The sequence below is a fragment of the Vibrio sp. 1F253 genome, assembly GCF_041439295.1.
Taxonomy (GTDB): domain Bacteria; phylum Pseudomonadota; class Gammaproteobacteria; order Enterobacterales; family Vibrionaceae; genus Vibrio; species Vibrio tasmaniensis_A.
Genome location: NZ_JBGONU010000016.1, coordinates 1 through 57,671, shown reverse-complemented (window position 1 = coordinate 57,671; position 57,671 = coordinate 1). Strand labels below are relative to the sequence as shown.

45 protein-coding genes and 4 pseudogenes (1 of these 49 running past the window's edge) are annotated in these 57,671 nt (G+C 43.6%); 34 read left to right on the top strand and 15 right to left on the bottom strand.

Features of this window, described 5'->3' with window-relative positions; genetic code table 11:
- A protein-coding gene (locus ACED28_RS10355) for an ABC-F family ATPase (RefSeq protein WP_017103159.1) crosses the window boundary here: on the bottom strand, positions 1–1,087 show its 5' portion. 497 nt of this gene lie to the left of the window's left edge; only the first 1,087 of its 1,584 coding nucleotides appear in the window; the start codon lies at positions 1,085–1,087; its stop codon lies off the left edge, out of view.
- Positions 1,088–1,538: 451 nt separating this feature from the next.
- On the opposite strand from ACED28_RS10355, the gene ACED28_RS10350 reads away from it, so the two are divergent.
- Together ACED28_RS10350 and ACED28_RS10345 are read left to right on the top strand one after the other, a co-directional pair.
- Positions 1,539–3,884: an ATP-binding protein gene (locus ACED28_RS10350; RefSeq protein ID WP_371709793.1), complete on the top strand. Its 2,346-nt coding sequence runs from the start codon at positions 1,539–1,541 to the stop codon at positions 3,882–3,884.
- Between the two features lies 1 nt (position 3,885).
- A complete protein-coding gene (locus ACED28_RS10345) occupies positions 3,886–4,773 on the top strand; it encodes a mechanosensitive ion channel family protein (RefSeq protein WP_009846738.1) in 888 nt (295 codons plus the stop codon).
- A 131-nt stretch (positions 4,774–4,904) separates the two neighbouring features.
- On the opposite strand, the gene ACED28_RS10340 is transcribed toward ACED28_RS10345, so the two are convergent.
- Entirely contained in the window at positions 4,905–6,932 is a 2,028-nt protein-coding gene (locus ACED28_RS10340) for a cache domain-containing protein (RefSeq protein WP_371709792.1), read from the bottom strand.
- Positions 6,922–8,385, bottom strand: coding sequence for a sigma-54 dependent transcriptional regulator (locus ACED28_RS10335; RefSeq protein ID WP_009846740.1), 1,464 nt, complete (start codon positions 8,383–8,385; stop codon positions 6,922–6,924). Before ACED28_RS10335 ends, ACED28_RS10340 begins: the two co-directional genes overlap by 11 nt.
- A 303-nt stretch (positions 8,386–8,688) precedes the next feature.
- Here ACED28_RS10335 and ACED28_RS10330 point away from each other — a divergent pair, with 303 nt between their 5' ends.
- The 5 genes from ACED28_RS10330 (at position 8,689) to ACED28_RS10310 (ending at position 13,580) form a co-directional block, all read left to right on the top strand.
- Positions 8,689–9,495, top strand: coding sequence for a substrate-binding domain-containing protein (locus ACED28_RS10330; RefSeq protein WP_009846741.1), 807 nt, complete (start codon positions 8,689–8,691; stop codon positions 9,493–9,495).
- Between the two features lie 277 nt (positions 9,496–9,772).
- On the top strand, positions 9,773–10,471 hold the full coding sequence (locus ACED28_RS10325; protein ID WP_009846742.1) for an ABC transporter permease: 699 nt from the start codon (positions 9,773–9,775) through the stop codon (positions 10,469–10,471).
- Positions 10,472–10,481: 10 nt separating this feature from the next.
- Positions 10,482–11,201 (top strand): energy-coupling factor ABC transporter ATP-binding protein, encoded by a 720-nt coding sequence (locus ACED28_RS10320; protein WP_009846743.1) that lies wholly within the window; start codon positions 10,482–10,484, stop codon positions 11,199–11,201.
- Positions 11,179–11,763 carry a molybdenum cofactor guanylyltransferase MobA gene (gene mobA / locus ACED28_RS10315; protein WP_009846744.1) on the top strand — a complete coding sequence of 195 codons (585 nt, stop codon included), beginning with the start codon at positions 11,179–11,181 and terminating at the stop codon, positions 11,761–11,763. Before ACED28_RS10320 ends, mobA begins: the two co-directional genes overlap by 23 nt.
- The gene (locus ACED28_RS10310) at positions 11,763–13,580 is read left to right on the top strand and encodes a bifunctional molybdopterin-guanine dinucleotide biosynthesis adaptor protein MobB/molybdopterin molybdotransferase MoeA (protein ID WP_371709791.1); all 1,818 of its coding nucleotides are present in this window, start codon (positions 11,763–11,765) and stop codon (positions 13,578–13,580) included. The genes mobA and ACED28_RS10310 overlap by 1 nt, the downstream gene beginning before the upstream one ends.
- Before the next feature lie 133 nt (positions 13,581–13,713).
- Here ACED28_RS10310 and ACED28_RS10305 read toward each other — a convergent pair whose 3' ends face one another.
- Entirely contained in the window at positions 13,714–15,861 is a 2,148-nt protein-coding gene (locus tag ACED28_RS10305; RefSeq protein ID WP_371709790.1) for a diguanylate cyclase, read from the bottom strand.
- A 171-nt stretch (positions 15,862–16,032) separates the two neighbouring features.
- On the opposite strand from ACED28_RS10305, the gene ACED28_RS10300 reads away from it, so the two are divergent.
- The gene (locus ACED28_RS10300; RefSeq protein WP_004733780.1) at positions 16,033–16,299 is read left to right on the top strand and encodes a DUF2960 family protein; all 267 of its coding nucleotides are present in this window, start codon (positions 16,033–16,035) and stop codon (positions 16,297–16,299) included.
- Between the two features lie 187 nt (positions 16,300–16,486).
- Here the strand turns inward: ACED28_RS10300 and nagK are convergent, their stop codons facing one another.
- Both nagK and ACED28_RS10290 read right to left on the bottom strand, forming a co-directional pair.
- On the bottom strand, positions 16,487–17,395 hold the full coding sequence (gene nagK, locus ACED28_RS10295; RefSeq protein WP_371709789.1) for an N-acetylglucosamine kinase: 909 nt from the start codon (positions 17,393–17,395) through the stop codon (positions 16,487–16,489).
- Positions 17,396–17,558: 163 nt separating this feature from the next.
- Entirely contained in the window at positions 17,559–18,305 is a 747-nt protein-coding gene (locus ACED28_RS10290) for a tRNA-uridine aminocarboxypropyltransferase (RefSeq protein WP_012603951.1), read from the bottom strand.
- A gap of 68 nt (positions 18,306–18,373) precedes the next feature.
- Between ACED28_RS10290 and ACED28_RS10285 the strand changes: the two genes are divergently transcribed.
- Positions 18,374–19,177: a sterol desaturase family protein gene (locus ACED28_RS10285; RefSeq protein WP_371709788.1), complete on the top strand. Its 804-nt coding sequence runs from the start codon at positions 18,374–18,376 to the stop codon at positions 19,175–19,177.
- Positions 19,178–19,400: 223 nt separating this feature from the next.
- Here the strand turns inward: ACED28_RS10285 and ACED28_RS10280 are convergent, their stop codons facing one another.
- Complete coding sequence (locus tag ACED28_RS10280; RefSeq protein WP_371709787.1) at positions 19,401–21,446, bottom strand: methyl-accepting chemotaxis protein; 2,046 nt, start codon at positions 21,444–21,446, stop codon at positions 19,401–19,403.
- A gap of 104 nt (positions 21,447–21,550) precedes the next feature.
- Here ACED28_RS10280 and ACED28_RS10275 point away from each other — a divergent pair, with 104 nt between their 5' ends.
- Entirely contained in the window at positions 21,551–22,036 is a 486-nt protein-coding gene (locus ACED28_RS10275) for a C40 family peptidase (protein ID WP_371709786.1), read from the top strand.
- Between the two features lie 90 nt (positions 22,037–22,126).
- On the opposite strand, the gene ACED28_RS10270 is transcribed toward ACED28_RS10275, so the two are convergent.
- The gene (locus tag ACED28_RS10270) at positions 22,127–22,471 is read right to left on the bottom strand and encodes a DUF3802 family protein (RefSeq protein WP_009846752.1); all 345 of its coding nucleotides are present in this window, start codon (positions 22,469–22,471) and stop codon (positions 22,127–22,129) included.
- A 454-nt stretch (positions 22,472–22,925) separates the two neighbouring features.
- Here ACED28_RS10270 and ACED28_RS10265 point away from each other — a divergent pair, with 454 nt between their 5' ends.
- Entirely contained in the window at positions 22,926–23,792 is an 867-nt protein-coding gene (locus ACED28_RS10265; protein ID WP_135443057.1) for a fructosamine kinase family protein, read from the top strand.
- Positions 23,793–23,907: 115 nt separating this feature from the next.
- Positions 23,908–24,111: a CPXCG motif-containing cysteine-rich protein gene (locus ACED28_RS10260; RefSeq protein WP_012603956.1), complete on the top strand. Its 204-nt coding sequence runs from the start codon at positions 23,908–23,910 to the stop codon at positions 24,109–24,111.
- A 176-nt stretch (positions 24,112–24,287) separates the two neighbouring features.
- On the opposite strand, the gene ACED28_RS10255 is transcribed toward ACED28_RS10260, so the two are convergent.
- Entirely contained in the window at positions 24,288–24,899 is a 612-nt protein-coding gene (locus ACED28_RS10255) for a riboflavin synthase subunit alpha (RefSeq protein ID WP_371709785.1), read from the bottom strand.
- 161 nt (positions 24,900–25,060) lie between these two features.
- Here ACED28_RS10255 and ACED28_RS10250 point away from each other — a divergent pair, with 161 nt between their 5' ends.
- On the top strand, positions 25,061–26,431 hold the full coding sequence (locus tag ACED28_RS10250; protein WP_012603959.1) for an MATE family efflux transporter: 1,371 nt from the start codon (positions 25,061–25,063) through the stop codon (positions 26,429–26,431).
- 116 nt (positions 26,432–26,547) lie between these two features.
- On the opposite strand, the pseudogene ACED28_RS10245 reads toward ACED28_RS10250, so the two are convergent.
- Positions 26,548–27,379 (bottom strand): annotated as a pseudogene (locus ACED28_RS10245) (DNA ligase).
- A gap of 311 nt (positions 27,380–27,690) precedes the next feature.
- Here ACED28_RS10245 and ACED28_RS10240 point away from each other — a divergent pair.
- The 21 genes and pseudogenes from ACED28_RS10240 to ACED28_RS10140 all read left to right on the top strand — a co-directional run bounded on the left by ACED28_RS10240 (position 27,691) and on the right by ACED28_RS10140 (position 54,741).
- The gene (locus tag ACED28_RS10240; RefSeq protein ID WP_004733793.1) at positions 27,691–28,020 is read left to right on the top strand and encodes an STAS domain-containing protein; all 330 of its coding nucleotides are present in this window, start codon (positions 27,691–27,693) and stop codon (positions 28,018–28,020) included.
- Between the two features lie 62 nt (positions 28,021–28,082).
- Positions 28,083–28,919: an OmpA family protein gene (locus ACED28_RS10235; RefSeq protein ID WP_371709784.1), complete on the top strand. Its 837-nt coding sequence runs from the start codon at positions 28,083–28,085 to the stop codon at positions 28,917–28,919.
- A pseudogene (locus ACED28_RS10230) lies at positions 28,916–31,014 on the top strand (SLBB domain-containing protein). The gene ACED28_RS10235 and the pseudogene ACED28_RS10230 overlap by 4 nt, the downstream one beginning before the upstream one ends.
- Entirely contained in the window at positions 31,014–31,703 is a 690-nt protein-coding gene (locus ACED28_RS10225; RefSeq protein ID WP_371709783.1) for a chromosome partitioning protein ParA, read from the top strand. The pseudogene ACED28_RS10230 and the gene ACED28_RS10225 overlap by 1 nt, the downstream one beginning before the upstream one ends.
- Positions 31,704–32,264: 561 nt before the next feature.
- Positions 32,265–33,257, top strand: coding sequence for an ABC transporter substrate-binding protein (locus ACED28_RS10220; protein ID WP_371709782.1), 993 nt, complete (start codon positions 32,265–32,267; stop codon positions 33,255–33,257).
- A gap of 147 nt (positions 33,258–33,404) precedes the next feature.
- Entirely contained in the window at positions 33,405–34,304 is a 900-nt protein-coding gene (locus ACED28_RS10215) for a proline/glycine betaine ABC transporter permease (protein WP_019823103.1), read from the top strand.
- Positions 34,297–35,529, top strand: a complete 1,233-nt coding sequence (locus ACED28_RS10210; protein ID WP_371709781.1) for a glycine betaine/L-proline ABC transporter ATP-binding protein — start codon at positions 34,297–34,299, stop codon at positions 35,527–35,529. The genes ACED28_RS10215 and ACED28_RS10210 overlap by 8 nt, the downstream gene beginning before the upstream one ends.
- Before the next feature lie 656 nt (positions 35,530–36,185).
- On the top strand, positions 36,186–36,590 hold the full coding sequence (locus tag ACED28_RS10205; protein WP_371709780.1) for an Hpt domain-containing protein: 405 nt from the start codon (positions 36,186–36,188) through the stop codon (positions 36,588–36,590).
- A 221-nt stretch (positions 36,591–36,811) separates the two neighbouring features.
- Positions 36,812–38,323, top strand: coding sequence for a sigma-54-dependent transcriptional regulator (locus ACED28_RS10200; RefSeq protein WP_371709779.1), 1,512 nt, complete (start codon positions 36,812–36,814; stop codon positions 38,321–38,323).
- Positions 38,304–39,410, top strand: coding sequence for a glycosyltransferase family 4 protein (locus ACED28_RS10195; protein ID WP_371709778.1), 1,107 nt, complete (start codon positions 38,304–38,306; stop codon positions 39,408–39,410). Before ACED28_RS10200 ends, ACED28_RS10195 begins: the two co-directional genes overlap by 20 nt.
- A gap of 258 nt (positions 39,411–39,668) precedes the next feature.
- Positions 39,669–41,045: pseudogene (locus ACED28_RS10190) on the top strand (O-antigen ligase family protein).
- A 92-nt stretch (positions 41,046–41,137) separates the two neighbouring features.
- Positions 41,138–41,923, top strand: a complete 786-nt coding sequence (locus ACED28_RS10185) for a DapH/DapD/GlmU-related protein (RefSeq protein ID WP_371709777.1) — start codon at positions 41,138–41,140, stop codon at positions 41,921–41,923.
- Positions 41,916–43,034, top strand: coding sequence for a glycosyltransferase (locus ACED28_RS10180; protein WP_371709776.1), 1,119 nt, complete (start codon positions 41,916–41,918; stop codon positions 43,032–43,034). The genes ACED28_RS10185 and ACED28_RS10180 overlap by 8 nt, the downstream gene beginning before the upstream one ends.
- Positions 43,031–44,455: a GumC family protein gene (locus ACED28_RS10175; protein ID WP_371709775.1), complete on the top strand. Its 1,425-nt coding sequence runs from the start codon at positions 43,031–43,033 to the stop codon at positions 44,453–44,455. The genes ACED28_RS10180 and ACED28_RS10175 overlap by 4 nt, the downstream gene beginning before the upstream one ends.
- A gap of 363 nt (positions 44,456–44,818) precedes the next feature.
- Entirely contained in the window at positions 44,819–45,919 is a 1,101-nt protein-coding gene (locus ACED28_RS10170; protein WP_371709774.1) for a glycosyltransferase, read from the top strand.
- Complete coding sequence (locus ACED28_RS10165; RefSeq protein ID WP_371709773.1) at positions 45,916–47,103, top strand: glycosyltransferase family 2 protein; 1,188 nt, start codon at positions 45,916–45,918, stop codon at positions 47,101–47,103. The genes ACED28_RS10170 and ACED28_RS10165 overlap by 4 nt, the downstream gene beginning before the upstream one ends.
- A gap of 9 nt (positions 47,104–47,112) precedes the next feature.
- Positions 47,113–47,771, top strand: a pseudogene (locus ACED28_RS10160) (sugar transferase).
- Between the two features lie 216 nt (positions 47,772–47,987).
- Positions 47,988–48,866 carry a LysR family transcriptional regulator gene (locus tag ACED28_RS10155; protein WP_371709772.1) on the top strand — a complete coding sequence of 293 codons (879 nt, stop codon included), beginning with the start codon at positions 47,988–47,990 and terminating at the stop codon, positions 48,864–48,866.
- A gap of 100 nt (positions 48,867–48,966) precedes the next feature.
- Positions 48,967–50,100, top strand: coding sequence for an efflux RND transporter periplasmic adaptor subunit (locus tag ACED28_RS10150; protein ID WP_371709771.1), 1,134 nt, complete (start codon positions 48,967–48,969; stop codon positions 50,098–50,100).
- A gap of 10 nt (positions 50,101–50,110) precedes the next feature.
- On the top strand, positions 50,111–53,230 hold the full coding sequence (locus tag ACED28_RS10145) for an efflux RND transporter permease subunit (protein ID WP_371709807.1): 3,120 nt from the start codon (positions 50,111–50,113) through the stop codon (positions 53,228–53,230).
- Between the two features lie 2 nt (positions 53,231–53,232).
- On the top strand, positions 53,233–54,741 hold the full coding sequence (locus ACED28_RS10140) for an efflux transporter outer membrane subunit (RefSeq protein ID WP_371709770.1): 1,509 nt from the start codon (positions 53,233–53,235) through the stop codon (positions 54,739–54,741).
- Between the two features lie 149 nt (positions 54,742–54,890).
- Here the strand turns inward: ACED28_RS10140 and ACED28_RS10135 are convergent, their stop codons facing one another.
- The 5 genes from ACED28_RS10135 to ACED28_RS10115 form a co-directional block, all read right to left on the bottom strand.
- On the bottom strand, positions 54,891–55,187 hold the full coding sequence (locus ACED28_RS10135; RefSeq protein WP_371709769.1) for a hypothetical protein: 297 nt from the start codon (positions 55,185–55,187) through the stop codon (positions 54,891–54,893).
- 452 nt (positions 55,188–55,639) lie between these two features.
- On the bottom strand, positions 55,640–55,921 hold the full coding sequence (locus tag ACED28_RS10130; protein ID WP_009846780.1) for a hypothetical protein: 282 nt from the start codon (positions 55,919–55,921) through the stop codon (positions 55,640–55,642).
- 60 nt (positions 55,922–55,981) lie between these two features.
- Positions 55,982–56,314, bottom strand: a complete 333-nt coding sequence (locus tag ACED28_RS10125; RefSeq protein WP_009846781.1) for a hypothetical protein — start codon at positions 56,312–56,314, stop codon at positions 55,982–55,984.
- A 110-nt stretch (positions 56,315–56,424) separates the two neighbouring features.
- Positions 56,425–56,877, bottom strand: coding sequence for a hypothetical protein (locus tag ACED28_RS10120; protein WP_371696134.1), 453 nt, complete (start codon positions 56,875–56,877; stop codon positions 56,425–56,427).
- 184 nt (positions 56,878–57,061) lie between these two features.
- A complete protein-coding gene (locus ACED28_RS10115; RefSeq protein ID WP_371696146.1) occupies positions 57,062–57,610 on the bottom strand; it encodes a GNAT family N-acetyltransferase in 549 nt (182 codons plus the stop codon).
- Positions 57,611–57,671: the final 61 nt, after the last annotated feature.

Here is a 57,671-nt window from a genome sequence, read left to right as displayed (position 1 = left end):
TGTTAAGTAGCGTTGTTTTACCCACACCGTTCTCACCGATGATAGCAACACGCTCACCTACTTCAAAAATACCGTCGAACTTGTTGTATAGGTCTTCTTCAAAACCTTGAGATAGGTTTTCAACCACAAGTGCATTACGGAATAGTTCTTTAGATTGTTCGAAACGGATGAATGGGTTTTGACGGCTAGATGCTTTAACTTCGTCTAGTTGAATCTTATCGATCTGCTTAGCACGAGACGTTGCTTGCTTCGCTTTAGATGCGTTAGCAGAGAAACGAGATACGAACGTTTGAAGTTCAGCAATTTGTGCTTTCTTCTTAGCGTTGTCAGACAGTAGACGCTCACGAGCTTGAGTCGCAGCTGTCATGTACTCATCGTAGTTACCAGGGAATAGACGAAGTTCGCCGTAATCAAGGTCAGCCATGTGTGTACAAACAGAGTTTAGGAAGTGACGGTCGTGCGAAATGATGATCATTGTGCAGTTACGTTGGTTTAGCGTATCTTCCAACCACTTGATGGTGTCCATGTCCAAGTTGTTCGTTGGTTCGTCAAGAAGCATGATATGCGGGTCTGCAAACAGTACTTGAGACAATAGAACACGAAGTTTCCAACCTGGTGCTACTTCGCTCATTAGACCGAAGTGCATAGATTCTTCAATACCTACCGCAAGAAGAAGCTCACCCGCTTTCGCTTCTGCCATGTAACCGTCCATTTCAGCGAACTGAACTTCAAGATCAGCTACCTTCATGCCGTCTTCTTCGCTCATTTCAGGCAAAGAGTAAATGCGGTCACGCTCTTGCTTAATAGCCCAAAGTTCTTTGTGACCCATGATAACCGTGTCGATTACCGTGAATTCTTCGTAAGCAAATTGGTCTTGGTTTAGTTTAGCTACGCGCTCGTTTGGATCGTAGCTTACGTTACCAGCACTTGGCTCAAGTTCACCAGATAGGATCTTCATGAACGTCGATTTACCACAGCCATTCGCGCCGATTAAACCGTAGCGGTTGCCTTCGCCGAACTTAACTGAAATATTTTCGAAAAGTGGCTTAGCGCCGAATTGTTGGGTGATATTTGCTGTGGAGATCAATGCCGTTACCTTTTTAATGTGAAAAACGCCGCAACGTTACTTGTTCGGGGCTTTAACTGCAAGTCTTGATTGCAATTACCCGCTATTAAGTGAGTGATAACCCAACCAAATCATAGTTTGAGCTGACTCACACTTTTGATTTTCTATTTATCGACGAAAAGCCGCTGATTTTCAGGGAAAACAAAATATCAAACGGCGCCCTAAAATGGGAGAGATATAACGTCCCAAATCATGCCGACCATTGAATATATCGTATGCTGATTAGTTACAGTAAAACCAACCCGATCAAAGCAGGCACAGACATAGCCAAGACTAGCCTAATCCCTGACAATTTCATGACAAAATCGATCGAAACAGGAATAAAGTACTCGCCCCCGATACGGGGTTGGATTTCACAAAGTAAGATTATCTAACTATAGTAATCCTAACCTCATAATTCTAAGAGACTTTTATGCGTTCACTATCGCGCTTCTTACTCCTCACTTTAGCCATTCTCTCATGGCCTAGTCATGCCAACTTGGAATATGACTTACAATCTCAGCCGCAGGTATCCGATTCTGCTGTTGACCTCGATGCTCGAGTTGATTCGTTACCCGATCCCCTCTTTATGGAGCCGTCGGACCGACGCCAAGTCAATATCTTGTTAGCTGAAGTTCTGCGAGTTCAAAAGCAGGAAATCAAAATCTTCGAGCAACAGATAAAAGCTTATAGAGATAACAACGACGTCGATCAATGGTTTGAGGTTCAAACCAGTTACGTCACTTTGAATAGCTTAAACGTCAGTAAACAACATCTTCTAGAGCAGACGAACTCTGCGAACAAAGAGCGCTTAACCGGTTTTGGCCCTTATGGTGTTACCCAGTTTAAGCAAGAATGGGAATTAACTAAGCTCAATATTGAGTATCTTGCATACTTCCAAATCCGAAGCTTCAAGGCGTTAGTTAACGATATCTTTATTTCGCCCGTACCTGTGATTGGTGCGTCGTTAAAAGTGTTGTTCATCTATTTCGGTTTAGTGTGGTGGCTTGCTAACAGCACTCGCTTAATCGAATTGTTCAGAATTAATTTTCTTGAAGCGAAAACGAACCCTCCTTTCTTAGTGCGTGTGATCTGGTACATCAGCCGCGCTGATCGTGCGATTGCTTGGTTAATCGCGATTACGCTTTCACTAAGAGTGCTTTCCAGCATCCCTAGCCTACAACACCTGATTTTCCTTGAGATCTTCACCTGGTGGATTCTAGGTGGGTCGATTGCCATCAGCTTTATTTTGGAATTTGCTTATCGTTTGGGTCGTACATCCAATCATGAAGTGATTGCGCTGCGCCTATCGACTATTCGCCGTTATGTATGGAGCTTCATTGTTGCGGGTGTGATTCTGCAAATATCAAGTATTACGCTAGGCAAAGGCACGATTTATAGTTGGATATATAGTGCTCTGTTTTTCTGGTTTTTATTGGTTACGGTTTCAGTGCTCAGGTTATGGAGAGCGAAGGTCTTCGATACACTTCAACACATTTCTGAACGTCCGGTATGGGTGAATTGGGCGGTAAACCGTAAGGGTACGTTCATACTTAATATATTGGCGACAGCCATTGGTATCGTGTGGCTGAGCGTTTACAACCTCCAACACCGAATTATGGCCCTTCTGTCTAACTACACGCTGTTTAGCCAAGCTTTGGCGTATCTGTTTAGAATCGAAGTGGCTAAGCAGTCAGATCTCGATAAGAATCAGCAAAACTTGGTTCGAATCAAAGGCGATCAAACCTATGAATACATTCTGCCAGGTAATATAGACAGTACGTTAATTGACTATGCCGGTGACGAGGTTAAGCAACTGTCTCGCTACTTGATGTCAGACAGCCCGGCTATCTGTATTGTTTCAGGTGAGCGTGGTGTGGGCGCGACAACGCTGCTTTATACCTTGCTGCACAAAGTATCTAACGCTGAGCCCGTATATGTAAGCTGCCCTTACGCGGGTTACCAAGAGCTCTTAGCGCATTTAGCCGTGAGCATTGGCTTGGAAGAAGAAGCAACTGAAATTCAAATATTAGCGCACCTTCGTAAGAGCAATACCACTTACCTTATCGCGATAGATAACGCTCAACGACTGGTGAAACCAATGGTTGGCGGTCTGTCTGATTTGATTCGTTTGACCAACCTTCTGCGTCGTTCTAAAAAGAACCACCGTGTCGTGATATCGATCGCCAAATCAAGTTGGCGATTTGTGGATAGAGCGCGTGGTGAGCGTCTGCTGTTTGATTTGGTGTGCTTCCTTCCGCGTTGGACAGAGAAACAAGTGGGTGAACTTCTAAATAGCCGTATCAATACGGAGCTTGAGAAGCCGCTGTCTTTTGATGGCTTAGTGGTCCCTAAGCAATGGGACCAAGATGATATGAGTGAAGAAGAACGTGCACGCCAAGGTTTCTATCGAATTTTGTGGCACTACTCTGATGGCAACCCTACCGTTGCGCTGCGATTCTTTAGGCTCTCTTTGAACCGAAATAAAGAGACAGATCAAGCGGTAGTACGTTTATTCCATGTCCCTGAAGCGCAGGAACTAGAGAATATGCCGAAACCTATGTTGGCTGTACTTCGTTCTATTGTACAACTGGAAATCGCTTCTCCAGAAGTGTTGTCTGAATGTACACAGCTGAGCACGGCAGAGATAACGGGGATCCTGCGTTACTTTGAAAGCCGTGGTTATATTGGTTGGCATGAAGAAAAGGCTCGAATTTCCGAGCACTGGTTCCGCCACATTACTAACGTTCTTGATCGTCAACATCTACTGGTGAAGTAAAATGAAGAAGTTATTTATCCTACTATTTGTTGGCTTGGCAAGTGCTGTCAGTTTCCCGACCTTTGCGACGGAAGAGTTAGCCAACGTAGAAAATATCTCTAAGATAGCGAGCTTGGTGCGATGGAGCGGCGTGTTCTTTTCCATGATCGTTATTGCCGCAATGTGGTTGTTGCTTAAGTTCATCAATTCGTTAGTGACCAGTTTTGGTAGTCAGTTCGTGCAATATCGAATGCTGCTACAAAAGCTGCAATCGTTTACTCAGTTCTTTATCTACGTGAGCACCGGTCTTATCGTGTTCATGATGAGTTTTAGAATCAACGACCAAATCTTAGCTTTGATTGGTGGTACCCTCGCCGTGTCGGTCGGCTTTGCGCTTAAAGACTTGGCAGCATCGTTTATCGCCGGCATCACTGTGATGATTGACAGACCCTTTCAGGTTGGTGACCGCGTCACGTTCGAAGGCAACTACGGCGACATCATCACCATTGGTTTACGTTCGGTACGAATGAGAACCCTGAACGATGACATCATTACTATTCCGAACAACAAGTTCTTAAATGAAGTGACCACCAGTGGTAACTATGGCGCATTGGACATGCAAGTGGTGATTCCATTTTACGTCGGTATGAATGAAGACATCACCCTAGCCCGCGACCTGATTCAAGAAGCCGCGTCTTCAAGTCGTTACATACACTTGCCAAAGCCTGTAACAGTTCTGGTTAAACAGACGATTACCGACAACTACCTAGCGATACAGTTGACGTGTAAGGCTTATGTGGTGGACACCGCGTATGAGAAATTGTTTGAAACCGACATTACCCTGCGTGTGATGAAAGAATTTAAGAAGCACAACATCAACCCACCGAAGATTTCAGTGGCAGCGCATTAGGCTTTTCATATTTTAGACGCTTGTAATTGTTCGACATGGCTTGTAATTGTTTGAAATAACGGGCCATAAATAAAAACACCTCCGAACTTATCTTAAGTGCGGAGGTGTTTTTCTATTCGCGTTATGAACGACTAAAGGTTAGACACTAATAACTGCGGTGTGGCTTTTTGCTGAAGATAGATACTAAAGCGACTTCCTTTACCTACTTCGGATTCAACTCGTATTTCGCCGCCAGTTTGGCTCAAAATACTTTGAGAAACGGACAAACCTAAGCCTGTGCCGTCTCTTTTGGTGGTATAGAAAGGCGAGAATATACGTTTCAGTTGTTCTTCCTTAATACCACAGCCTTCATCTTCAACATGAACAATAGCCCCATGAGATACTCCATTTTCAACCCAATCTTCACTCGAGATAGTCAATGTGCCCTGTCCGTCCATCGCGTGAATCGCGTTCATTTGCAGGTTTACTAGAATTTGCAGCAATTGGTTTCGGTTCACTTCGACTGAGGTTTTAGCATTCAATTGCGAGACATACACAATGCCTTTCTTTTTTGCGCCTGTTTTTACGAGTGTAATACTTTCATCGACAATTGGATTGATATGTTGCCAAGTAATTTCGTCTTGTACACCACCGTGTCGGCTGTATTGAAGTAAGCTTCGTGTGATGTTTCGGATTCGGTCGATCTGCTCCATGATCGCGTGGACTTCTTCGTCTACACGGCCCACTTCATCGCCGAGTTCAAACTTCATTAGTTCAACATTGCCAAGAATCACCGCCGTTGGGTTATTAATCTCATGGGCAATACCTGCGGTTAACTCACCTAATGCGGCTAATTTCTCGTTGACCACCAGCTTATCTCTAGCTTGGTTGAGAAGCTGGATGTGCAGTTCGAGTTCTTCCGTTTTCTCTTTTAAACTGGCAGTACGAGAATGAACCTTACATTCGAGTTCAGACGCAGCTTGTTGAATCTCTTGATTACGCTCGTGGAGCAGATCTAACATTTTGTCGAACTGTTTCGCAAGCAACGTAAGTTCATGTTGATCATCCAAACCCAACGTACCGATTCGCTTGTCTTGCCCCATTTGGACTAGCTTTACGACTTTATGGATGCGTTCAATTGGGTTGAAAAGATCGCGAGCACCACGGTGTACGATCAAACCTGAAGCTAACAGCAGTAATATGATGGTGATGCTGATTTCACCAAGGTTAGTCAGATACGTCTCTACGAGTGGCCAGATTAGATAGCCGGTATAAAGCATGCCAATAACGTTATCAAACTGGTCGTGGATTGGTTGGTAAGCGGTGATGTACCAAGCGTCGTAAACATATGCTCGGTCTAACCACTTTTGCCCTTGATTCAATACTTTTGAATGAACCTCATGAGAAACGCGAGTACCAATTGCGCGCCCTGCACTGTCTTCACTGCTCAATGGCACATTGGTGCTGACACGCAGATCATCAAGGAATACGGTAACCGTGCCAATGCGGCGATTAAAACCATCACGTTGTGGATAGATCAAGTTGCTGATCTGATCAACTAACTGTGTGCTGTTGTTAAGTAGGATCCCGCCATCAAGAAAACCAATAACGTGATCATTCTTGTCTCGAATTGACACAACAGTGCGGCTAAGTAAACCTCGAGTTTCAACGTTTTGATTATTGAGCATTGGGACTTCGGCTTGCCTTGCAAGGTTTTGGTCTAAATCGTTGAGTTCATTTTGGCTCAATACACTAAAGAACGATTCTTTGCGTGTCAGGTCGAGGTATTCACGCTTTTTCCCCATGCTCTCAACACTTCTCCAGCGCAAAAAGTCGAGCTCGTAGCGAGATTTGTTTTCAGAAACCCAACGAGTGAGCTCTTCCTTTGAAATATCACTCGTAAGTTTGATTCGAAAGTTATAAGACTCAGCGAATGCTTGAACGTTATAGGCCTGTTGATTTTGAATTAGATGGATACTGTTGTCGGCAACATCCAAACGCTCATCAACATCGATCAAAGCCCCCTGCCACGTATAGTGAACAGACCAATACAAAGTGATCGCAACCAAAGCGCATAAAGTTAAAATGATCGGCGCTGACGTCAAAAATAACAGACGATAACGCACCATGGTTTTGAACCGGAACGTCCACTTTGACCACCAATGACGTCTAATCGGCATATTCAGAGCCTTCTGTGTTCCAATCTTTATATTTACGCTCTAGCGTTTTCCGTGCAACGCCGAGGTCTCTTGCAGCTGCGGATTTATTACCATCATGAAAACTCACCAGTTGCTCGATATGAGATTTCTCTACTTCTTTGAGTGTCCAAGTGTTGGGATAACCTTCTGCAGCGTCTACGTTATTCAAGTTTGGTATTTCCGCTCCATGTGACACCGTCACTGAAATACTGGTGGGCGCAGGATCGCCATTAATTTCGCGCCAATAGTGCGCTGGTGGCTTGTCTAAAAGAATGCACCTTTCGACTAGGTTCTTGAGTTCGCGAATATTTCCCGGCCATTCGTATTCATTCATCGCCAAGATGTCTTCATGCGCCCAGTTTGGAACCGGTACACTAAGTTCACTTGCTAAAAGACGAGTGAAATACGGAACAAGCTCTATTAGATCGGATGGACGCTCTCTCAATGGCACAACATCGATTTTAAGGACATTGAGTCGGTAGAATAGATCGCGACGGAAGTGCCCTTTTTCGACCTCTTGTTGAAGGTTTCGGTTAGTCGCCGCCACTACTCGTACGTCAACGGCAATTTCTTTCTCGCTACCGACTGGACGAATAGTGCGTTGCTCTAACACACGCAACAACGCTGCTTGCATTGGTAGTGGCATTTCCCCAATTTCGTCGAGGAACAAGGTGCCACCACTTGCGACTCTGAATAGACCTTCACGGTTTTTCTTCGCGCCGGTAAATGCGCCAGAGGTATGCCCGAATAGTTCACTTTCAAGAAGTTCTGGGGCGATTGCGCCACAGTTGATTGGCACAAATGGGCCTGTGCGTTTACTCGCTTCATGTACACCACGTGCAACTAGCTCTTTACCTGTACCTGACTCACCTTCTATAAGAACGGATGCTCGAGAGGGTGCAAATTGACTGATCAGCAATTTAAGCTGTTTGGTTTTATCTGAGTTACCGATTAACTCGGTCTTGATATGACGGCTAACATCACGCTTCAATGCGTATTGCATTCTTTGATCAAGGCGCTTATCCATACAACGTAGTACAGCTTGTATCATTTGTTCCAAATTGAAAGGTTTAAGAATGAAGTCTGAAGCGCCAAGCTTAAGCGCGGATATGGTCATCTCTAGATCAGCATAGCCAGTCATGAAAATAACATCAGCACGTTTGTCGTTGTCGTTAAACGCTTCTTCCCACTCAATACCAGAGCGTCCTGGCAGGTTGATATCAAGAACAATGAGATCAAAATGTTCGCTCGAACGCAGTATTTCAGCTTCTTCAACGGATCCTGCACTCGATACCTTGCCAAAGAACTTACCCAGAGCCTTCTTTAGAATAGCCTGCATCCCTACTTCATCGTCCACGACCAAGACGGAAAACGCTTGATATTGAGTCAATGTGTTTGGGTTGAGGTTCGATGCAGGTGAACTAGGTAAAGACATAATGATTAGCCGATGGGGAAAGTTGGGACAGAGTGTACCAATTAACCTTTTGTGCGACAGGGACAATGTGCGACATTTTGTCCTAGCTCATATTTTAATGCATTTTGTTAGCCTAAATGACGCAGTTTTGTTCGATATAACAGCAATTTAATGAAATTTGATGCACTATTTATTGGCATTAAGCTTGCTTATTAGGTGTAGATTCCTAATTACAACAATTAGCGTCTTATGCACATGCCCTTCTTTGAGCCCTTTAAAAATAGAGGCATGTCATTCATTTATAACAGAATGGACATAATAATAATGAAAGCAATTCCCCTAACTATTGCAGCTCTATCTATCGTCAGTTACACGGCTAGCAGCGCGGAAGACACCACTCATATCAAATTGGCGACAACCACAAGTACCTACCACTCAGGCTTACTGGACTACTTATTGCCTGAGTTCGAAAAGGATTCTGGTATTAAGGTTGATGTTCTCGCTGCGGGTACGGGTAAATCACTTCGCATGGGTGAAAACGGTGATGTTGATTTGGTAATGACTCACGCACCAAAAGCTGAAGCGAACTTCGTTGAAAAAGGTTACGGCGTTTTACCTCGTAAGCTGATGTACAACGATTTTGTTATCGTTGGCCCACAAAGCGACCCTGCGAAGATTGAATCTCAAAAAGCAGTAGCTGATGTGTTCAAAGCAATCGCGAACAACAACGTGACGTTTGTTTCTCGTGGGGACGACTCTGGTACTCATAAGAAAGAGATGGGTATTTGGGCACAAACTAAGATGGAGCCAAACTTTGGCGGCTATCGGAGCGTTGGTCAAGGAATGGGTCCTACTCTGAACATGGCGTCTGAAATGCAAGGCTACACCATGACAGACCGTGGTACTTGGTTGGCTTACCAAAACAAACTTGACCTTAAAGTGTTGTTCCAAGGCGACAAGAACCTATTTAACCCTTACCAAGTGATTCTTGTTAACCCAGAACGCTACCCAAGCATCAATTACCAAGCAGCGAAAGTATTCAGTGATTGGTTGGTTAACCCTAAAGGCCAGAAACTGATCAACGACTTTAAACTGCACGGCAAACAGCTGTTTGTTGCAAACGCAGAATAGTTGGTTGCAAGCGCAGAATAGCTTGTTGTAAGAAATGAGTCGTGGGTTGTGAGTAAAGCGTAGCGTTGAAGGTTTAACCCTAACCAACTAGCGCTACGCTTAACTAAACAGTCAACGAGACCACCTAAATAATCACGTTTAAAAACCGTCTTGCTTTAAAGGCATTCACGCTTAGAAACAATAGCTGACCAATACAGGCTCAAATAGTTTGTGTCAGCTATGATTAACATCAGACACTACCGATAAAAGCCTATTATCGATTCAAACGAGATACTTCATGACCCTATGGCAAACAACGATTGATGCAATGAATCTACTGGTGAGTTTTGACCACGAATTGTGGCAAATCGTCGCGGTATCCTTCAGTGTATCTTTGTCCGCCATCTCATTAGTGATTGTTCCTGCAATCCTTATGGCTTTCTTATTGGCTTACACCGAATTCCCCGGTAAATGGGCGCTGCTTTCGGTGATCAACACCTTACAAGCGATACCGACTGTTGTAATTGGCTTGTTGATGTACATGATGCTCTCTCGTTCTGGTCCTTTAGGTGATTGGCAATTACTGTTCACGCAAAAGGCGATGATTCTAGGTCAGATGCTGATCTGTTTCCCTATCCTAGTTGCGATGATGCATGGCGCTCTGCAGGCCAGTGACCGCCGAGCAGTAGAAACAGCGCGCACTCTTGGCGTATCAACAACACGAGTCGCGTGTACCTTGATTTGGGAAACTCGTTTCCCTCTATTGGCTGCAACCATTGCTGCCTTCTCTCGTATCGTCACAGAAGTAGGTTGTTCAATGATGGTGGGTGGCAACATTATGGGGATGACAAGAAACATCCCAACAGCTATCGCCATGGAAAGCCACAAAGGCGCATTCGCTCAAGGCGTCGCCCTCGGTATGGTGTTATTAGCATTGGCATTAGCCCTTAACTTTTTCCTTTCCAGTGTGAGAGGAAAAGGCTATTTAAGAACTTAGGAACGCTGTCATGAGTATAAAAATAACAACGCAGCAAATTTCAATGCGCTACAAAGAGCGTGTTTTGTTCCACATCCCCGAATTGTCGATCGGCCCCAACGATGCCATTTATCTCAAAGGAGACAATGGCGTTGGCAAAACGACCCTACTTAAAATCTTATCAGGATTGATCAAGCCGAGCTCTGGCCGTATTCAGTCTCCGACACAAAGCTGGCAACATAGCCTGTTTCCTCGGTTAAAATTTAAAGACATCATCTATCTCCACCAAACCCCTTACCTTTTTGATGGCTCGGTGTACCAAAATGTCGCTTATGGCATTCGCTTTAATAAAGAGAGTCAAAAAGATAAGCGAGCTCAAATAATTAATGCATTAAGAATGGTAGGTTTAGAAACCTTGGCAGATGAGCACATTTCTGTGTTGTCTGGTGGTGAGCGCCAACGCGTAGCAATGGCCCGTGCTTGGATTCTTAAGCCTTCAATCTTGCTTATGGATGAACCAAGTGCTTCTTTAGACAAAGAATCTATTGAAAGATTGGTGATTATGGCCGAAGATCTTCTTCAGAGAGGCGCGAGTTTAGTCATTACAAGTCACCAAACTAACGCGTTAACCGATTTGTGTAAGAAGCAGTGGTGGATCAAGGACAACACTTTGACTGAATCACCGCTTCTGCAAGTTATTAAAAAGAACAAAGCACAAGAGAATATTTATGCTGCTTCCAACGCAAACTAGTTGGGTTATTTTGGCTGGCGGACAAGCCAGCCGCATGGGCGGAAAAGATAAAGGACTCGTTGAGCTCAACGGTTCTCCGCTTATTCAATACGTTATTAACAAGCTGTCACAACAAGATGTCAGCATTACCATCAATGCCAACCGTAACTTAGACAGTTACCAAGCATTTGCACCGGTTGTTTCCGATTCTTTCCCTGACTATCCAGGCCCATTGGGCGGCATTCATGCTGGCCTTAAAAACGCGAGCACAGATTGGGTCGGCTTTGTCCCTTGCGACAGCCCACAGATTAGTGATGACCTTGTTGAACGTTTTTGTGCAGCAGTAAAAGAAGACAGCGACATTCTTGTCGCGCATGATGGCGAATTTAAGCAACCAGTATTCACCCTATTCCACAAACGTGTTCTACCAAAGTTAGAAGCGTTTTTGGAACGTGGTGATCGTAAAATTATCTTGCTGTACAAAGAGTGTGTCACGGAATACGTTGATTTTAGCGATTCTCCTAACTGCTTTGTTAATCTCAACACGCCAGAAGAACTCACCCAATTCGGAACGCTTCAATAATGAAAGATTCTAAACAACGCCCTAACCTTCCTCTATTGGGGTTTGCTGCTTACAGTGGCACAGGCAAAACAACCGTATTAGAAGCTCTGCTTCCTTTATTGACAGAGTCGGGTTTAAAAGTTGGTGTGCTAAAACATGCTCACCACGATTTTGATGTCGATAAGCCGGGCAAAGACAGCTACCGTTTACGCAAAGCGGGCGCAAATCAAATGCTGATAGCTTCGCGTAACCGCCATGTGATGATGACTGAGACTCCAGAAGCAGAAGCCGATTTTGATTACCTGTTGACTCGTTTTGATACCAACACACTTGATCTGATTTTGGTTGAAGGCTGTAAGAACATTGCTTTCCCTAAAATCGAGCTTCACCGTGATGAAGTGGGTAAACCTTGGTTGTACCAAAACGATGACAACATCATTGCTATTGCTGCTGATAGCCACGTTGAATCTGACTTACCTCAAATGGCGATCAACGACTTAGAAGCGATTCGTGATTTCATCATTGATTACGCGCAGTCCTTTGACCTTTCCTCTACAAAAGGCAAAGCAGCGTCATGCTCATCTTCAAAAGACGCAGCGCCCGCGGTGTGTTGTGATTCGTTCTCTCCAGCAGGTTTAACCGTAACTCAGGGCCAACAAAAGATTGTTGATAGCATTGACGCGCTTGATCTCACAGAGAGTGTTGAATTACTGCAAGGCTACGGTCGTGTGTTGGCTGAAGATGTGATCTCGCCAATCAACGTCCCACAGAATACTAATTCTGCAATGGATGGCTACGCGATTCGTAGTGAAGATCTTGAATTGGATAGCTACAACATTGTTGCTGAAGTTATGGCTGGTCACAGCTACGACAAAACCGTTCAACAAGGTGAAGCTGTTAAGATCATGACGGGTGCACCAATGCCAGATGGCGTTGATGTTGTTGTGATGCGTGAGCAAGCCGTGCAAGATGGCGATAAAGTTAGCTTCCCAGATGCGAAAATCTCAGTTGGACAAAATGTCCGTATGGCCGGTGAAGATTTAGAAATTGGCCAACCTGTCTTTACACGTGGCACACGCATCGAAGCACCAGAAATGGGTATGATGGCGTCGTTAGGTTTCGGTACCTGCCCTGTTCTGCGTAAAGTGAAGGTGGGTGTGTTCTCAACGGGTGATGAAGTTCAGGCACCGGGCGTTGAGCAAAAGCCAAACTCTATCTACGACTCGAACCGTTTCACTATCATCGGCATGCTTCAAAAGCTAGGTTGCGACATCGTTGATTACGGCATTATCGAAGATGACGAACAAAAGATGATGGATGTACTTCATGCTGCGTCGTTAGAGACCGATATGGTTCTGACTTCTGGTGGCGTGTCTGTTGGTGATGCTGACTACATCAAACTCGCGTTAGATAAGTTGGGTGAGATTAACTTCTGGCGTATCAACATGCGTCCAGGTCGCCCTCTTGCTTACGGCAAAATTGAAGACAAACCTTTCTTCGGTTTACCTGGCAACCCAGTAGCCGTGATGGTGTCGTTCATTAACTTTGTAGAACCTGCAATCCGCAAGCTACAAGGTCAAACTAACTGGACACCAGTGAAAGCGAACGCGATAGCGACTGAGCAATTACGTTCTCGTCAAGGTCGTACTGAGTTCAGCCGTGGCGTGTTCTCAATGAACGAATCAGGCGTGCTTGAAGTAAAAACAACCGGTAAGCAAGGTTCAGGTATTCTACGTTCAATGAGCGAAGCAAACTGTCTAATCGAAATTTCACCAGCGGTAGACACTGTAAAAGCCGGTGAAACGGTGACGATCATTCCTTTGCAAGGCCGTGTGTAAATAAACAAGATTGTTAGCTTTAAGCGAACTTTAAGCTAGCAAATTCAGAGTAATACATACTCTAAATAGATGAAGCCCCTGATATTGGATATCAGGGGCTTTCTTTTTATGGGGGCTTGTATACAGAGTTGAATTAAACAAGCTCTACTTTAAGTAATCTGCAGTCGACCAAATTATAGTTGTTACGGCCATTTTCTTTGATTTGATAGAGCTGTTTGTCTGCAATATCACAAATCATTTTAAAGTTTCGATCCACATTGTCACTGGCTAAGTCGACGTTAACCCCACCAATAGAGAGTGTTAATTGTTCCGCATAGAGAGCTTTAGGGTTTGCTAATTTGACTTCATTTAACATCTTTCGCAGAGTGACAACCTTATTTTCAATATCACTACTACTCTGTCCGAAGCAAATCGCCATGAACTCATCACCGCCATATCTGAAAAGGTAGTCATTCTTGGTTGTGAATGTTTTTTTAAGTAAGCGACTGATAATACGAAGCGCTTCGTCGCCCTCTAAATGCCCATGAAAATCGTTATAAGCTTTATACTCGTCAACATCGATCATAAGGACCGCTAGAGATTGTTTTTGGTAGTAAGCGTTATGTATTAAGACTGGCGTGATGTTATCTAATTGATATCTATTAGCTAGACCTGTTAGTGGGTCAGTAGTACTCAAGATTTCGAGTGTTTGATTCGCACTTTCTAAACGCTGTCGTTGCTTTTGATTTTCTAGCGACACGGCAATAAAGCTAGCTAAATGTTCTATAAGCTGACAGTGGTGTTCCTGATATTGGTTTGGTAGATGATGCTGAACTGACAGAAAGCCGATTAATTTTTCATTAAGAATGATTGGCGTTAGAATCATTGAGTTAGTATCAAGCTCGCCACGAAACGTAACGAAATTATCGTCTTGTGTGGTTTTACCGATATAGGGTTCTAGAGCCGCATCTGTCGCGCTATTAAAATGAACGGTAGCTCGCTTGCGAATCACATACGTACCAATGGTTTGGTTCTCTTGGCAAACTACTTTTAGGTTCGGTATTAATCCTTGAGTATCAACAAAATAGCGGTAGTCGAGTATGTCTGATTTATCGTCATACATAGCAATCCCAAACTCAGATGTTGGTAGAATCATATTTATCTTATGGAGTATCTCAGGCAGTACGCTTTCTAAATCTGCAGCGGTTGCTATGAATTGACCAATATCAGTGAGCGCACCCATATATTTTTGCATTTGAGTCAGAACGTCATTTTTCTTCTTACTCTGAATGGTACCTACCCCTTCTAGAATACGTTCGCTCTGTTCGCGCTCATAACTTCTCATGTGTTTTTCTAAAAGATCCACATGCTGAGTTTGAAGTGCCGCTAAACCAGACCAATCCTCTTCATCTCGAAAGAGCTTCGCCTTAGTTTGGGCATAGATAGCATAAGAACGGTAACTACTCTTTAGATCAAAATTCTGTTCGAGAAAAGCGCACCCTACTTTTGCTTGTTCTCGCTCTCCAATGCCTTCTAAGAATTGAAACCAGTAAACCAAATTTTCTTTTCGATTATGCTCATCTCTCGATTTTTTGAAGTGCTCTTCTGCCTGATAAAATGCATCTAATACATCACTATCATCGAAGCCTCCCCACAAGAGCATGGTTTGCCCTAGGTAACTATGACAAAGAGCTATCGTCCTGTGACTAGAAAGCGAGGTGCCTATTTTTTTCGCTTCCATAATGGCGCTAACCGCTTGCTCAAACTCATTTGTATGTGCACAGCTATAGGCTAGGTTTAAATGGCTGACAGCACAATCTAACAGGCGATTCGCATTTTGAGATGAAATAATGGCTTTACGAGCATATTGCTTCGCTTGTTCGTATTTTTCTAAGCTTAAGTGCAAGTCACTTAGATTACAGAATATAAGTGACTTAAAATTGTCATCAACTAGGTGTAAGTTTTCTAGTGTTTCTGAGTAACAAGCATACGCTGATTGATAATCACCACGAATGTTATGGGTAGACGCAAGTAACCCGATGACAAATACATATAGTTGAATTTCTTCAGGAGCAATGACGTTTAGGCAGGCTTTATAGTGCTCAGCAGCGTCAGAAAGGTTATCGTGGCGATAGCTTGTGAAACCTTTAAGGAAAAGCGCGATTGAATCCGGGATCGGTTGATTATTCGCTTCGCATAGACTCGTTATTCTATCTTCGACTTCTTTTAATCCTTTGATTCCAGGGTAGTTCTGGATTCGCGTTATAATTCCCATGATCTTTGGGTAAAGCGTATTGCTCATAAGTTCCGTTTAAGTCAGCCAGATTAAAAAATAACGAATAGTATACCACAAAATGCTTATTACACATTCCATTCATGAGACTAATAAGTGGTAATTTCCTATCATTATCTTGAGTGGCGTACTGTTTTTATGTAGAGTGCGCGCAAAGTAATAATTATATTGGAGAGCACCATGGCTCGTACCATTCTGTACACTTATAAAGATGAAGACAAAGAGTTATTGTTTTCGAAACAAGAACACCGCACGATCCAAGAAGCTGTTGCAGCCGCTGAAGGCATCGACATCACTGAGTATCTAAAAACTGAGCAGCAGCTTGAGTTCATTTCTGATACTAAAGCGGTTCGTAACTACCAAGACAACTATTTCCGTAAGCTTGGTTTTACTAAGCTTACATTGAAGCAAAAAGACAACCTTGGTGTTGGTAAAAAGAAGAAGTAAGCCCTCTGGCTCTTTTTCTTGATATGTAGCTTTGTAGCTTCTAGTTTTTCGTTTGTAATTAGAGCTAAGAGCTGAAGAAACGAAAACACTGAACAATAAAAGATGCCGCAACCTCTTTCGAGATTGCGGCATTTTTATTTGTTCTTTTTAACTATCTAACTTTAGCTAGCTTAACGTTAAGTTGCGATTACTTAATGTTAAGGAATGCAGCGCCACGAACGCCGCCTGAATCACCGTGTTTCGCTTTAATGATCTTTGGACATTTCGCTACAGACAGTAGGTATTTAGGGATACGCTTTGGCATCTCTTCGTAGATAAGTTCGAAGTTTGAAAGTCCGCCACCCAGTGCAACTACGTGTGGGTCAAGACCCGTAAACAGGTTTGCAAAACAGATAGCCAATAGCTCCATGAAGCGATCTACGTGCTCAGCGGCTTTTGATTCGCCTTCGTTGTATGCTTGAATGATCTCGATCGCTTTCTTCTTCTCACCGAAGTAGTGCTCGTAAATCAGTTCGAAGCCGCGACCCGATAAGTAACTGTCTAAACAACCTTTCTTGCCACAACCACAACCCAGTAGCGGTGCGTTGTCGCCAAGGTGGAACCACGCATCTAGAGGAAGGCGCATGTGACCTAATTCACCAGCAACATGGTTACGACCAGAGAACACTTTACCCTCATAAACTAAACCGCCACCGAAGCCAGTACCTAGAATTAGGCCTGCTACAGATGGTTCGTCTTTAAGTTCATCATCCCACGCTTCTGAAAGCGCAAAACAGTTTGCATCATTTTCAATTTTTACACTACGACCAATAAGCGCTTCTAGGTCTTTGCGTAGTGGTTTCCCCGTTGAAGCTGGTACGTTAACAACCAGCATTGTGCCGTCGTCAGCATCTTCCATTCCAGGAAGACCAAGACCAATTTTACCTTCGCAAGAAAATTCGTTGTCGTACTTCTTTACCAAATCGGCAATTGTATCAAGTAGCAGTTGATAATCTTCAGTGGGCGTTGGTACGCGTTCTGTCGCTACGCGCTCAAGTTTTTCATTGAACGCACCAAACTCAATCTTTGTGCCGCCAACATCGAAGCCGTAATACATGAAATCTCTCCAATTTTTCCCTAAATTCGGGCAAATAAATTTTTGTAAATAAACAACTAAAGAGCATTATCCATAACACTCCCCCTACAAACCGTGATAGATGACAAACTTATCCCGTGTTTGAGTTTGTTTGAACAACAAGTCAGCACAAAGCGGTTAAAGGTTAGAGTGACTTCTCACTTTTAGTATGATCTATGAAAGCATTCAGGCTCGGTTTGGTTGGATCTGACTTATAACGTGTCTTACTTAACATGTAACTTTCCCGAAATGTCTCAAACCATAGCTGTAAAGTCTTGGCACCCTGCTCTTCACCAGCCTGTTTCAAAACCAAGCTCGCCACTTCTGCTGTCGAAAGATGTTGTTCGTTGTCTGACTTTCGCATCATGTATTGAGAAACTGACTCAGGCTCAATCGATAACACAGGTAAATCTTGCAGATATTCTGAGCGACGAAAAATTCGACGGGCCTCGCGCCAGCTACCATCAATAAAGATCAGCAATAGTGTCTTATTCGAATCCCGCATTTCGCCCAGATCCGTAACCACGCGCGTTTTGTCGTCGGTATAGTCTTCGGGGAACACGATCACAGGTTGGTATTTGTCGTCTTTTAGAACATCCAACATCTCTTGATTTGGCTCAGTACGATGCCAAAGGTAGGCGTAACTGTCTTTTACCGTATCAACAATCAAACGACCGGTGTTACTTGGTTTTAAGATTTCGTTGTCTGACAAGATCAACATAGTCGCGACGTTCGTATCAATGTTAGGTTGATGCTCGCAGATACAGCTGTCTTGTTTTATTTTACAGAACTCACATCGCACTACTTTACACCCGCGCGCATTAAACGGCTTAGTAGCAATGGATAAACGGTGTTGATATAAACGGTGAAAAGCGTGGATTCTCATGGACAATAACGATAGATCTAGAAAAGTGGCACGATTGTACTTACAGTGACCCTAGAATGATAGAAGGAATTCCCATGCAAGACCCATCCCTGCTTCGCCTTGTTTGTTTTATTGTCGTTTTTGGATCATGTGCGCTTTGGGAGTACCGCTTTCCACGTAAAACGCTGACTCAGAGTAAATGGTTTCGTTGGGGAAACAACTTTGCGTTGGTTGCTTTAAACAGTTTTCTATTAGCCACTCTGATTCCTATCGCAGCATTCCAAGCGGCGGTTATCGCACAAGAAAACCAATGGGGTCTGTTCAATACCCTGTCACTTCCGAAAGAGCTCACCATTCTGGCCTGCGTATTACTGTTAGATTGCGCCATTTACCTGCAGCACTTGGTGTTTCACCGTGTTCCTTGGTTGTGGAAGCTACATCGGGTTCACCATGCGGACCTAGATATCGATGCCACAACCGGAACGCGCTTTCATCCAATTGAGATGATTCTTTCAATGCTGATTAAAGTGAGTTTAGTGATCGCGCTTGGTGTACCTGTCATCGCTGTTGTCATCTTTGAAATTGTTCTTAACGCCAGTGCGATGTTTAACCACAGCAATGCGCGTCTGCCTCTGTGGATTGATAAGCGATTGAGAAAAGTGATTGTGACACCAGACATGCACCGCGTTCATCATTCGGTCATTGTTAAGGAAGCGCACTCAAACTTTGGTTTTTTCTTATCGGTGTGGGACATTTGGTTCAAAACCTATCGCGCTCAACCTAAGCTTGGCCATGATAACGTTCAGATTGGCGTTCCAGAGATTCAAGATGGTAAAGAGCAACGGTTAGACTTAATGCTACGTCAGCCATTTGCACGATTCCCGACAACGAAAGACTAGGTTCGAATTCAGTTGAGTCTCAAGTTTAAACTGAGGTCAAACCTATCTTAATAACAAACCTGTCTCTATAACAAACCCGTCTCCATAACAAACCAAGCTTAATACCAAAGCAAGTCGCCCTTAAATTCTTATGAGAACTTAAGGGCGTTTCTGTATCAATAGGAATTTAAGCGTAGCTAGTGCTTCAACTATTATGCTGTCAGGCTTAACTCAACACGCTCGTTTATTTCAACACGTATTTATGAAGCATAGCTTGTTGGTGTCCTGCTATCTCTCCGACTTGCTCTGAACTCTCGATCATGGATTCAAGCTGTAACTTAGTATTCTCGCCTTGTTCAGAAACACGAGTGATCGAATGTGTCACATCCACCGTTGCACGTGCTTGTTGCTCAGTCGCCACCATGATTTGCTCAACACGCCCTTTGATCTGGCTAACCGCTAATTCGATTTTCTCGAAGGCCTGCTTTACATCGCCACTGGTTTCCAGTGCATTCGCCATTTCGCTTCTCGATTCTGTTACAGAAGCGCGTGATCGGTCAGCGGCTGCCACCAATTCATTCATCATATTTCGTATATTAGTGGTTTGCTGAGAAGTATCGCTGGCAAGTTTTCTGACTTCATCGGCAACCACTGCAAAGCCTCGGCCTTGATCTCCTGCTCTCGCTGCTTCTATTGCTGCATTCAATGCGAGTAAGTTAGTGTTGTCAGCAATGCCACTGATCATGTCGACCATTTCCCGAATCTGTTTAACACGTCCGTCTAAGTCGGCCATCGATTCTTCATTCATGCTTAAAGAGTGTTCTAGTGCATGCAGTCGCTGCTGGTTAAGTCCAACAACTTGACTCCCTGTCACTGACTCATTTTCAGCAAGCTGGGCGTCATCATTTGAGGCGTTAGAAATACGTGCAATTTCACCAATAGATGCTTCAAGCTCTGTAATGGTGGTAATCATGTTCTGAAGTGATTCATTTTGCTCGTGTAAGCTTGAGTTAGTTTGCTCTGCGGCATCGTGACTGACTTCCGCTGTTTGATAAAGCGTTTCACAGTTTCGTGTTACCAAACGCACCGAATCAGCGGTTGAGTTGACAACAGAATTAAGTTTTGATGCGATAACTTGCAATTCCAATGGGCCAACTAATTGACTCTGTTTTGAAAAATCGTGTTCCGCGAGTAAGCTCATTTGTTGAGTAATGTTTCTGAGTCCTTTGTTCACCCAGCGACGTAACACCAACCATGAAATAGAAATGATGGCCGTTATCACTAATCCACTAATAAATAGTACTTTGTCTATCGTCGCAATTGTCTGATTGACCACAAACTCGCTTTCATCAATTAAAATGGAAGCGGTGTTCGATAGTTGATTTAAGGTCCCTATCACGGTGTTAGCCAGATAGATGACTTTTGCTAAGTCGGCTTCTTGTTGCTCAACAAGTTCTAGCTTTTGCAGGATTTGTCTTAATACACCGTTATCTGCAAAGCCAGATTTAACCATCTCATAAGGCGCTGTTAAGCTTGCGAACTCTACGATGTCTGGATGCCATTCAGAAAAGTCATCATACGCGAGGTTAATGCCTGCAATTCGATTTCGAAGCTCTCTGTATTCGTCTTGCGCTTTTTCTAAGTCTGATTGCATCATCAACATTAGGAAGGTGTTCGCCATTGCAGAAGCACTCGCTGTGAATCGGTTAGCCGCATCGGAAGCCTCTGGGTTGTTCTGAACAAGGAAAGAACTGATACGGTTCATTTCAGGTCCGATGGAACTCACACCATAGCGAAACTCAGTGACTTGGCCATCGATGAGGTTTTGCTTATTCTGAATTTCGATTTGTGACGTCAACACTTGGCTAGTCATCAATTGTAAGGTCGCCATGTTCTCGATTAAGTTTTGTTTTTGTTCAACGGAAATCGCGTCAGGAAAAGATTGGGATATGAAGAGGAGTTCTTCTAGCGTTTGGTTACTTTCGGCAACTAACACGTCGATCGAGTTGCCTGTTGTGCTAAGCGTATTTAGGTCGGTTGATTGGGTGCTATAAGTAAGAAGTTTTACCTGCTCCAACACGCTTTGTGTTAATTCGGCGTTGTTTAATGCAAGAGGTAATGCTTGTTCCGAAAGTGCTTCAAAATGGCCCCCGACCCGATCGACGCCTCGGAGACTGACCAAAGATAAAAAGATGACGAGTAAAAGAATGGAAATAAATACAGCGGTGACAGTTTGAATGAGCGAGAATGTATAACGTGAAGGTTTTATTGATAAATTTGTGTCGGGCATGTGAAATCCAGTTTGACTACGAAAAAAGATATCCTTAAGTTAGTTCGTATACTAGAAGTCCTTGATGACGTTTATATTTCAGTTTTTTGTCAGAAGAGTTACATATGAAATTCAGAAAAATGGCTGTAGTTACAATAACTTTAGCAACATTGGCTGCTTGTAGCTCTACGCCATCCCCTTCTCAGCTTAGTCAAACCGCACACAAGCCTCTGTCAAAGTTAGAGCAATCAACGACCAATGCGTATATGAGTGTGTATGAACAGTGGAAAGGTGTGCCATATCATTTCGGTGGGACTTCATTTAGAGGCGTAGATTGCTCTGCTTTCGTTCAAATCGCAGTGCAAACTGCGACCCAGCAAGCCTTACCGAGAACCACAAAAGCTCAAGTTAAAAAGGGAAAGGAAATAGCGTCTGGACAGGCAATAAGTGGTGACTTGGTGTTTTTCAAAACATCGATGACGGTACGACACGTCGGTGTATATTTAGGAAACAATCAATTCCTACATGCTTCGACATCGAAAGGTGTCATTATATCGAGATTGGATAACCCTTATTGGGCCTCTAAGTTTTGGCATTTTAGGCGTTTATAGTGATTAAAAGATTAACTGATAACACAGTTGCTTTGAAGGTACTATTTAAACGCCTATCGCTGTTTAGCCAGTAAATGTACTAGAAGCTAATTAGTCGTATTGAGCGACCGCAGTATCAAACAGATTCTTCACTAATGCGATGTATTCATCTAAGAATACAATTTGTTCGTTAGTCGCTTTTTTTGACCATACACCAGCTAACACTTCACCTAAATCAGCCACCACTGAATCCGCTTCTTTCAATAGTTGAAAACGAACGCTTGAATGTAACTCAGGGTTTTGCTCGAAAATAGCCATGATGTTTGTTGATATCATGTCAGTGATGATGTCTTCGACACTTTCATTTCCTGTATCACCATTACTATTAGTAAAGACATCTAGGTTAAATGATAAGTGTTCGATCAAAGCCAAATAGCCATCGGTTTCTACAACCACAATAAATCTCCGTTTAAGCTCAAGAGCAGATTAATATGTACCTACCTAATACTATGTATATGAGTCTGTTTGTCATCTCTTTATTACTAAAAACTGTATTAAAGTGATCCGAGTTAGCATTTAAGCTTAAATTTCAATCAAAACACCCTAACTTCACCAAACACACCTAAAATATAGTGAAAAATAATCTCAACCTATTTCTGCGATTCTATTGTATGAAAATCATCATGCCGTGAGATTAGTTCCAAACTATTTCCTTATATCATTCTCAATTTCTGTTTTGATTTCAAAGGGCTTGAATCAGTTCGAGTTCACAAATCAGCCAATTGATTCTACATTAGTTGAAGAAGAGCCAAGAACATTGACGAGTGCGTCTATAAATTGCTCAGATTTATCCTAAACTATTGCTATTAAACAAACAGTATTTCTAACCTTCAGTCTTTGAGGATTTCCTATGTGGCAGGCCATTTCTCAACAACTTTCAGATACTCTTCTATTTAACTTCCAGATAACTGAACGTACCAAGGTTTCTGGTGGCGACATTAACGATTGCTATATGATTAGCGATGGTAACGAACGTTACTTTGTAAAAGTGAACCTGCGAGAATTTTTACCTAAGTTTGAAATTGAAGCTGAGAACTTACGCTTGTTAAGAGAAACTTCTACCGTTTATGTTCCTGAGTTGGTACTGATTGGTAAAACCAAAGAATGCTCGTTCATTATCCTTAATTACTTGCCGACCAAGCCGCTTGAAACAAGCAATAATAGCTATGACTTTGGCGTTCAACTTGCTCAATTGCATCAATGGGGTGAACAGAAAGAGTTTGGTTGTGACCAAGACAATTATATTGGTAGCACCCTTCAACCCAACCCTTGGCATAAGAAATGGGGGCGTTTTTTCTCTGAGCAACGCATTGGCTTCCAACTGCAATTGTTAAAAGAAAAAGGCATCGAATTCGGCGATATCGATGACATTGTTGATGTAGTGAATATGCGTCTTGCAGGCCACAACCCTCGCCCTTCTTTGCTTCATGGCGATCTTTGGAACGGTAATGTTGCTAACTCAGCCTTTGGGCCAATCTGTTACGATCCCGCTTGTTATTGGGGCGATCATGAATGTGATTTAGCGCTAACTGAACTGTTTGAAGGGTTTTCAAAAGAGTTTTATGAAGGTTACCAGAGCATCAATCCACTCGACGTTGGCTATACTGATCGGAAAGACATTTATAATTTGTACCATCTTCTCAACCACTGCAATCAATTTGGCGGCGAGTATTTAGCACAAACTGAGGCGTGTATTCAGAAGATACAGGCCGTTTAACACCAATCACAGCTAACTACTGCGATCGATATAAGTGCAACGTTCGATATCGCTATTTGTTACGCCCCATACAAGCTACTACGATTAGTGCAAGTTACAGTGAGGAGAATTCGCCATGCATAAATACACAGAGAAACATGTTTCTTGCCCCCATTGTGGTCATGCAATTAGCATAACGCTGGATGCTTCTAATGGGAGCCAAGATTTTTACGACGATTGCCCTGCATGTTGCAATGCAATTCATCTGGACATGCAGGTTGATGAATTGAGAGACAGAATCCATCTCTCGATTGATGCAGACGACGAACAAGTGTTCTAACACAATTACTCTCTTGTCGAGCTGGAGCTACACCTCGATTTAAAGCTACACCTCGATTTTGAAGCTAGCCTAGAAAACACAAAAATAAAAAAAGAGCACTTAATGTGCTCTTTTTTAATATCTTCGACTTTTACTTAGTCAACGCTTTTTGGGCAAGTGTTATTGATGAACCGCTACTACGACGTCTGGTTTGCTAGCACGCGCTCAACAGTATCAACAATCGCTTGTGTTTGAGGATCAAACTCAATATTTACTTGGTCGCCTACTTCGCGGCTGCCAAACAAAGTGCGATTTAGCGTTTCAGGAATCAAGTGTACAGAGAAACGGTTCTCTTCCACTTCACCTATCGTCAATGAACAACCATCAACGCCAATATAACCCTTGCTCAATACATACTTCATTGATTCCTGTGGCAACTCAAACCAAAGCGTGCGGTTGTTTTCAGTCTTGATCACATCCACTAAGTTCGCCATCAACGTAATGTGGCCAGACATACTATGCCCGCCAATTTCATCACCAAATTTTGCGGCTCGCTCAACATTCACTTTATCACCAACAGTCAGTTGGCCTAAGTTCGTCAATCGCAATGTGGCTTGCATCAAATCAAAAGCAATGTGGTTTCCTGAAATTTCCGTTACCGTTAAGCAACAACCGTTATGAGCTACTGAGGCACCAATCGCTAATCCCTCAACCATTTCGTTGCTTAGCTCAATGGTATGAGTCTGAAACAACTCTTTTTTGTTTATAGCAACCAGTGTTGCCATGCCTTGAACGATACCTGTAAACATAAGATTCCTATTTAGCATTCTAATAACAGTTTTTCATAGCAGTTATTGTGACATTTCTTTATGATTCGTCCAGTGGAAGCTTAAGATCATTGTCTCTGATTCCTTCAGAATGTCCTTTCCTACACTATTATTCTAATTTTCCCTCTTATTTGGAGTTGTTTGTGCATCGTTACAAAGAAGAATCCTCGAATCTAATCAAACTTGCGACCCCAGTATTGATCGCATCTGTTGCACAAACTGGAATGGGTTTTGTCGATACCGTAATGGCCGGTGGTGTAAGTGCTATCGATATGGCGGCGGTTTCGATTGCAGCAAGTATCTGGCTACCATCAATCTTATTTGGTGTGGGTCTGTTGATGGCGTTGGTTCCTGTCGTTGCACAACTTCATGGTTCTGGTAGACAAGTAAAAATTCCATTTGAGATTCAACAAGGTGCGTTTTTAGCGCTTGTCATCTCCCTTCCAATCATTGGCGTACTTTTTCAGACACAACTGATATTGGAGTGGATGGACATAGAACAACTCATGGCAGAAAAAACCATCGGTTATATGAATGCGGTGATGTTTGCTGTCCCTGCATTTTTGTTGTTCCAAACATTGAGAAGCTTTACAGATGGTATGTCTTTAACTAAGCCTGCAATGGTGATTGGTTTTATTGGCTTGCTATTAAACATCCCGCTTAACTGGATGTTCGTATACGGAAAGCTTGGCGCTCCCGCTCTGGGTGGTGTTGGCTGTGGCGTTGCAACGGCTATCGTATATTGGGTGATGTTTGCTCTGCTATTCGCTTACGTTTTAACATCAAAGCGTTTGGCTAAAATCAATATCTTCGGTACGTTCCACAAGCCTCAGCTCAAAGCACAAATTCGTTTGTTTAAACTAGGCTTTCCAGTTGCTGCTGCTATCTTCTTTGAGGTGACGCTATTTGCTGTTGTTTCTCTGTTGGTTGCCCCTCTTGGGTCTTTGGTTGTCGCCGCACACCAGGTTGCAATTAACTTCTCGTCACTGATATTTATGATACCAATGAGTATCGGTGCCGCCGTGAGTATTCGTGTTGGTCATAAGTTGGGTGAAAACAACACTGAAGGAGCGAAAATCGCGACACACGTGGGAATCATTGTTGGTTTAGTCACAGCCCTAATGACAGCTACATTGACGGTACTATTCAGAGAGCAAGTTTCGTTACTGTACACAGAGAATACGGCGGTAATTACTGTTGCAATGCAATTACTATTGTTCGCTGCAGTTTATCAATGTACTGACGCAATCCAAGTTATCGCTGCAGGGGCTTTGCGTGGATACAAAGACATGCGTTCGATCTTCAACATTACTTTCGTTGCTTACTGGTTGCTTGGTCTTCCTATTGGCTACATTTTAGGAATGAAAGATTGGATTGTTGAGCCTATGGGCGCGCACGGTTTCTGGGTTGGGTTCATTGTTGGTCTAACGTCTGCAGCTATTATGCTAGGTATGCGTCTGCACTGGATGCACAAACAAGACGACGATGTGCAGTTAGAATTTAGCTCTCGCTGAGTTCTAACTCACTCAACCGGTATCCCTGATATTAAATACGAAAAAGAGCTCTGATATTCAGAGCTCTTTTTCGTTTACTGTGTATGACTATATTGTACTGAACAATCTGATTGGTATTAATACTCACTCTTTTCTCTAACGAAGCGCGCAAACTTGGTTTTTCCATTTTGAGTAAAGCCATTGTAGCGAAAGGTAATACGGCTGCCGATCTCAGGCGGCGCAAGTCTCATTTGATCACTGAACCCGCTTCCGATATAAAACTCAACCCCTTCTTCCGTGTGAACCAAAATCGAACCCATCATCCCTTTATACTTCCCTGTCCCGCCTTTGTAGCCAATAACTGTGGCTTCGGCATCGTGATGCCTTTTTAGTTTTAACAGGTCATTGCTTCGACCTGCTTGATAACGACTGGTGATCTTTCTGAGCATCAAACCTTCGCCATTACGTTCATCGACATTGTCTAATTGATAAAACAGAGCTTCTTCATTTTGAATAGGTACATGTTCGACGTAGCTGACATGAGGTTCTCCAATCATACTTACCCAATGCAATATGTTGTAATAGCGCTTTTGATAATCGCCAGTAGCCCCTGGCATATAAGTCTATTTGGCGCCACGCAACATCACTAGGTGTGTGATCGAGGACGGTAGATTGGACTAAGTGGAACTTTCCTCTTCCTGCCCAGAGCTCCCCTTCAAGGTGTACCTTCGGTAAGTTTTTTGTAAACCACTTCGGTGAGTAAATGCGATTCCCATTTCGAGTATAAAGGTGTTGTCCGTCCCAAAGAGCACGAATCCCATCAAGCTTTTCACTCTTCCAGTATTCAGAAACATCAATGCCTTGTTGGTATGTGTTTGCGAGCACCAGATGATCAGGCGGTAAATAGGATGAATGAGAAGAAAGCGAACATGCCCATAGAGTGGCTATCGCCAATTTGGTTAATCTCATCATCTGCTCCGTATTAATATCTGTAGTGGTCAACAAATGCCTTTAATCCTAAGCGCTCTAACACACAGTTAGACAATCTTTGCTAGAAGATGCGATCAACTCATCAACCTTATCTAACCTTTACTTTCATTCATTAAATTAATGGCTTATGGCTCTCATATGTTCCGCCGTTTTTAGTTCTCATATTGAGAAACCAACTTTCTCAATATGAGATAGAGATTAGCAGTCGATTTAAGTTTTTGAAAAATATAAATATAAAAGTTGGCACATTCAGTGCAATTGTTCATACATACTGAAAAGGAGATATCGCTATGGAACTACGTAAGATTGATTTGAATACAACCACACTAACTCTTTCTATCTTCGGTGATTTAGACGCAGCGGGAAGCCGTGATGCTCAGACTGATATTGACGATGTAATCTCAAATGACGGCCACCCTGAAATCGAAGTCGATTTTAGCCAAGTTGAGTTTTTAGATTCATCTGGTGTTGGCGCGATTGTCTACATGTTCAAACGCCTAACTGAACGCGAACGCAACATGCGACTTGAAAATGTAACTGGTCAGCCTCTTGAAATTATGAACTTGTTACGTATTGGCCACGCTATCCCAGTAAATTCAAAAAATCCTACAAATTCATGAAGATCCACTAAGCTAGAAGTAACAAAACATAATAATAAAAAGTAAAAACATAGGACGTTGGCATGAAAATACTGAAAAGCTACATAGCCCTTTCTCTGTCTGCTTTAGTTCTAGGTGGCTGTACTAGCTACCCTGAACAAGGCACTGGCGGCTTGGCTGAAAGTTATGACTCTATTAACTACCAAAATTCCGACTTTTCTCCTGTCATGCCAGACGAACCTCTTGGTCCTGAACACGGATTACGTTTTGATTGGCAACTGGCTAAATTACATCTTGATGCCTTGGTTCAAGAAGGCGCTCGCTGGTGCTTCCCCGCTGCTGTTGTGCAAGCGATAGAAAAGCAAAATCGTATCGCTCGCGAACTACAAGGTGGCCTGCTTCTAGATGCGGCAAACGACCTAGTCATTCAAAGAAAACGTTTAAACGAACTTGAAGTCCAACTGGACTATGTGACGTCACAAGCACGGTGTGAACCACCAAAAAATGAAAACCAATTTAGAATGCAATTGTCGGTTATCGAACAGTTGTACGACCTGCTTAATGTTGACAACCAATTCGCGGAAAACTCTACTGAAGTCAATCCCAAATACATGGGACGACTTGCCGAGGCAACGACGCTACTGAAAGAACATAAATCTCTAGACCTTGTTGTTACCGGCCATGCTGATGCCACGGGTATTGAAGAATATAACGATGACTTGGCACTTGGACGTGCTAAACAAGTCGAACGCTACCTAACTATTTTTGGCTTAGGTGCTCAGCGAATCAAAGCAGTGTCTGTTGGCGAAACGGTTCCTCTTTTTGAAGGCGAATCAGACGGTACGCGTTTAACCAACCGCAGAGTGAGTATTGAAGTTATCTCCCCTAAAAATGCCGAGAAAATGGGAGGTGGATTATGAAATCATTGATCGCTTTTATCATCACCCTATCGTTAAGCTTTACGTGTGTCGCGAATGCGAGCAAAGAGTTTTCAGACGCAGTTCAAGTCGGTGACCTTATTCAAGTAAACGTACCCGGTGAAAGTACGTTGAACAAAGGGTTTCAAGTGGATAAACGTGGCCGAATTACCCTTCCTGAAGTGGGGGCCGTATTTGTTGCGGGTTATAACAGCGAGCAACTTAACAAAGTCGTTTTAGAGTCACTGGCTACCGCTTATAAAGATCTTTCAAACGCTTCGGTATATGTAAAAGAGCAGCAAATTATCATCTACGTGCAAGGTTATGTAGAACAACCCGGTGAATACACACTGGCGTTAGGCTCAAGTATCCAAATGGCACTCTACGCAGCAGGTGGATTACGTCCCGGCGCACAACTGGACAAATTGATACTTAAGCGAGGTGCGGACAAGAAAGAGTTTAACTACAAACGATTCCTTGATTCAGGTGATGAATCAACACTACCTACTCTGCAATCACTGGATTCATTATTCGTTCCAGCTTCCCCATTAGTCGGTAACATCGAGCAAGAGTTTGACGCAGCAAAGCTTGCAAACTCAGGTGACAGTGCTGACTCTCGCAATTCGATTAAAGTGTTTGGTGAGGTAAACGCGCCAGGTTCGTTCACTTACAAAGAGAATACCGACCTTGTCGACGTATTAATGCGTTCAGGCGGGGTAACTCGCTATGCCAGTGTTGAACAAATCCGTGTAATTTCAAATAATACGCCTACGCTGTTCAACCTTAAGCGTTATTTGGATTCTGGTGACGAAAGCCTACTTCCAATCTTACGCCCAGGTGCAACCATTTTTGTGCCGAAGCAAGAGGAAGAGATCAAATCCGGCGCAAACATGGTTTACGTTATGGGTGAAGTCGCTGCCCCTGGCGCTTTTGAAGGAAAGAGAGACGCGACCTTCATGGATATCCTTGCCAATGCCGGCGGCCCGACTCGATTTGCAGAGTCGCGTCAAATACGCGTAATCAAAGCGGATGGTCGAGTACTTAAATTCGATTTAGCGGCTTACACTGAAGGCTTGCCTAACTCTAACCCACCGAATATTAAAGCCGGTGACGCGATCTTTGTTCCTGAGAAAACCGACATGAACGAGAAATCTTGGTTAAAGATTGCACCAGACCGAGCAGTTAACGTGATCGGTGAGGTGAATCGACCTGGTCGTATAGAATGGTCAGATGAAATGAACTTTATGGGATTATTGGCACACGTCGGCGGCCCCACGCTACGCGCTGACACATCGAAAATTGAAGTCGTAACGGGTAGAAAGTTGGTTGTGTTTAATCTTGATGATTTCATCAGAAATGGTGCACCACGAGATCTGATGCCACAAATTCGTGCAGGCTCTATCGTCCGTGTCCATGACTTACCACAAGATCCGTCAGACAATAAATCTCAATGGGTACGTCAAAGCTCTGATGCTTCGATCTACATTTTTGGACAAGTGAATGCACCGGGTCGTTACCGCTTCACCAAAGACATGCACTTTCTTGACATTTTGTCTGCAGCTGACGGGCCTACTAAGGATGCCGATATACACAACGTTCGTGTCACGCATCGTGATAAAACCTACTCTAAAGTAAGCAAACTCAATCTATCGCTCTACTTTGAAACCGGTGACGAATCGTTACTGCCAAATGTAACCACAGGTGACACTATTTATATCCCAGAGAAAGGTAAAAATTGGTTAGATACACCGAAAGAAGAAACCGTACGTGTACTTGGCGCGATTAACAACCCAGGACGTTATGTGTTCAACGACAACATGACCATTTTAGATATATTGGCAGAGGCGGCGGGCCCTACTGATAACGCTTACGTAGAGAAAATTACCATTGTGAATATGTCTTGTTGCCAAGGTCAAGCTCGTACCTTCGACCTTGTTGAATTCAGCAAAACAGCCAACATTTATAACCTACCAGTACTGCGCGCTGGTGACACTATCTACATCCCAGATCGCCGAGAGAGCTTTATGGAAAAAGCTCGTGTAGGTCTAAAGACATATTACGTCTAACAACAATGATCGTCTTAATAGGAGCTTTATAATGACTATTTCAGCAATCCAAGCAGAAGTAGAACAACTGTATCTAGCTTCTGAACTTAACGGACAGAAATCGATTTGCGTGACTGCCTGTCATTCAGGTGACGGCGTAACCTCTATTGCAACTGCATTAGCAGAACGTTTTCTCCTTGCTGGTCATTCTACGCTTTATGTTGACCTCAACTTATACAATCCTGCTTTTAAAGATTTGAACATGTTGGAAGACAATCAACAGGGACAGTTAATTGAACATGTCGAGTCTCATCGTACGTTTATCGGTGTCCCTGCTCCACAAATCGCATCAACGCAATTGGCTTATAAAGATCCGACAACGTTACAAAAAGTGGTGAACAAATGGTTAGACAAATACGATCGAGTCATCATTGATACCTCACCGCTTCTCAACATAAACAAAGGCAACATTCCGGCGCAATCCGTCGCGAGTGCTTGTGATAGTACATTGATGGTTGTCGCCTATGGTGAAACCTCTAGTCACCACCTAGAGCAAGCGAAAAACCTGCTTGATGCGCAGAGTATCAATCTTATGGGTTGTGTGATGAACATGAAACAAACACCTAGCTTTGCACAAGAGTTGGTAAGACAAATCAATCGCATGAAATTCCTTCCAACTAAACTTCGCGATAGCTTGGCCAATAAGCTTTACCAAAATGAGTTTTTAAACCTACCGATGTAACTTTTCTGTGCAACTATAGCTTTCTTGTGCATCTGTATGGCTGTCATTAAACCCTGACAGCCACCGCTCCTATTGGACTTTACGCCCAAACACCCCAAAACCAAGTTGGGTGTTTTGGCGAAATTATTGTTAAAAATACGATTTTAAAAACCAATCAACGCATTTTACACACTTCGATCGTGGTCTTACCACCTTTAAAACCCTTCAAAAATCAACCGCCCATGCCTAACTTTATCGGTAATGTGACACAGACGGTTAAAGTGCCATGTAAATCGCATCAAAGATGGAATTCGTACGATTATTCCCTAAGATTATAAATAGAGGTGGTTTTTGACGAATTTGTAATAGTTTGACAAAGTTATCCGATGGCTGTTGAAACACAGTGGATGAATTGGCAAATCACACTTCACTGACTTTGCACATTTATCTATTCAAACTTCACCCATCCCTCCTTCTGCTCAAATGGTTCAAATACACGAAAAGGATCACCATCGAGCAATTTAGATAATCAATTTACCTTGGTTACCTTAGTTGTATTATTAAAGAGAAAGGAAACTCAATATGAAATACAAGTTAAGCTCCGTATTTTTGTTAGTAGCAGCAGCCAGCGGTAATGCTAACGCTGGAGAATGTGGCAGCGTAACAATCGCAGATATGAACTGGAACTCTGCAACACTGATCGCTAATATCGACCAATTCATCCTAGAACATGGTTATGGGTGTGATGCCGAACTTATCCCTGGCGACACTATGCCAACAGGCACATCCATGATTGAAAAAGGCCAGCCTGATGTTGCACCTGAACTTTGGAGCAACAGCTTAAAAGACGCATTAGATAAAGGTGTCGAAGAAAAACGTCTTCGCTATGCAGGTAAATCACTTGTGAACGGCGGCGAAGAAGGTTTTTGGGTTCCAGCTTACCTCGTTAAACAATACCCAGAGATGGCAACCATCGAAGGCGTGCGTAAAAACGCTAGCTTATTTAAGCACCCTGAAGACCCAGATACATCAGCATTCTACAGTTGCCCAGCAGGCTGGAACTGTCAGATCAGCGCCGGAAACTTGTTTAACGCTCTTGGGCTGGAAAACAGTGGTTTCACGATTGTTGATCCAGGCTCGAGTGCCGGCTTATCTGGCTCTATCGCAAAAGCTTATGAGCGCGAAGAAGCTTGGTTTGGTTACTACTGGGCACCAACCGCTGTTCTAGGTAAATACGACATGGTTAAAGTCGACTTTGGCAGTGGCGTTAATGAGGAAGAGTTCCTTAACTGTACCACCAAAGAAGACTGTGAATCGCCAAAAGCGACCATGTACCCGCCTTCACCCGTTCACACTATCACCACTGAGAGTTTTGCGTCACGTGCTCCTGAAGCTTATGACTACTTCACTAAACGTGGTTTCACAAACGACAAAATGAACTCGCTGCTTGCTTGGATGGAAGACAACCAAGCAGATGGTGAAGAAGCAAGTCTGCATTTCTTGAGTGAATTCCCAGAAGTATGGCACCCATGGGTTTCTGAAGAAGTGGCTAAGAAAGTTGAAGCCGAACTGTAAAAGCTTGGTTTAACAACAAGTAATTACGCTTCAACAATAGAACAGAAATAACGTCGCTATACTTGATGTTATTCATGATTCGGAGCCCTTTTCATAGGCGATTACCTCATCGTATGAACAAGTGGCTCCGAACTATAAGGATATAAAATGGCTGACAGCAATTGGTTATCAAGCTTTCCAGAGATGGAACGCGGTGATTTACGAACCATAAAAAAGACGCTAGATGGCGCATACCGTGAATTTTCCCGTGAATACGGCGAAATGATTGAATCTCTCTTTGACCCTCTTCTTTCATTCCTTGTTTGGTTTGAAAAACTCCTTATCTCAACACCTTGGATTATAGTCCTCGCCGTGTGTACCAGCCTTGTCTACGCAGCAAGCCGCTCTTGGAAATTGGCTTTAGGCTGTGTCGTTTCACTGCTTCTCATTGGTTACTTTGGAATGTGGGAAGACACCATGCGGACGCTCAGTATCATTACGGTGTGTACCTTGGTTTCGATATTCTTAGGCATTCCAATTGGCATTGCGATGGCTCGTTCAAATCGGGCTCAATCTATCGTTACGCCGATGCTCGATATCATGCAAACCATGCCTGCATTCGTTTATTTGATTCCAGTGGTAATGCTACTTGGTATAGGTAAGATTCCAGGGTTAATCGCCGTCGTTATCTACGCGATTCCACCTGTGATTCGTTTGACTAACCTAGGCATACGCCTAGTCGACAAAGAAGTATTGGAAGCGGCTACAGCATTTGGGGCGAGCAAAAAACAACGCTTATGGGGTGTTCAACTTCCTCTAGCAATGCCAACGATTATGGCAGGTATCAACCAAACCATCATGATGGCACTGTCTATGGTTGTTATCGCATCGATGATTGGTGTTAAAGGCCTAGGACAACCGGTTCTTAAATCGATCACCAACCAATATTTCACATTAGGCTTGATGAATGGTTTCGCCATCGTTGCCCTCGCAATCCTTTTTGACCGCGCTTCACAGGCGTACGCAAGAAGAACTAATGCGCATTTAGGAGGATTCAAGCATGACTAAACCATTGATTGAAATTAGTGGTCTATACAAAGTGTTTGGACCGAAACCAATGTCTGTTATGAACCGAGTTCAAAACGGCGAAAACAAAGATCAGATTCTTGCGGATACGGGTCATACCGTTGGTTTGAAAGAGATTAACCTTGAGATTAACCGTGGCGAAATCTTCGTTATCATGGGGCTTTCTGGCTCTGGTAAATCTACGCTGATTCGCCACTTCAACCGTTTGATTGACCCGACTCAAGGTAAAATCATGGTTGAAGGCATTGACGTAATGAGCCTCAACACTAAAGAGTTAGAAGAGTTCCGTCGTCATAAAATGTCGATGGTATTCCAACGCTTTGGTTTAATGCCTCATCGCACAGTGGTAGAAAACGTTGCGTACGGGTTAGAAGTTCAAGGCATCAAAAAAGAAGACCGTTTAGCAAAAGCCAATGAGTGGTTAGAAACGGTGGGCTTGAAAGGTTACGGCAAGCAATACCCAGCGCAACTTTCTGGCGGTCAACAACAACGTGTTGGTCTTTCTCGAGCTCTGTGTACTAATGCTGAAATCTTATTAATGGATGAAGCGTTTTCAGCGCTCGATCCTTTGATTCGAAGTGAAATGCAAGATCAACTCATTGAACTGCAAGAGAAGCTTCATAAGACGATTGTTTTCATCACCCACGATTTGGATGAAGCACTTCGTCTCGGCGACCGAATCGCAATTTTGAAAGATGGCGAGTTGGTACAACAAGGTACGCCACATGAGATTCTGCTGAATCCAGCCGATGACTATGTAGAGGCATTCGTTAAAGACGTAAACCGTGCTCGTGCATTGACCGTTGAAACCGTTATGCAGCCCCCTCTCTATCGAATCACATCTGAAACGATTGAAGGTGCTTTGGCACAAATGAAGATGCTGAAAAATGACTACGCTTATCACGTAACGGATGAAGGCTATCAAGGTCTAGTCACACAAGAGAGCCTGCAGGATGCAGTTGAAGATTCATCGGTGCATGACTTCAGTGAAGAGATATACGAAGAAGTTCCTGCCATTTTGCCTGATGCGGTGATTGAAGAAGTGCTACCAGACACTATGTCTTGTGACTATTCTCTTCCGGTTGTTGATGAGGACGGTAACCTAAAAGGTGAACTAGAGAGAAGCGCTGTTGCTGATATCTTCTCTGAAAGTAGCGAGGATGAAGTAGAAGCCGACCCAAAGCCAAAGATTGATAAAGCTTCGTAGTTCTACTTTTCGTTATCTAAAGCACGGCTGTTTAAATTATCGCTATTTGGTTATATAGCTATTTAGATTAGCCTAAACGACTTAACCTGCTCTAAGACCACTGTTGTTAGTAACTGCAGTGGTTTTTTTTATGTGTATCGGCCTCGCTTTGTCCTGCACTCTCCCCTTTAAGCTTCTAAGTACCCAGGCTAATGGGTGCCTAAGTTTATATTTCATAAGAGAAAACAAATTTAAATCAGTTCGTTAGGTTTGTCACAAACATAGTGGCAATTCGGTCGAGAAGGCAATTAATTGCTTTGTTTGTAAGGCAAGTAGTTGAAATTATTCTAGAAAATGACTAAAACTTAATAGGGGCTGTTGACCTTTCGAGCTGTGTTTTGCAGCATCTTGTGGAAAATTAATACAAGGAAGAGGCTTTGAAGTGTAGCTGGCCTACATGAAAAGTCTCTAACGCAGTAGAAATGAACCACAAGGGCTGCCCGAAGGGTTCGGCTAAAATCGTTTTATGCTTTGTTGAAGAATATTTGCTTAGAATGACTAGGCTACATACTCTTCGCCGCACCTAAAACGATTTTATCTCGAACAAAACTTAACCACGAAAGGTCAACAGCCCCTTATACTCACGGATATTAAGCTCAACAAAAGGACTTAGTTTGATGAATTCCACTTTAGCGTCAGACACAGCTGCACATCTAAACTCACAACAAGTTAGCGAGCTTGTTGATGAAAGCGTTCTAGAGCAAATGATTCGCGATACAAGTGCGGATATTATCCCGATCTTGATCGACCATTATGTCGAAGAATCACAAACACGCTTGGTCGCCATAAAAGAGGCTGTCGCTCAGCACGACGCTCAAACACTTGAGTTCGAGGTCCACACTCTTGGCAGCACGGCGCTATCATTAGGTAATCGCCCTTTGGGTGAGTTGGCTCGCGCTTTAGAGAAGCAATGTTTAGAACAGAGTCACGATGCGGCATTTCTGCAAGTTGACGAATTACTAGAACTCGCAGAGCGTTCAATCAAAGCCTTGCTTGACAGGAAACAGGCAGGCTTCAGTTAACTTTGGATGTTCATATAAGTATCAGATAAAAACTCAACATAGTCGTTATTAATATAGTCGCCATAAAGATGCGAACCAGTATGAGTAGCAATGCGGGAAATTATACACACCGCGCCTTAAAAGATTGCATGCGGTGATAACAAATACACAAGACTCGTATTGATGGTTCCATATCACTATGTTATTGATTGGTTAGGATAAAGTTTCAAAAGGAATACACAATGCGCCCTAAGGTATTGTTAGTTGAAGACTCCACCTCACTCGCCGTACTCTACAAGCAGTACGTAAAAGACGAGCCCTACGATATCTTCCACGTCGAAACCGGCGCGGAAGCTAAGACCTTCATTGAAAGGCACTCTCCACAGCTTGTTATTCTTGACCTTAAGTTGCCCGACATGCCAGGGGAAGAAGTCTTAGATTGGATTAGTACGAGCGAAATACCGACCGCCGTCATTATCGCGACAGCACATGGCTCAGTAAACATTGCTGTAGATCTCATCCAGCGCGGTGCGGAAGACTTCTTGGAAAAGCCCATTCAAGCCGATCGACTCAAGACTTCTGTTCGCTTACATCTAAAAAGAGCGAAACTCGAAAACCTTGTCGATAACATGCAAAGCAAGTTCGATCGTGACCGCTTTCATAATTTCATCGGCTCTTGCCTTCCCATGCAAGCGGTTTACAAGATCATCGATTCGGTAGCACCAACTACCGCCAGCGTGTTTATTAACGGTGAAAGTGGTACGGGTAAAGAAGTCTGTGCGGAAGCGATTCACCAAGAGAGCCAACGCAACGGTAAGCCCTTCGTTGCTATTAACTGTGGTGCTATCCCTCGAGACCTAATGGAAAGTGAAATCTTCGGTCACGTTAAAGGTGCATTTACCGGTGCGACAACCGACCGTAAAGGTGCCGCAATGCAAGCGCATGGCGGCACCCTATTTCTCGATGAGCTTTGTGAAATGGAACTGGAGATGCAGAAGAAGCTCCTACGATTTTTGCAAACTGGGACGTTTACCCCACTCGGTGGCAACCGCGAGATTAAAGTGGATGTCAGAATTATCTGTGCGACCAACCGCGATCCACTGGTTGAGGTAGAAGAAGGACGCTTTAGAGAAGACCTTTACTATCGTGTTCACGTTGTGCCTATCGAGATGCCACCGCTTCGTGAACGAGGAAGTGACATTGTCACCCTGTCTAATCACTTCTTGAAGCTGTACGCGAAGCAAGACAAGAAGAAGTTCAAATCAATAGACAAAGAAACGCAGAATCTACTTAAACGTTGTGCGTGGCCAGGCAACGTACGTCAGTTGCAAAACATCATCCGTAACATCGTGGTGTTGAACAATGAAACGAGCGTGCCCAAAGACATGTTACCGCCTCCGATTAATAAAGTAGACGCAGCTCCAGCCACGAAATCAGTGACACCTATTCGAGTAGCTGCGCCCCAAGCTGCTGTTGTGAAAGCACCAGAAGCTAAGTTGCCACCTATTACACCGGAAGAGTTGGAGCAATCCTCAGTTGTCCCCGCTAACAACGATCCGATGACGCCCGCATTTACAACAAGCGAAGGTGCTATTCGTCCAATGTGGCAAATAGAGCGCGAAGCTATTCAGCATGCCATCAATCATTGCGATGGGAATGTGTTAAACGCTGCCGTGCTGTTAGAACTTAGCCCTTCTACTGTTTATCGTAAGAAACAGGCTTGGGAATCGGAAGATGAGTACAATCAAGCCTAACCAAGGTGTACTCAACGTAAACCTTCACGAGATTTGGCTGTTGATCGACAGCCAAACTTTTGGAGGCATAGAAACGCACGTTTTAGAGTTAGCACAAGGCCTGATATCTGAAAGCGCCCAGTATTCAGAGGCTATTCGAATCGTTCTTTTGACTAAGTTTAATCCAGAAGCGATCATCGTTGAAAAGTTGAATGCGCTGAACATCCCTTATAGTTACCTCTCCGATTTAGCCTCATACTCTGCAGGTTCAAGCGGCAATAGCGCGACACAGCTTAAACGTGCAGCTCATCATTATGAGCCAAGGCTTATCCATGCTCATGGTTACAAAGCCAGTTTGGTCAGCAAACTAATAAAGCTCCCACCTCGTTTTAACAACACCAAACAAATCACCACTTATCATGCCGGTGAAACTCCAACAGGCAAAGTATGGCTTTATGACTGGCTCGACCGTTACAGCAGCTTTCTTTCTGATCAGTCGCTCGTGGTCAGTGAGAAGATTAAAGCGAAAGTGCCGAGTAAAACCCATCAATTGAATAACTTTGTTAAAGTCCCTACCGGATTAACAAAGTCCCCTTCATCAAGCCCATTCCATGTTGGCTTTGTGGGACGATTAAGCCACGAAAAAGCGCCAGATCGATTTGTCGCATTAGCCAAACCGTTTCCTGATGTTCGGTTTGAGCTTTTTGGTGACGGGCCAGAAATGGAAGCGTTAGTTAAATCGCAGCCTGATAATGTTACCTTTCATGGGCATCAGACCAATATGGACGACGTCTGGAGCCAAATCGATTTGTTAATCATCCCTTCCCGCTTTGAAGGCTTACCTATGGCGGCATTAGAAGCCATGATTCGTGGCATTCCTGTCCTCGCCACCTCAGTTGGTAACTTGCCTAAACTCATCGAGCACCAAGTTAACGGCTACCTCGCCAATTCAGAAGCTGAACTAGAACAGTTTTTATCTTTGTGGATATCATTGTCGATTGAACAACGTGACTTTCTCAGAAGTAACGCGATAAAAACCGTCAAAAACCAATATTCGCCACAAGCTGTTGTCCCGAAGTTGTTGGAAATCTACCAACTCGATCGTTAATCCTAGCCTTAGTAAATAACTGGTTATTTTAGCTTGATAATTTAGCCGTTCTAGTCAGTTTTATACTGATTCTCAAAATGACAAATCTCAACTTAAGATTATAGTATTACTCAATAATCCATCATTAAATCAATTAGTTAACTGAGATGCATAACTGGCACTCGCTTTGCAATCTTTAACATCAGGCGTCAATACGACTTTCAAATGTATAACGATAGAGAGCAGCCATGAATAGTTTACTCAGCAATAGAGATTACAATGCTCAGCCCTGAAGCCAATAGATTGCCAGTCATCATCACTATTAGCACCTTGTGTGTTGGGCTTGGTATTGTTTAGTACTTTGTGCCTCACCCTGCTGTCATTGTCGCGCTCGCTCTTGTGCCATTAGCTGGGTTATTCGTGCTAAACAAGACATTCTGGCTAGTTCTACTGTTCGTTGTCTTTTCATTTTTCCGAATTCACGAAGCCATACCTCAACTCTATTCGTTAAAAATACCGCTGATGCTTTCATTAGGTGCCCTGTCAGCTTTACTCTGGCATGCATTAATCAGTAAAGAACTAAAAATCTTTTGGCACCCTTGTTTAAATTGGCTCGCCATATTTTGGGTATTGGTTTTCATTGGTATTATCTTCGCGTCTAACAGGCCCGTAGCATTTGCAGAATTCAAAGGTGTTTATTGGAAAATAATCGTCATGACGCTTGCGATTACTTGGTTAGTAAACACCACGGAAAATCTTGCAAAAACCGCGATGACGATTATCTACGCAGGCGCTTTAGTCAGTTTTATTGCCGTGTACAACTCAGTAAATGGTATTGGGCTTGTTGAAGGCTCGCGCGTAACTATTGGACGCGATTTTGGCTCTATGTTAGGTGACCCTAACGACTTAGCACTGGTACTGATGTTCCCACTTGCCTTTACGATAAGCCAAGCCACCACATCTGGCATTTCACGGTCCAAACGTTTAATCAGCGGGTTAGTCTGTTTGTTACTGCTCGCCGCCATTATTGCGACTCAAAGCCGTGGCGGATTACTGGGTTGTATTGCGGTGATTGGTATTTTTGCGTGGAAACTAGTTCGTTCTAAAGTCCTCTTAATCTCCGTAGGAACTATCGCGGCCATGGTGCTCTATTTAGTTGCTGGGATCTCAGACAGAGCTTCTGGTGGTGCCGCTGAACAAGGTATCGATGAATCTGCAATGGGTCGAATATATGCCTGGGAAGCGGCAGTAAAAATGGCGGTTGAGAATCCACTGACTGGCGTAGGGTTGAACAACTTCTTCTCGAACTACTTCTTTTACAGTTCGCATTGGGACGGACTGAATCACGCCGTTCACAGTACGTGGTTTGGTGTGTTAGCAGAAACAGGCTTTATTGGTCTTATCATTTTTGTCTGCCTTATCGTTTCTATGATCAAAACCTCCCGATCCACACTCACCAGATTAAAAAACTCAACCACAGAAATCGCACCTGAACTAAACGCGGTCGCCTATGCGATCTATGCAGGTCTGATTGGAACAATCGTGTCGGGTACATTTTTGACTCAAGGCTTCAACTGGCCGATTTATATCCTCGCAGCACTCACAGTTTGCGTCTCAAACGTATCTCAAACTGCCTGTCAAAATGAGAAAACCTAAAAGCCATGCTTTAACCTTTTGAAAATATTGCATTTATTTAGTGGCACAGTATATGAAAGTACTTCTATATAACAAGATAGAGGAGTTTCATTATGACGTCAGTATCTATGCATCAATTTAAACATTGGCTCAAGTTTCATCCTAACTCTCGAATTAGAAATGTGTTTTTCATTTTGAAAGACATCAGAAGCGCAGAGCTACCTACCCCTCAAATACTTAATCGTTGCCTATATCAAGCGCACAAGCTAGTGGTGAATTTGGTTTCTGGCTTGACGAGATTCTTCTACTGGACACCGGCTTTCAAAGGTCGTGTGGCTCAATGTGGCAAGCGCCTGTATTTGTATGGTGGTCTGCCTTTCGTCAGCGGTCCGGTACAAATTTCGATTGGCGATAACTGCCGTATCTCTGGCTACACGACATTCTCTGGTTGTACTCAGCCACTTGAAGGCTTGGAACACCCACTATTGTCGATTGGCAACAACGTCGACATTGGTTGGCAGTCGACTATCGCTGTTGGAGGTAAAGTGGTTATCTCTGACAACGTACGTATCGCTGGCGGCGCGTTCCTATTTGGATACTCTGGTCACCCGCTAGATGCAAAACGTCGAGCGCAAGGTGAAGGTGATGACCCTCAGCAAATCGGCGACATCATTCTTGAACCTGACGTTTGGTTGGGAACCAATGTAACTGTAAAAGGCGGCGTAACTATCGGCGAAGGAGCAGTGATAGCTGCAGGAAGCGTGGTAACAAAGAATATCCCGGCCTTTGCAATCGCAGGTGGTAACCCAGCTCGAGTAGTCGGGCAGATTAAATCCGTTGAAGTGACAGAATCCGATGTGTTCGATTCATTAGAGACTCATGGAGGTGACCATGCGTGATTTAATCGTATTTGGTGAAGACTTTGGCGGCCTACCTTCATCGACTCAACATTTAGTTCGTCATCTTGCTAAGCAACACAAAGTCTTGTGGGTCAACTCAATTGGCCTAAGACAACCGAAGCTGTCCGCTAAAGATGCCACCCGAGCGTTCAACAAATTGTTTGGCAAAACCAAAGCCGTTACTCAAAACATGTTCGACTCTGATGGACACGACAACATTACTATCGTTAACTTAAAGACAATCCCTGCGCCTGCTTCTAAATTTTCTAGAAAGTTGGCTCAGCAAATGATGTTGCACCAACTAAAACCAGTGATTGCAGAGCTTAATCTTAACGCGCCTATCCTATGGACTTCTCTTCCCACCGCTGTTGATCTGTGCGGACACTTAGGCGAGTCAGCGGTTGTTTATTACTGTGGGGACGACTTTAGTGCACTTGCGGGCGTAGACCACAAGACAGTCGCAAAGCATGAATTAGAACTCATTGAAAAATCAGATTTGATCTTCGCTGCTAGTGAAAAATTGATGGACAAATTCCCTAGTGAGAAAGCTCAGCTCTTACCACATGGTGTCGATGTCGGGCTATTTTCTACACCCGCACCAAGAGCAAAAGATTTACCAAGTAACCACCGCCCTATTGCTGGTTTTTATGGCAGCCTTTCTAAGTGGCTTGATTATGAAATGATTGATCATGTCGCGACAGCAATGCCGGAATGGGACTTTGTATTCATTGGCCCAAATGAGCTTGATACGATCATGCTGCCTGAGTTAAGTAACGTACATTACCTTGGCCCACGTCCGCACTATACGCTGCCAAGCTATTCTCAACACTGGGATGTGAGCTTGTTGCCGTTTGTTGATAACGAGCAGATCCGAGCTTGTAGCCCACTCAAACTAATGGAGTACCTTGCGGCCGGCACACCAATTATCACAACTCAATTCCCAGCATTAAAGCCATATCAAGAACATGTCACCACAGTTGGTAGTGTAAACCAAATGATTTGGGCGCTTGATCATGCACGCCAGCTGAGCAATTCACCAGTCTCTGTTGTCTCTAAAGACAGCTGGCAGAACCGTGGTAACTTCGTACATTGGATGTTGGAGCTATTATGAATAATCTGAAATTGCGGTTATTAGTCATCATCAATGCCATGTGGCGCCAACGCTACGTTATTGTTCTACCAATCCTTATTTTGCCCTTTGTAGGTTTTGGTGTGAGCAAGTTGGCTCCGACTAAATATGACGCGCATACCAGTATGTTGATTCAAGAAACGGCCAAAATGAATCCATTCTTGGAAGACATCGCCGTTTCTACCATGCTCAAAGACCGCCTTAACGCGTTGAGAACACTACTTCATAGTCGACATGTTCTTTATTCAGTCGCTGATGAACTGCAATTAACCACACCCGATATGCCTGAAATTGAGAAACAAGAGATCATTACTGACCTATCTCAACGTCTCACGGTGACTCAGCTTGGAAAAGATTTTCTAAAAATTAGCTTAAGCTCAAACACACCAGATGGAATGGAAGCGACGCTTCGTTCGGTAAGTGAACATTTTATTGAGCAACTGTTAGCACCAGAACGCTCTTCGATTGAAGACTCGAGCAACTTCTTGAAGATTCATATAGACAAACGCAGCGAGGAACTTGAAGAGGCAGAAGAAGCGCTAGCCGCATATATGAACGAAAACGTCCAATCGACGCCAGAAGTGCAAAGCCAAAGCTTGAATCGCTTAGCGTCACTCAAACAAACACTGGCGGAAAAAGAGGCGGAATTATCGGGTGTTGAAAAAAGTTTAGGGTCAATTGACCAGCAACTTTCTAAAACAAATCCCGTGATAGGTCGAATCGAAGACCAGATCATCGACATTCGCAGTGAGCTGACTCTGCTGCAAGCCAAATACACAAATAAACACAGTGCCGTACAAGCTAAAGTCCGTGAATTAGACAGGCTTGAAAATGAGCGAAAAAGTTTGCTCGGGGTAACCCAGCCAACGATGAACAGCGACCAGCTTTGGGACATCGCAAGTAGCACGACACTGAACAAGCTTTCTAATACCCAACCTCTTCTGGTCACTCAATTACACAGCCTACAACTGGTTCGTGCTCGCTTTGAGTCTTTAACTGAAGAGACCAAAAGCCTTCGTACTATGATTTTCGAATTAGAACACAAGGCGAATAACTTCGGTGAAAATGCCAAAGAGATGTACCGCCTTAAACGTCAAGTTGAAATCAAGCGTCAACTATATGATGAACTGACGGAGCGTTATGAAATGGCTCAACTAACGGGTTCGCTTGGTGTATTCGAGCAAAACAAACGTGTGAAGATTATCGATTTGCCTTTCACGCCTAGCATGAAATCTAACATGCCGACTTTTATCTTTATTTTGGCTGGATTTGTTGCGGGCATCGGATTGGGCATTGGTCTGGCGGTATTGTTCGAGCTGTTTGACTCTTCAATCAAGCGTAAAGATGAAATCGAAGAGATCTTAGGTGTCCCTGTGATAACGGTGATACCTAAAATGGGCTAGTCAGCCTCAAAGGCATTTTTAACTTGCTAGCTTCGTAGCTTCTTCTTATCTTTTTTGCTTCCTAGCACTAAACGCCAACATTCGCTTGGCGTTTTGTTTGTCTAAAGCCTCAAGTTCTAACGCTACTTTCGATTAACGCAAGCCCTATGCTCCAAATAGCTATTCATTGGTGTTTTGTTTTGATTCCCATTTTGAGAAACAAAAAACACCCCACAGAGAAGACCTGTAAGCGATTGAAATACAAAGGCTATTTAATTGGCATAACTCCTGCAGTCTCATTGTGTAGCTAAACGTTTTAAAGAAGTTACTTCAAGACAAATGTCAGAAAGGCGAAACAAGAATTATAAAGGCAGGGTCCAAATTATGAATACGCATTTAACGAAGCACGGTAAAAAGATCATACACGTTGTTCAACACCTCGCTCCCGGCGGATTAGAAACCCTAACGTTAGATTTGCTGCGCCTTACTAAACCAACAGACCAAGTGTTGATTGTCAGTTTAGAAGGGACAAAAGAAGACTCGATCAACAACTGGCCTAAATTAAAGCAGTATCAAAATCAAATCGTCTTTTTGGACAAAGCACCAGGCGTACAACTCAGTATCATCATCAAATTGATGAAAGCATTTAACGGTATTCGACCTGATGTTGTTCACACGCATCACATAGGCCCACTGCTCTACGCGGGTTACGCTGCCCGTGTAACTGGGGTTCCTACTCGAATTCATACCGAGCATGATGCTTGGCATTTGAAAAATAACAAACGTCGTCGCTTACAAGCCCTTGCATTGAATGCAGCTCAACCAACGTTAGTGGCCGATGCAACACGCGTTTACAATCAGTTACGTTGTGCGTTTTCATACAAAAACATCATCACGATTAAAAACGGCGTAGATTGTGAGAAGTTTAAACCGATGTCAAAAGCAGACGCGAGAGCAAAGCACAACCTACCAACCGACAAATACATCATTGGTTGTGCAGGGCGTTTAGAGCACGTGAAAGGTCAAGACCAGCTGATTAAGGCACTTGCTCTACTGCCATCAAACACCGTTGTCGCACTGGCTGGTGATGGTTCAAAACGCAATCAACTAGAACAACTCACTGACCGCTTGAATCTCAGCGACCGTGTAATCTTTCTTGGCTTAGTGGATGACATGACCACCTTTTACGGAGCGCTGGATACCTTCTGCCTACCTTCACGCCACGAAGGGCTTCCTCTTTCTACACTCGAAGCCCAAGCATGTAACATTCCAACCGTCGCGATGAACGTCGGTGCGGTTGATGAAACCTTATGTCCCATCAGCAGTTCCCTCGTCAAAAGTGGCAGCATTGCCGGATTAGCCAGCGCGCTATTAGAAAAACAAAATGAACGCTTTTTGTCTCCTCGTCGTTACGTGCTCGACAACTTCGATATCATCAAAATGGTTTCGTCTTACAACGACATCTCAGAAGGAGCATACGCATGATCGATTGGTTACTTGCGGGACTTTGTCTGTTTTCAGGTGCGTTAATTGTCTATCATCACGCTGCCTATCCTTTACTACTACGCTGGTATGCGAAAAGTCACCCAGCACGTCAAATTGAAGAGAGCCATCGTTGTTACAAAGATGAACAGCAAGATTGTACGTTACCCACCATCACCATTCTTGTACCGGCATTTAACGAAGAGCAATGGATCGCAGATAAGATCCGTAACCTTGCTTCACTCGATTACCCAAAAAAGAAACTGCAAGTCATTATCGCTTGTGATGGTTGTACTGATGACACGGTCGAAATTGCTCAAATGACGATCCAAGAAGCGATGTGCAGTGATGTTCATTTTGAGATACATGACCATCAATTAAACCGAGGTAAAGTCACGGTTATAAATGAGGAAGTGACATGCATAACCAGTGACATTACAGCGATGAGTGATGTATCAGCCCTTATTTCATTGGATGTGCTGCTTATTGCCGCCGCTCACTTTGAAAGTGACAAGGTTGGAGTGGTAAACGCAACGTATCAGCTTTGCCCAACACGTAACGAAGGTGAAAATACCTATTGGCAGTATCAAACTGCCGTTAAAGAGTCAGAAGCTTCATTAGGTTCGAGCTTAGGTTCTCATGGCGCTTTCTACTTGTTTAGAACACACCTGTTCGAACTGCTTCCACTCAACACTATTAATGATGATTTCATCCTACCGATGCGAATCGTTAAACAAGGTTACATCGCAGAATACGAAACACAAATGGTCGCACTGGAACTAGAAGAATCAAATTTAGAAACAGATTTCAAAAGGAGACTTCGTATTTCAGCGGGTAACATGCAACAAGCGATTCGATTGCTTGGCTTGTTCAGCCCGAAGTTCAAAGGCATCGCGTTTGCGTTCTTCTCTGGAAAAGGACTTCGTCTACTCACTCCATATTTAATGATTGTGTGCTTGGTGTGCTCAATCTTACTTAACAACTACTTGGTATTTGAAGTGTTGTTATGGGCTCAAGTTGCCGTGTATACCATTGGCGTACTTGGCTGCATCTTGCCAAAGCGTCTCGTAAATAAACCTATTTCATTAATCTCTTATTTGATAGTTGGACACTATGCCAACTTCATTGGTGGCATTCGTTACCTAGTCGGGCTAGAAAACTCACCTTGGACACGAGCGAATCATTAAGGACTTATTATGATGAACATTGAACAGCTATCTACCCAAAACTTATACCAATACAAAATCTCACGTGCTAAACGTACTTTCGATTTCGTCAGTTCACTGATTGCTTTGATTTTGCTAGCGCCAGTATTTCCATTGATTGCGATGGCTATTGTACTCACTTCTCGTGGCCCGATTTCTACCGTCAACTGCGTGTTGGTAAATCGACACCGGAGAAAATGGAAATCTTTGAGATCATGAAATTCCGTAGTATGTACGAAGATGCAGAAACGCGTTCTGGTGCCGTTTGGGCTACGGCGAATGACCCACGAATCACACCCGTTGGCCGATTTTTAAGAAAGACGCGTCTTGATGAGTTGCCACAACTGATCAATGTATTGAAAGGTGAGATGTCTCTAATTGGCCCACGTCCTGAACGCCCTACTTTTTACACCAAGCTAGAGAACGAAATCCCCTACTTTGCTGACCGCACATACGGCGTAATGCCCGGTATTACTGGGCTAGCACAAGTAAATCAAGGTTATGATACCTGTATTGATGATGTACGTCGTAAAGTGGGCTTTGACCACAGTTATGCACTGAGTCTGTGCTCTATGAAATCTTGGATTGTGGCTGATCTCAGTATCATTTCTAAAACAATCATAGTAATGGTCGATGGACGAGGTCGTTAAACTGATATGATGTGAGGCGAAAGAACAAGCTGTCTAGTCCAAGGTGAAAAATAGAGCAGTCTGTCCCATGCGAACACAAAGCCAGCTTTGATAATGATTTGTCAGCTGGCTTTTTACTGTCTTAAAACAAGCCAAACCCAAGAACGCTTCGATTTTAAAATCCAATTGGTATACGATGCCAACATACTGTTCTAAAAACGATTAAATGCCGTTGTTATGAAAATCGAAGATCTTAAGTTGTTCACTACCGTTGTCGAACTGGGTAGTTTTACTGCCGCCGCTAATGCTCTTGACCTTCCGCGAGCTAACGTTAGCCGTAGAATTAACGACCTTGAGAAGTCTCTCGGCATTCAACTGTTCTTTAGAACCACACGAAGCCTCTCCTTAACCAAATCTGGCGAGCTCTATTACAAAGAACTACTCAATGCATTAAGTGCGCTCGACAAAGCAAACCATGTCGCTTCCAACCTGTCAGAGGTTGCACACGGACAAATTAAGATTGGTCTATTGCCTGAAACCAGCGATATCATGCAGTCGACTCTGTTTAAATTCCAAGATATGTATCCTAAAGTTGAGCTTGATATTCGCAACATTAGTAACGGCTTTGTCGACATGTACCGTCAAGGGTTAGACCTCGCTATGCATGGTGGTACGTTGAGCGATGCAAACGTGGTTGCTCGTAAAGTGATGGTTCTTCAACGTATTTTTGTCGCAAGCCCTGAATTTATTGAGAAACAAGGCAAGCCTTCAAGCCTAAGAGAGCTCACTAATTACCCATTTGTTTGCTTCAGGTGGCCAAGTGGGGACATCGATAAAGAATGGGACATCAAAGGTCACACCATCAAAGTAGAACCTTCGGTCGTCAGTGACAGCATTGGCTTTGTTAAAGGCGGTGTTATTAGACATAGAGGTATCGCGTTGTTACCAGAACTTTTGGTGCGACATCAGCTCAAAGACGGTAGCTTGATTAACCTATTCCCCGACGACAATCTTCAAAAAGAAGAAGCATGGTTGCTCTACCCTCAGCGTAAAGCGTTAAGCCATTCAGCACAGCTTTTGATTGATTTTCTATTACAAGAACTTCCAAAACTCTAACCATTGTAATGAATATTGTGACAGTGTTTCACGAGCAGGCTAGATTATCCTAACGAAATAGAAAGATAGAATCGCTTCATAAATTCAAGAGGAGCAATCCATGAAGCCTATCTTTCAACATTCATCTATTTTTCAACGTTCGTCTACTTCTCAACAGACACCTATATTCAAATATACAGTCATTGCACTAAGCTTAACCGCCCTGTTTGGCTGTAATGACTCAGAGGCGACTGCGCCTCAAAAACAAGCTCGACCAATTCAAGTGATTCAACTTGAACCTCTTTCACATACGGCTGAAAAGTCTTTTACTGGCAAGATACAATCATCGGAAACGGCTGGCGTTGCGTTTCGTGTGCCTGGCACTATTCAAAATATGATGGTCTCTGTTGGTGATTCAGTAAAGAAAGGCCAACCACTTGCGCAGTTAGACCCTCATGACTATCAAGTTGCGTTAGAAGAGTTACAAGCACGAGCCCTTGAAGCTAAATCTGCACACAAATTGGCGACATCCGAACTTGTACGCGTAAAACAAGCCATCGCTGATAATGCGATTGCCGATGTTAACCTAGACCGTGCAATTAGCGGGTACGAGCGAAGTGAAGCGGCGGTTAAAGTCGTAGAACAGAATATACGCCGTGCAAAAGATTCGATTCGTTATACCCAATTGCTCGCCCCTTTCGATGGTGTGGTTGCGGCATCCAATTTTGACCAGTACGAACAAGTACTGCCGGGCATCTCGGTGTTCACAATCCACAATCCAGATCAACTTGAAGTTAAAATCCAAGTACCTGAAAATTTGATTCATGAGTTCAAACCAAATCAAACTTCTGTCATCGATTGGTATGGTTCAGAGACTAAACTAATTGGTTATGCCGCTGAAATTTCGACGTCACCTCACCCAATCAAGCAGACCTATGCGGTTACTTACCATGTCGACTCCACTGACAAATCGGTATTACCTGGAAAAGCGGTCACATTGACGACTCAACTTGGAGAAGCGAGCAGTAATTTCTGTTTGCCCTATTCTGCGTTAGTCAATCAAACGGGTATCGAGCAAGTATTCACGGTTAAAAATGAACAAGCTCATGGCGTGACTGTGGATGTGATTTCTATGTCCAAAAACACTGTGTGTGTTGAATCGACGCTCAACGATGGCGACTTCGTGGTCGTGAGTGGCGCACAATACGTGGTGGAAGGACAATACTTCTCCAATATTCAAGTTAAAAGCCTGTAGGTGAACCATGATGAATCTAGCTGATTTTGCAATCAAACAACGCACCTTCATCCTGTTTTTCACTGCACTGAGTGTCATCGCAGGCCTGTTTTCTTATTTTGAGCTTGGAAAACTTGAAGACCCAAGCTTCACCATAAAAACGGCCGTCGTTGTAACGCTCTACCCTGGCGCTTCTGCGGAAGAAGTGGAACAACAAGTCACCGACACCGTCGAAACCAAACTCCAAGAAATGGCGACACTTAATCGGCTTCGATCTTTATCGCGCCCCGGCATGTCGATGGTATTTGTCGACCTAAAAGAGTCTCTCAATTCAAAAGCACTTCCTCAAGAGTGGGACTTATTACGCCGTAAAGTGTCTGATATGAAGTTATTGCTACCTTCAACTGCACAGATCAGTGTCGTACAAGACGAATTCTCTGAAGTCTACGGCATGCTTTTCTCTATCCATAGTAATGATGCATCGCCTGCAGAATTAAGACGTTACGCAGAAGAGCTCCAACGCAGAATTAAAACCGTCGATGGTATTAAGAAGATTGAACTGCATGGTGTTCAACCACGCGTTGTTCACATCGATATCCCCGATGAAAGGTTGGCGCAATACGGCCTATCTATCACACAAGTTTGGTCGCAGTTGAATACGCAAAACATGACGTTTGATGCGGGTAAGTTTTCAGTAGGTACTGAGCGAATCCGAGTTCAACAGTCGAGTGAGTTCAGTTCGTTAGACGACATCAAAAACCTGATGATCAAAGGCGGCGTGAGTGAATTGGGAACCAGTTTAATTCGCTTAGGCGATATCGCTGACATCACAATGGGTTACCAAGAGCCAATGATGACAGAAAACCGCTACAACGGTGTACCTGCAGTCACATTAGCGATGAGCCCAGTCTCCGGTGTTAACGTGGTATCACTTGGCGATGAAATCAACCAGATCGTCAACGATTTTCAAACAACCTTACCACTAGGTGTTGATATTGCGACAGTTGCTAACCAACCTGAAGAAGTTCAGAAATCGATCGACAACTTCGTAAGTAACTTATTGGAAAGTGTCGCGATTGTATTTATCGTCTTGTCAGTATTCATGGGATTAAAAAGTGCAACCATCGTCGGTTCGAGCCTCCTGCTGACTATCTTGTTGACGCTTATCTACATGAACATGACTTCGATTGACTTACACCGAGTTTCTTTAGGTACTTTCATTCTTGCCCTCGGCATGTTGGTAGATAACGCTATTGTCATCACCGACATGATGATTGTGAAAATCAACAAAGGCATCGACCGCACTAAAGCCGCGATTGACTCTGTTAAAGAGACCGCAACACCACTCTTTGGTGCGACAGTTATCGCTATCATGGGTGCGAGCCCTGTAATCTTTTCTAAAACCGATGCTGCTGAGTTCGCAAGCTCGGTATTCCTTATCATCGCGTCGTCATTGTTACTGTCTTGGCTAGTTGCGATGACCTTCACGGCCTTGATGTGTTGGTTCTTCATCAAGCCAACCAAGCAAGCTGATAACACCAAAGTCAGCTTATACCGTAAGAGTGTCAACTGGACTGTCGATAATCCGTTTAAAGCATTGAGCGCTTTGGTTCCGTTGATATTAGTGACTGCATTAGCTATCCCGAACATTGCCGTTAACTTTATTCCAAAAGCCGACCGACCGATCCTATTTCTAGATTACTGGCTGCCGAACGGTGCCAAGGTTGAACAAACCTCAGAAGACATGAAGCGAATCGAACAATGGTTGTTGGAACAGCCGGAAGTCGAAAGTATTTCAACCTATGTTGGCGCAGGTGCTCCTCGCTTCTCCGTGACTATAGAGCCAGAACCGTTTGACCCTGCTTATGGTCAGATTTTGATTAACGCGACCGATTTTCCGTCACTAAGCCCATTGATTGCACGCGGTGATAAATGGTTAATGGAAGAGTTTCCGAACGCAGACCCTCGCTTTAGAAGCTTAAAATTGGCGACGGCGGATAAATTCAGCGTTGAAGCTCGTTTCTCAGGCCCTGATGCCGAGGTATTACATGGCTTATCAGAGCAAGCAAAAGCAATCTTCGCGGTACACCCAGACACCAAGTACGTTCGTGACGACTGGCGACAGAAAAGTAAAGTATTTGAGCCTGTCATCAACCAAGAAAAGATGCGCACTGCAGGTATAAACCGCGCGGATATTGCGTTCGCGATGAAGCGAGCTTCAGAAGGTATGCCCTTGGGTCGTATGAACTTAAACGATGAACTGGTCACAATTCAACTGCGAGGCACAGAGAGTTCGATTCAGTCATTGGAAACGTTGCCCGTTCGATCTCTGTTGGGCATCCACAGTGTTCCACTTGGCCAAGTTGTCGATGGATTTGAATTAAGCAGCGAAGAAACCATGATTTGGCGCCGTGACCGTGTAAAAACCATCACAGCACAAGCAGGTGTCGGTCGTTACACCACACCAGCAGCGGTGAGGAACTCAATTAAAGATCAAATTGAAGCGATTCATTTGCCTAATGGTTATAGCCTTGAATGGGGTGGCGAATATTACGACGAGCACAAAGCCGTCAGCGATATTCTTAAACATCTACCTAAAGCAATCTTGTTAATGATCATCATCTTGGTGGCGATGTTTAACGGATTCAAACAACCAGTGATTATCTTCACTACCCTACCGCTAGCAGCGACGGGTGCCACATTCAGCTTATTGCTATTGGATAAACCATTCGGATTTATGGCATTGATTGGCGCCGTAACCTTAACAGGTATGATCATCAAAAACGGCATTGTATTGATGGACCAAATAGAACTTGAACGTAAGAACGGGCGCTCACTATCTGATGCCATCAAAGAAGCAACCGTGAACCGTACAATGGCGATTTCAATGGGGGCACTTACTACGGCGCTTGGCATGATTCCGTTACTAAGCGACCTACTGTTTGACCAGATGGCGGCAACCATTATCGGTGGCTTAGCTGCAGCAACCGTGCTGTCTCTGTTTGTGATGCCTGCGCTGTACAAGCTTTTCTATCGAACTGAAGAAAAAAAGACAGTAGCAGAAGCAATCAAAGACGCCGTGATTGTGCTTGATGCAACACCTCAGCCTTCAAACAGCGGCAATACAACTTCATTCAACAAGGAGCAATAAACATGCGTCCACTAACTAAGTTTAAAGTCGCTCCTATAGCGCTCGCCTTGTTGCTGACAGGTTGCGCGGTTGGCCCAAATTACGAAGAACCGCAAACGACCATGGCAGAGACATTCTTATATAGCCAAGGTGATGTGAACCAAGACGGCGTGAGCCAAAACGAACAGCAGAACCATTGGTGGACACAGTTCAATGATCCAACGCTCAATCAGTTAGTGGCCGATGTTCAAAGCCAGAACATCCCACTTAAACTGGCAGCCGAGCGAATCAACATGGCGAACTCATACAAAAGCGTGGTCGAATCATTCAAGGTTCCGACCATTAACGTCGGTGGTGGTTATTACAACTACCAACTGAGTGAGAACGACTCCCTACTCGGCCCGGTATTTGGTGCCTCTGATGCGGTTGAGTCAGCAACGGGCATGTCGTTGCTGGAAGCTCAACACGATGGTGGATTCTTAGGTGCGAGCATCGCGTGGGAAATGGACTTGTTTGGACGTATCGACAAACAATCCAACGCAGCGACGATTCGAGTTGAACAAGCCGAGATATTCCAATCAGGCTTGAATACCTTGATCACTGCCGATGTCATTCACAACTACCTGCAATATCGTGGCGCGCAAGAGCGAAAAATGATCGCACTAGAGAACATAGTCGACCAAAAGCAGACTTTAGAATTGGTCACCAAAGTGGTTCGCAGCGGCTACGGGTCTGAGTTAGATCTTGCTCAAGCCAAAGCCATGCTTGCGGCGACTGAATCTATTGTTCCTCAACTTGAAATAGCAGAGCAAGTTCACAAACAACGTATGGCGGTGTTGTTAGGCGAATCACTCACGAGCGTAAACCAACGTTTAGTCGGTGAATTCACCCTTCCGCGAATGAACAATGTAATTCCGACAGGCTTATCTTCTGACTTATTAGAACGACGCCCAGATATCCGAATCGCAGAACGCGAAATGGCAGCCATTAACGAAGAACTTGGTGCAAGCATTGCTAATCGCTATCCAAAGTTCTTCCTAACGGGTACGCCAGGTGTGACGGCTGGAAGCTTTGATGATCTGTTCAGTAGCGACTCATTCGGTTGGGCGGCATCTGCCGGTATCAGTTGGAATGTATTCGATGGTGGCCGAGGCGAAGCCATGGTAGAAATGAACGAAGCAAGGTTCCGTTCTGCAGCGCTTAACTACCAACACTCTGTCGACAGCGCCTTTGCAGAAGTCGATTCAAGCTTGTTTGCCTATGGCCGTAGCCAAGAGAACCAAAAGCGCATCGATGAAGCTACCCTTGCCGTTGATAACGCGGTGAGCAAGGCAAAGTCGCTATACAAAGCGGGGCTAGTCGATTACTTGTCGGTGTTAGACGCACAAAGACAACAAAAAGCGATGCAAGATCGCCAAGTAGCCGCCAAGCTTCAAACCGCCAACACCACGATTGCGGTGTATAAAGCCTTAGGTGGAGATTGGAAAGTGGCGAACGAAACGCAGAGTGTCGAATTAACTCACATTAACTAGTCTTTCTGCTCTATGTTCTCTGCTGAATGTTCTGTGGTTCTGTGCTGAATAATGTAATAAGCGTAATAAAAAATACCGCCGTTGATTACGGCGGTATTTTTATGAATTCGTTAACTGGCTAATGAGCTGACCAACAAGATAACAAGTGACTAGGAATTAGATGCATCGTTGCTGTCTGTATCTACGGTTTTGATCAAAGGGCTTGCGCACTCGACAAAATCACCGATATCAAAAGTATCTGGCGTATCCGCTCCGCCCGTCACACCAAAACTGCCTTTCACCGCTGGATCCTTCTCAGTCTTATCTACGTCTAAAATGATCTCTACTTTATAAGTGTGACCGTCAGGAAGGAGTTTGGCACACTCTTCGAGTGTCGAAGCGTTAGCTCCCACGCTAAGACCGAATAAACACACCGCAAGTACACTACTTGTCATTTTCAACATCATAAAACCTCTCGAAGACTATAGAAACATCATACCAATAATCTGCAAATCTTCACGATAAACGTTGAGAAGTGAGTTCATAGTAACAAGGCCAACTAGCCCCAACCATGGGGAGCGCTTTCGCTATCATCATACTCAGCATGACAAACCGAGCACTTGAAGTAGCTAATTTTTGATTTTGATTTATGTGAACCCAATAACACGCCGAATGCAATATTTAGAATTCGTGACTTGAGGGTGTTTTTCTCCTGCTGTTTTAACTTCACTTCGGACGCGCTTAACCTGATGTGTGACGTTTTCTTATTACAGTTTCCACATCGTAATACAGTGTCATTTTCTTGCATTGCCCTATTCCTTTAAGCACGTATATAGACAATTTCGTTATAACCTAAGTTCGCTGACTGAATTAGGTTCCAAACCGACATTAATAAACAAACGCTTAGACTCAAAGCAAACTAAAGAACCGTCACGCCTTCAACTTCAATCACTGAGTTAACATTCGCTCGCTCGATTATCTTGAGTAACGTTGTCTGGATTAACTCATTATCTCGAATTTCTGTTTCGCAAGAGAAACGCTCCTCTTGAACACCATCGCTCTCACCCAACATAAATTGAACCGAAACTTCCGTTGCGAGATCTTTTGTCGTTCCGTAATACGCTAGCGTGATTTTTGGGTATCCGTTGTCGCCTTTTTTAACCTGCTTTGCGATGCGTTTTTTAGCTTTATCTAAATTCATACAACTTCCTTTTAAGGCTGAAACTAAAAATGAACAAACGTCTGGTATATCGTAGTTTTACTATAAAGCATTACCACATCCACTACATGATTTTATGGATGATAATCCTCTTTTTCTTACGTTAGTTTTTCCACAAGAAACACAAAATTTCAATGAGTGGATATTGTAAATAGACGTCAAGATAACCAGCGGAACCCAGACCAATAATTCTGACCCATTACCACCTGAGCTATAGATAAAACCAATCGAGAAGATACCAAAAACAACAGACTGCAAAGTCCACAATGTTTGTTTGTACTTCGCACCTTTGATAATAAAAAACGTAAAAAAGCCAATTGAGCTACTGATAAGCCCATAAACCGCAAAACCTATAAAGGCTTCTTGTTGATTCATAACTCTCCCTGTCAACCTCACGTTTATGGTCCGAGCAACGCTACTGCCCCAAAACCATACGACCTTAAACATTAGTCAAACTTTAAACGAAAAGTGCCAAGCCTCGTAAATCACTTTTGAGTTATCTGTTCGTTAGCAGCTTTCAAGGCCGCATTTAAACCGTCTGTATCCTTACAACCAATGTAAACATGCTTTCCATTGCTTAGGCTTAACTTCAGCGCTGAACCTATCGATACATTATATAACCAACCATCGCTCAACATGCGGATGCCAATACCTTGATACCACTTGCTTTGATAAAACGATGTCTCCGTTATGTCTGACACTTCTACATTCTTACGCCAAAAACCAAAACCGAAATACCAGCTCAATGCATTGCCTTTGATCTCAATTGTCATGGAGAAAAAGAGCAAAGCAATTAACCCGTTGATGGCGTGAGCGATGAATGTTCCGGAGTTATTATCAGACGTAATGACAATGAAAGCACTTATCGAAACAAGGATGAGCAACAACCCCTTGTTGTATTCCTTACTATAAAACACAGTTATATCTCCTATTGACAACGAACAACCAATTACCTAGCCAACAGCTATCTTACTGTGGCCTTTCTCAATAATCGTGGCAAGTAATGAAAGCAGATTCCCCAAAACCAAGTAGCATTACCTTGATACGACCTAACCAAAGTATCAAAGCAGAATAACCTTGTTCATGTTCTAAGCCTTGTTTATAAAGCACATCGAATCTACATTAGCTACTTGGTAATGCCTTGGCCCATTCGGATCGCAGAACAGCCAGAACTACGGTATCCCACCACCGTCCTTTGAAAAAACGATGCTCTCTAAAGTGCGCTTCTTTACGCATACCTAAAGACTTACAAAGCTTAATGGCAGGTAAATTCTTACTGATTGTCTCCGCATAAATGCGGTGTACACCCAATGTTGAAAAACCAAAATCAGCCAAAGCGAGAGCCGCTTCATTGCTTAACTTATGACCTTGATGCGATCTTGAAAACGCACACCCCATTGAAGCTTGCTGATTGTCTTCTAAACGCAAACAAACAGTACCAATGAACTGCCCTGTGCTCTTATATTCAACTGCGAGTTGATATGATTTCCTTGGTTCTTCAGACGCCTGGGCTATAAACAAGTTGGTTAACTCTTTATATTTAATAGGATCACAGTCACTTTCATCATAGAAACGCTGATATTTAGCATCTTGAGACATCGCTACGAAGGCATCTTCATCGCAAGGATTCATATCCCTAATAATCAGTCTCTTTGTCTCAATTTTAAACATCGAACGGGCTTTGTTGCGTAATTCAATGGAACTAAATCAAGAACCTACGATCTGATCAGCT

What these genes read in the sequence shown, in the direction of transcription:
- ACED28_RS10350 (WP_371709793.1), top strand. Translation starts at nt 1,539, where the DNA reads ATGCGTTCACTATCGCGCTTCTTACTCCTCACTTTAGCCATTCTCTCA.
- ACED28_RS10345 (WP_009846738.1), top strand. Translation starts at nt 3,886, where the DNA reads ATGAAGAAGTTATTTATCCTACTATTTGTTGGCTTGGCAAGTGCTGTC.
- ACED28_RS10340 (WP_371709792.1), bottom strand. Translation starts at nt 6,932, where the DNA reads ATGCCGATTAGACGTCATTGGTGGTCAAAGTGGACGTTCCGGTTCAAA.
- ACED28_RS10335 (WP_009846740.1), bottom strand. Translation starts at nt 8,385, where the DNA reads ATGTCTTTACCTAGTTCACCTGCATCGAACCTCAACCCAAACACATTG.
- ACED28_RS10330 (WP_009846741.1), top strand. Translation starts at nt 8,689, where the DNA reads ATGAAAGCAATTCCCCTAACTATTGCAGCTCTATCTATCGTCAGTTAC.
- ACED28_RS10325 (WP_009846742.1), top strand. Translation starts at nt 9,773, where the DNA reads ATGACCCTATGGCAAACAACGATTGATGCAATGAATCTACTGGTGAGT.
- ACED28_RS10320 (WP_009846743.1), top strand. Translation starts at nt 10,482, where the DNA reads ATGAGTATAAAAATAACAACGCAGCAAATTTCAATGCGCTACAAAGAG.
- mobA (WP_009846744.1), top strand. Translation starts at nt 11,179, where the DNA reads ATGCTGCTTCCAACGCAAACTAGTTGGGTTATTTTGGCTGGCGGACAA.
- ACED28_RS10310 (WP_371709791.1), top strand. Translation starts at nt 11,763, where the DNA reads ATGAAAGATTCTAAACAACGCCCTAACCTTCCTCTATTGGGGTTTGCT.
- ACED28_RS10305 (WP_371709790.1), bottom strand. Translation starts at nt 15,861, where the DNA reads ATGAGCAATACGCTTTACCCAAAGATCATGGGAATTATAACGCGAATC.
- ACED28_RS10300 (WP_004733780.1), top strand. Translation starts at nt 16,033, where the DNA reads ATGGCTCGTACCATTCTGTACACTTATAAAGATGAAGACAAAGAGTTA.
- nagK (WP_371709789.1), bottom strand. Translation starts at nt 17,395, where the DNA reads ATGTATTACGGCTTCGATGTTGGCGGCACAAAGATTGAGTTTGGTGCG.
- ACED28_RS10285 (WP_371709788.1), top strand. Translation starts at nt 18,374, where the DNA reads ATGCAAGACCCATCCCTGCTTCGCCTTGTTTGTTTTATTGTCGTTTTT.
- ACED28_RS10280 (WP_371709787.1), bottom strand. Translation starts at nt 21,446, where the DNA reads ATGCCCGACACAAATTTATCAATAAAACCTTCACGTTATACATTCTCG.
- ACED28_RS10275 (WP_371709786.1), top strand. Translation starts at nt 21,551, where the DNA reads ATGAAATTCAGAAAAATGGCTGTAGTTACAATAACTTTAGCAACATTG.
- ACED28_RS10265 (WP_135443057.1), top strand. Translation starts at nt 22,926, where the DNA reads ATGTGGCAGGCCATTTCTCAACAACTTTCAGATACTCTTCTATTTAAC.
- ACED28_RS10260 (WP_012603956.1), top strand. Translation starts at nt 23,908, where the DNA reads ATGCATAAATACACAGAGAAACATGTTTCTTGCCCCCATTGTGGTCAT.
- ACED28_RS10255 (WP_371709785.1), bottom strand. Translation starts at nt 24,899, where the DNA reads ATGTTTACAGGTATCGTTCAAGGCATGGCAACACTGGTTGCTATAAAC.
- ACED28_RS10240 (WP_004733793.1), top strand. Translation starts at nt 27,691, where the DNA reads ATGGAACTACGTAAGATTGATTTGAATACAACCACACTAACTCTTTCT.
- ACED28_RS10235 (WP_371709784.1), top strand. Translation starts at nt 28,083, where the DNA reads ATGAAAATACTGAAAAGCTACATAGCCCTTTCTCTGTCTGCTTTAGTT.
- ACED28_RS10225 (WP_371709783.1), top strand. Translation starts at nt 31,014, where the DNA reads ATGACTATTTCAGCAATCCAAGCAGAAGTAGAACAACTGTATCTAGCT.
- ACED28_RS10220 (WP_371709782.1), top strand. Translation starts at nt 32,265, where the DNA reads ATGAAATACAAGTTAAGCTCCGTATTTTTGTTAGTAGCAGCAGCCAGC.
- ACED28_RS10215 (WP_019823103.1), top strand. Translation starts at nt 33,405, where the DNA reads ATGGCTGACAGCAATTGGTTATCAAGCTTTCCAGAGATGGAACGCGGT.
- ACED28_RS10210 (WP_371709781.1), top strand. Translation starts at nt 34,297, where the DNA reads ATGACTAAACCATTGATTGAAATTAGTGGTCTATACAAAGTGTTTGGA.
- ACED28_RS10205 (WP_371709780.1), top strand. Translation starts at nt 36,186, where the DNA reads ATGAATTCCACTTTAGCGTCAGACACAGCTGCACATCTAAACTCACAA.
- ACED28_RS10200 (WP_371709779.1), top strand. Translation starts at nt 36,812, where the DNA reads ATGCGCCCTAAGGTATTGTTAGTTGAAGACTCCACCTCACTCGCCGTA.
- ACED28_RS10195 (WP_371709778.1), top strand. Translation starts at nt 38,304, where the DNA reads ATGAGTACAATCAAGCCTAACCAAGGTGTACTCAACGTAAACCTTCAC.
- ACED28_RS10185 (WP_371709777.1), top strand. Translation starts at nt 41,138, where the DNA reads ATGACGTCAGTATCTATGCATCAATTTAAACATTGGCTCAAGTTTCAT.
- ACED28_RS10180 (WP_371709776.1), top strand. Translation starts at nt 41,916, where the DNA reads ATGCGTGATTTAATCGTATTTGGTGAAGACTTTGGCGGCCTACCTTCA.
- ACED28_RS10175 (WP_371709775.1), top strand. Translation starts at nt 43,031, where the DNA reads ATGAATAATCTGAAATTGCGGTTATTAGTCATCATCAATGCCATGTGG.
- ACED28_RS10170 (WP_371709774.1), top strand. Translation starts at nt 44,819, where the DNA reads ATGAATACGCATTTAACGAAGCACGGTAAAAAGATCATACACGTTGTT.
- ACED28_RS10165 (WP_371709773.1), top strand. Translation starts at nt 45,916, where the DNA reads ATGATCGATTGGTTACTTGCGGGACTTTGTCTGTTTTCAGGTGCGTTA.
- ACED28_RS10155 (WP_371709772.1), top strand. Translation starts at nt 47,988, where the DNA reads ATGAAAATCGAAGATCTTAAGTTGTTCACTACCGTTGTCGAACTGGGT.
- ACED28_RS10150 (WP_371709771.1), top strand. Translation starts at nt 48,967, where the DNA reads ATGAAGCCTATCTTTCAACATTCATCTATTTTTCAACGTTCGTCTACT.
- ACED28_RS10145 (WP_371709807.1), top strand. Translation starts at nt 50,111, where the DNA reads ATGAATCTAGCTGATTTTGCAATCAAACAACGCACCTTCATCCTGTTT.
- ACED28_RS10140 (WP_371709770.1), top strand. Translation starts at nt 53,233, where the DNA reads ATGCGTCCACTAACTAAGTTTAAAGTCGCTCCTATAGCGCTCGCCTTG.
- ACED28_RS10135 (WP_371709769.1), bottom strand. Translation starts at nt 55,187, where the DNA reads ATGATGTTGAAAATGACAAGTAGTGTACTTGCGGTGTGTTTATTCGGT.
- ACED28_RS10130 (WP_009846780.1), bottom strand. Translation starts at nt 55,921, where the DNA reads ATGAATTTAGATAAAGCTAAAAAACGCATCGCAAAGCAGGTTAAAAAA.
- ACED28_RS10125 (WP_009846781.1), bottom strand. Translation starts at nt 56,314, where the DNA reads ATGAATCAACAAGAAGCCTTTATAGGTTTTGCGGTTTATGGGCTTATC.
- ACED28_RS10115 (WP_371696146.1), bottom strand. Translation starts at nt 57,610, where the DNA reads ATGTTTAAAATTGAGACAAAGAGACTGATTATTAGGGATATGAATCCT.